Genomic DNA, 57,671 nt, shown 5'->3' on the forward strand with positions numbered 1-57,671 from the left:
AATGATGTTGCCATAATGATTAAAAATAAATAGATTTTTTTCATGATAAATAGGTTTTAAATTTCTTTTAAGTAAAGTTATTTTAAAACAATAAAATGGGGAAAAATCATATTTAATAAATCATTAAAATACCATCATGTAAGCGTAAAATAATATTAGTTTAGATCTAAGCTGTCTTAAACTTTTGTAAAAGAGTATTGTAGACAGTAAAATTTCTAATCTAAATCAAAAAACACCCTCAAATTTGAGGGTGTTTTGTATATTGTTAGATGTGTAAACAAGAGGTTATTAGAAACCAGTTGCCCAGCCGTTTGCCCAATCCGGAGCAGCTGCTCCATTTCCAGCACCAGTATTGTCACCAACGGTTATAAACCCTTGGTTTGTACCAGCATAATTGGTTTGTACAAATCCAGTTGCAGGAGTGTCAAATTGCATAGGATTGATAGAAAGAGCATTAGCTTCAATTCTAACAGCTGCTTCTGCATCCGTAGCCGATACATTTACTCCTAGGTCTACACCTTCAGTATAAAAGTTAGTGATCGTGAAGTTACCACCGCCTTCTTTAAAGAAAAGAGCACCTTCCGTAACAGGACCCACAACAGTAATGTTAGAAAGTGTTGTAGTTGTTACAGGCATAGCATCACCGTTATCTCCATTATTAGATCCTTCGATACCAGCTTTAGCTCCTTTAGAAATATACCAGCTATCACCGTTTCCTGCCCATCCATCAGCAAAATCGATAGAATCATCGCCACTACCAATAGATACTAAGAAGTTACCATCAACAGTTCCTCCAAAGAACTCAATACCATCATCTCCTCCATTAAGAGATTGTACATATTCGAAAGTCGTACCTGAACCTACACCAAAAAGGGATACACCGTTAAATTCTTTATCATTAGAGAAAGTAGCACCTGTATATTCTACTCTTAAATACGTAATAGAACCAGAATTGTCAGTTGCGTTTGTCCCTCCGTACTGTAAATCAGCAACTTCAGAAGTAACATTGTTACCTTTGTTCGTTGGAGCATCTCCGCAAATTACTAACCCACCCCAGTCACCTTGTGCAGGAGGTGTAGTACCAGAAGTCATTACAACTGGATTACTAGCAGTACCGTTTATAAAGATCTGTGCACCTCTTTCTACAGCTATAAAAGAAGCTGTACCTCCAACTGCTTTGATAGTCGTTCCGGCAGGAATAGTTAAAGAACCACCCGCTCTTACATAAAAGGCGCTAGTTAATTGATACTCAATACTCGCATTTAGAGCAACATCTCCAGTTACTTCTCCAGCTAAGTTTTCAGTTCCGGCTGGACCACTATTGTCAAGACCTGTTGTCCATCCTGCAGCCCAATCAGGAGAAGCAGCACCATTTCCAGCTCCAGTGGCAATACCTTCGCTATAGAAAGATTGGTTAGCTCCCGTATAATTTGTGATATCAAGATCTGTAGGAGCATTTGCGAATTGGATATTTGTGATTGTTAAATCTCCATTCTCAATTCGAGCCGCTGCTTCCGCATCAGTATCAGAAATATTAATACCTATATTAACGTTACTCGTATAGAAATTATCAATTGTAAAGTTACCACCACCTTCTTTAAAGAAAAGGGCACCTTCGGTAACAGGACCAACTACTGTAATATTAGTAAGTGTAGTTGTAGTTACAGGAGTAGCATTACCGTTGTCACCATTGTTAGATCCTTCGATACCCGCTTTAGCACCGCCAGATATATACCAGTCTGTTCCACTTCCAGCCCAACCATCAGCAAAGTCGATTGAGTCATCACCACTTCCTGTAGAAACTAAATTATCACCATCAACGGTTCCACCAAAAAATTCGATACCATCATCTCCACCATTAAAAGACTGAACAAACTCGAAAGTCGTTCCTGAACCAACACCAAATAAAGAAACTCCATTGAATTCTTTATCATTAGAAAATGTAGCACCGGTATATTCTACTCTTAAATAGCGAATTGATCCAGAGTTATCGCTAGCATTGTTACCACCATATTGAAGGTCAGCAACTTCAGAAGTAACATTACTTCCTTTATTTGTAGGAGCATCTCCACAGATAACTAATCCACCCCAATCTCCTTGAGCAGGATTTGCAGATGCAGATGTCATTACAACTGGATTAGCAGAGGTACCATTGATAAAAATTTGAGCTCCACGTTCTACAGCGATATAAGCGGCAGTACCACCGGTAGCTTCAATTCTTGTTCCTGCAGGAATTGTTAATGAAGATCCTGATTTAACAACATATGCTCCGGTAAGGTTATAACTAAGAGAAGCATCTAATGTAGTGTCTGTTGTTACTTCTCCATTAAGGGTAGATGAAGTACAAGGAGTACAAGATCCTCCACAATCTACGCCAGTTTCGTTTCCGTTCTGAACTCCATCTGTACAGGAAGATGTCGTACCAGAATCATCATCACTACTACAAGAAACTATAAACGCTCCGGTAGTAAGTGTTAGCATTAATGTAAAAAAGATTTTTTTCATTGTTTTGAATTTTAATAATTGTGAATAAAAATTGTTCGCTTTTAAAATGTTTTGTTTTAGTCAGTTTATTTATAGGCTATAAGTAAAAGATAGTTTGAAGTTGTATCCTTTCTTAAAGGATAACATATCAACATCTCGTTGCTGAAGGCCATCACCACTACGAATTGGGTTGATATCACCGCTACTGGTTGACGCCTCTTCTTGAAATCTTTCTATATCGGGATTAAGAAGGTTTTGGAATGAAAGTCCTAATGAGATTCTTTCTGATAACTGTGCTTTTGTAATAAAATCCAAAGTAGGTACACCTTTTTCAATAATATTACCTCTACCAAAGTTTCCTAGAGCAAAAATCCTATTCGAGAAATAATTGGCTACTAATGTTAATCTTAGATTTTTTTCTTTAGAAAACTCAGTATAATATCCAATGTCTGCATTTGCAACTAGATCTGAAGCACCGGAGATTCCTGTTTCAGAATATGTCGGATCAAAACTAAGTTCTGATTCTTCTAAAACTTTTTCACCATCTAATTTTTGACTATGATACATGTAAGCCGCATTTACTCCTATTGTAAAATTGCTTTCGAGTATATCTTCTTTAACCTCTTTTTCTTTTTTGTAGATGGTTTTTCTAAGTTCTAGTTCGGCTCCAATTACAGTAGCACTATCTCCTGTGTTAGCCCAGGTAATGTCATTAGCAGCAGACTGTATAACAATAGAATTAATTGGATTTTCAATGTATTTTCCGAACACACCTGCTGATAAAATTTCACTGGATTTGGGGAAGAATTCCCATTTAATATCTACATTATAATTAGTAGATAAATCGAGATTTGGATTACCAAAATAATCTTGATTTACTTCTTGATATAAAAATGGAGCTCTCTCTTTAAATTGGGGTAATGTGTACGTTTTACTTGCAGCGAATTTTAAATTTTGTCTCTCGTTTAATGCATATTTTATAGAAAGTGAAGGTAGTATTTCAAAAGCATCTAGCTCATTTTCTCCTTCTCCATTAATTACGGTATTCCATTCAATAGCTTGATTAATTTGTTCTCCACGTACACCTGCTAATAAAGTTAGTTTTGGAGAAAAATTATATTCAAGACTTATAAATCCGGAATTAATGTCTTGATTTCCGCCGTACGATTGTGGATTTAAAGCACCGGGCGTATCCAGAGTACCTCTAAATGTTCTGATCCTGTATAATCCAGCATTTAAGTTTTCTTGTGTAAAATATGCGTCTACATTACGTATATCTACATCTGGTTGAGGTATATTGTTGAAGATCTGAAAATTAAATTGTTCTGCTTCAAAGTCAACTTCTTTAAATTTACTGCTGTAACCTAGTGAAATTTTACCATCAAAATTCTCATCTTCATTCTTCTTAAACTTATAAGTTACAGCCAAGTTGCCAGCCAACTCTTCTTCTATTAAGTCTGCAAAAAATCTATGATTGTCCGATGCAGCAGATACTAATAAGAAAGATCGAGATCCTTCAGGTTCATTTGGAACTCTAGGTACTAATGTAACTTGTCTTCTATCTGGTTCGGTACTTTCCAAGTAACTATAAGAACCACCCCAATTAACATCCAGATGCTCTCCTATTTCGTGAGTGCCTAAAAGCTGATGAGTAATAAGTGACGTTCGCAAGAATACCTCCCTTTGTATGAATCCTCCACCATTGGGGGCATCATCTTCTACATCTATAATCCCAAAAAACTCTCTTTGTTTTTGGCTTGTATTATTTAGATATAGAACATTGTATTTAATATTGTGTTTTTTGTACTTAATACCAATATTACCCATAAGTGTAGTGTTGGTATTATATCCAAAATCAAAGTAATCAAAGTCACTTTGTGCAACAGAATTTACATTAACACTTCCTCTGGAAACTCCTTCTTGATATGTGTAATTGTTACTATATGAGCCAACACCAAATAAACTTAATTTAGTTTCTCCACCGAATAAATAAAATGAGTCTCCACCTTTTAGAGAAAAACTAGAATTAATAGGAATACTAGTTTCGGTTCTATCCCAACTAGTAGTAAAATTATAATTGTTGAGAGGAAAGGCAGGAGGATTAGTGTCATAAAAACCACTATTGTTCGGTCCCTCATTAAGATAAAATTGATCTACCGCGATGGCTTCGGTATTACCACCAGAAGAAAATCCTATACCGATAAATCCAGGGCCGTTGTAGTCTTTAGAAGCGATATCAATATTTGCACCTCCAAAATCACCGTAATTTCTTACATCATATGTTTTATCTATTCCTATAGCTTCCACAATACTGGTGTTAAAAATATCTAATTGGATATTTTTTCTAGAAGGATTATTAGAGGGTAAAGGTAGCCCGTTGAGTGTCGTTATATTATAGCGATCTCCCAAACCTCTTACAAAAATATTACCAGATCCTTCTTGTTTAGAAATACCTGTTACCTTAGCGACAGCTGAAGCGACATCGCCAACACCTTTTTTAGATAATTCTTCAGCTCCGATTGAAGTTTTTTGGGTAACAGCGGCTTTTTGTTCTAACAACAAAGCTTCTTCCCTTTCTCTACTAGTTTGCACTTTTATGACTACTTCGTCTAGTTCTGCGGTAGAAGCACCTAGTCCTGTATCAATTACAACTACTTTATCTGCAGTTACCGCCACATCTGGAATACGTAATGTTTGATACCCAGTAAAACTGAATTCTAATGTATAGTTCCCAACAGGTACGTTTGGCATTTCATACTTACCATCAAAATCTGTAGAAGTTCCAAGAGTGGTTCCTACAATAAGAATGTTTGCAAAAGGCAAGGGTTGATTGTTAGTTTCTTTATCTAACAATGTTCCGGCGATTGATCCGGTTTCTTGGGCAAAATTTAATCCAAGATAAAACAGTGCGATGACTGTGAAAAATTTTCTCATTTCGTGTCCTTAAAAATCTTTTACAAATAAATACGGTTTTCCAGTAAGGAATCTTACCCTACTATTATCCTTAGTTTAAGGGATTGTAATTTTGGAGAAAAGAGAGAGAAGTGGTGTTTTTGATAATTTTCTTAATCTATTTTAGTATTTTGTTACATTGTATAAGTTCTCGTAAACCCTTTGTTTATAGTAAGTTTTGAACTTTACTTTCTGTTTTGATAAAATAATAGTTTGTTTCGCGAAATGAACAGCTTTTGGGTTTGGTAGTTTTGTGAAATATTACATAAACATTATGACAATGTTAAACCGTTGAAAATGGATGTACCTGTCTTAACAATTGGATAAACATACAATACGAATAGCTGTAATGTTTTTGTTTTTTTTAAAGAATTATATGAGATTTTATATTGGGTAACAATCACTTTGTAGTTAATCTATTAAAAACATTCATTTTTAATATTTATAAAAAAAGAGAAGACTGAAGAGAAACATTATTGTTGTTGGATAATAATGATCTTCCAGTCTTCTACGAACACGTTTCTTTATATCTAATAGCTAACTCAAAATATTCAAGAAAGTATCACGCGTAGTATGTTGTATTTTAATTAAGTGTTCTTTGAAATTTTATTACAAATAAATAAAGTTTCACTGTTATTAGTTTTAACCCATTATTATTGTTGGATTATTAGAATGTAACTTAAGTGCTAAGAATGAAAAGAAAAGGTTAAGAGGGGTAGTGTTTTATAAAATAAAAACGAAATAAGCTGTTTGAAAAATAGTTAATCACCTTTTCAAACAGCTTAATTATTATTGGATAAATTTTTATCTCGTATTATTAGTTACGAGTCCATCCAGAATTCCATGAGTTGTAATCTGCACCAGTTCCATTGCCAATGCCAGTGATTACATCTGCTTCTCCAAAAGTAGCTCCGGTATCATTTTTAAGAGTAAGAGTGATATCATCAAAAGTGATATCTGTAACAGAAGTTTCATCACTTAATACACCGTTTCCAGTCTCGGTATCATCAAGGTCAAAACCTTCTGCAAAACCTTCTAACATCACATTGGTAAATACAGCTCTTGTTCCAGCGCGTAATCTGATAGCTTCATTCTCATTAGAAGAACCAAGTCCATTAATGGTTAGGTTTGTAACTGTAGGAGCAGACCAAAACACAGGATTAGAGTTGTTTCCGATATCTGTATTAAAACCATCACCTTCTATTCCTTTGTCATGAGATTGTCTATGCTCGATATACACATTTGTTAAGGTTCCTGTAAATCCTTCAGTCCAGTCTACAGAATCATCCTGTGCACCTACAACAGATATAAATGAAGCGTTAACCGTTCCTCCAAAAAATTCTACTCCATCATCTGCTCCTTCAAAAGCTTGTATATATTCTATTGTAGTTCCGTTTCCTACTGCGTAGAATGAAAATCCATTATTTTCTGAAGCTGCATCTGCTGCACCACCAGAATATTCAATACGAACGTATCTAAGGATCCCTGAGTTATCATCTACTATACTACCACCGTATGGTAATCCTCCAATTTCAGAAGTAGAAGTAGCATCTCCTCCAACAACAGAGTTTATTGGTGCTTTACCTAATATGATAAGACCTCCCCAGTCTCCAGGATTAGGAGTTGAGGTAGCAGAAGTAAATACAATTGGGTTAGAAGAAGTTCCTTCTGCATTAATAATTCCTCCTTGTAATACAGCGATGTATACATCAGATCCGGTTGCTGCACGTACAACTACACCAGGCTCTACAGTTAACGTGAAACCTTCAGGAACAATAAGTGCGCTATTAAGCGAGTACTCAGTATTGGACTCAAGAGTAAGGTCTTCTGTAAGAGTACCTCCTATAACTTCGCTGGTAGGATCAACAGGAGAACCATCACCGTTAATGTTAATCGTTATGTCTGATGTGTCGTCGCTTGCACATGCTGCGAAAAGCATTACAATGACAGCGGTTTTTAAAAGAAATATAGTTGCTTTCATGATTTTTTGTTTTAAATAATTTTATTCGTGTTCGTTTTAATTGGGTTAAAATGTGTATTTAAATTGTAATCCGATATTCACTCCTCTTTTATAACTAGACAGCGCAAATTCATCTATTGGATTTATTTCATTAGTTGCATTTCTACTAAATGGAATGCCTAAAGTGGTAAGTACATCTTCTGATATAGTTGCGTTTTCTCTTACTCTTTCTATGGTTGGGTTCAACAGGTTTTTAACACTAAGGTTAATTTCAAAGTTGTCACGCACTTTGTTTTTCCAGACAAAATCTAATGTAGGCACTCCTTTTTCAACAATGTTTCCTAATTGCCCTGCTCCTAATGCATCTATTCTATCAGAAAAATAGGAGAATACAAGGTTTGCTACAGGTTTATAATTTCCAAAAGTTGGAGTATAACTTACATCCGCATTGATCAAAAATGGTGATGCACCTTGTAGTTGATCAGAATCTCTATTAAAATTGGTATTGAAGGTTCCAGAAACAGTTTTTAAATCTTGTTTTGTAGCCGTATAGGTAACGTTTAGACCTGCAGAAAGAAGACTTTCTTCTTCAGTGTTTAATAACAATGCTTTACGCGCTTCTAATTCGATACCAAAAACTTCCGCTTTGTCGCCTGTTCTAAAGAAACGTTGTGTTCCTGTAGCATCATTCGCAGATACTAAGTTTACAGGATCATTAATTTGTTTTGCAAAAGCAGCAATAGAAAATATCTGACCTCTATTAAAGAACCATTCGTATTTTAAATCTAGATTGATAATAGAAGAGAATGCAGGATCATTTAATAGGTCTGGATTACCACCAATACGATCAGTTACATTTTCATATACAAATGGAGCTACCTCTTTAAATTCTGGATTAGAAACGGTTCTACTCACGGAAAAACGTAAATTTTGATCCTCGTTTAATGCATATTTTACATTTAAACTAGGTAATAAAAAGGTTTCTGTTGCCTCATTACGCCCTGGGTTGTTAAATGCAAGGTTGATTACATTGTATTGGATGCTTTGTTTGAATGATTCTACACGTAATCCAGGAACAAATGTCCATTTTTCTCCGTATTTATAGATTGCGCTAGCATATAAGGCATGTATATCGAGGTCTCCAGTATAGGTGTTTTCTGGAAGACCTGGAAGGTTTGTGTTTCCTAATCCCGCTAAAGGATCTAAAGCATTTATTACTACTGTATTATAGGTAACACCCAGATTATCAATATTAAAAATCGAATTAAAATCATTAACATCAGTAACTTCTGTTCTTGGTTCAATAATACTTAATCCAAAACGTTGATTGTCAAAATCACGTTGTTTGATACGTCCGTTATATCCAAAATTGAAAGATAGATTTTCTGATTGCTCGTACGCTACGTTTATACGACCGTTCCATTCTTGGTCTTCAATATTTTGGAAGTAACGTTGATTGTCAAAATCTACATTACGGAAAAGAACTGGGTTTGTAGTTGGGTCGTTATCTAAGGATAGATCAAACTGTTCTATAGCGATTCGTTTTCTGTCTGGTTGACGAGCAAGAACACTGTTAAAACCAATTCCGTAATCTACTTTTATTTTTTCATTAATGTTGCTAACTCCAGATAGTTGGTTCACATAAATCATGTCTTGTTCGAATTGCACGTTCTGTGTAAAAAACCCAAAATCGTCAATGTCTGCAATGGTGTTTCTGTTAAACCCATTACCGTCGATTCCAAAACGACCTACTTCATCTGTTGCATCATTAATAAATAAGGAAGTAAACTTTATTCTATGATCTGGATTAATTCGATATACAACATTTGCCATTGCAGTAGTAGTTCGGCTATATTCGAAAATTTCAGTATCTCTAAAAATTTGATTTTCTGCTGCCGTTACATTTGCTGCCTCGCCTCTTTTGTATTCATAATTACTACCAAAAGATGCAGTTCCAAAGATGCTTAATTTTGATTCTTCACCAACTTCCCAAGATTTTCCTGCAGTTATGGATCCTGAAAGTCCAACCGGTCCTTCTGATGAAATAGGGTCAATACCATGAGATAATACAACAGCAAATGGATCGTTTCTATATCTATTGTAAAATCCAAAGAATCCTGTTCCTTCGTTCTTTACGAATTTTTCTCCGATTGCAGCAGTGTTTATTGTATTACCTAGATCTACATTAATATATGCTTTTCCGACATGTTCTTTTGCTTTTATATCTACATTACCTGCTGCAAAATCACCATAAAAATTAGCAGCATAGGTTTTACTTACACCAATATTCTGAATGACATCAGAAGAGAAAAGACCAAGATCAATATTTTTTTTATCTACGTTATTAGCGGGTAGGGATAAGCCATTGAATGTGGTGTTTAGGTATCTATCTCCAAGACCTCTAACATAAACATTACCTCCACCTTCTTGTTTTGAGATTCCAGAAATTTTAGTAACAGCTCCCGCAGCGTTACTCACACCTTTGTTCGAAAGTTCCTGAGCTCCAATGCTCTGTTTCTGAACTACAGCACCTTTTTGATCTAAAAGAAGTGCTTGAACACTTTCTTTTTTAGTACTCGTAGTCTTTATAATAACTTCGTCTAATGCAGCAGCACTAGCTCCTAAAGATACATTTAGAGTAGTAGTCTGATTTGCAGTAACAACAACTTCTTTGTCTATGGTTTCATAACCAACAAAACTAAATTCGATAGTATAAGTTCCTGGATTTAAATTCTCGATAGTATATAACCCATCAAAATCAGTAGTTGTTCCTTTACTAGTTCCCTTTATCAATACATTGGCAAAGGGTAAAGGTTGATCATTTGCTTCTTTATCAAGCAAAGTACCGGCTATAGAGCCGGTTTCCTGCGCACTAACTATTCCAACAACGAATAGTGCACAGAGAATTACAATTTTTCTCATAACGTGTTCTAAATTCGGTGCAAATAACGTTAGCTATTGTTACCTGAGCGTTACTGAAAAATTAAATAAGGGTAATTATAATGTTATGTAATTGTTATCTGATTTTGGTTAAAAATGGCGTTTTGACAAAAAAATAAGCCGATCATAATTTATGAAGTTCTTTAAAATAAAGGTTTAGAATGAAATTTTTAATGATTACCTAATTGTTAAGAACCCGATTTAAGTGATAGGTGAGGTATGAAGATAGTTTTGGTCAACGACAAGATCCATAGATTCTATCAGGAAAAATATAGTTTCACGTTTTATATAATTTGAAGTTTTTTCAACAAAAAAAAGCACTCATAAATTTATGAGCGCTTTAAATAAAATATTTTAGTAAATTTAATTATTGTTGTAATTGACAACTACATCACTTTTGTTAGACCAAGTTGTTACAGAAGCAATATTATTATCACTATAATTTACTTCTGATAGTTTTTCGTTACTCCAGAAGAACCATTTTCCTGTCTTAACTCCATTAGTATACTGTCCCATAGAAATTTTCTTACCAGTTACATCGTAAGATTTCCATTCTCCGTGAAGTTTTCCTTCTTTATTATAGAATCCTTGCTGACGTACTTCACCGTTTTCGTGAAAGTAAGTACCTTTAATTGCATCACCTTGCTTTTCGAAAGTAGGTTTTGCTTCTTGTGCCATGATTACTGCGGAAAAAAGAATTGCCAGTGTTAAGAGTATATTTTTCATAATATATGTTTTATTTGGGGGTTCTTAATATTTACATTACAAATGTAACATTAATTTTACTTTTAAGCAACATTTACATAACATTAAATTAACATTGAAACTATAAATAAATGATTTTCAGAGTGTTATAATGTTATGAATGTGTGTTTTTGTTACTTATGGAACAGTAAAAGGTGAAAAAATAACTAGTAATAAAGGAATATATAAACTCAGTAAAGACAAAGTAAGAGATATAAGTACTAACAAGTAGAAGTCTATTTAATAAGTTTGTTTTACTTATAACTTTGCGCAAATACTATGATTTAGGGATTGTAAAAGGATCGTGAAAATAGGAATGTAATTTTATTGGGGCTGAGTAGTTCTAAAAGATCGTAATAAAAGTAAGCAGAAATCGCATAATGTTAATCATTAGGTAATTACAATTTTAATTATAATTTGGAGCAAAATGATTTTGGATTACTATAAAAAAGATAACATTTCAATAACATACGACTAGATTTTTAGTAACATTTTTGTGCTTTATAAGATTGTAAAAAAAATATGAACGACATTTATATTTTGATGATTATTGCTTTAGCTATTTTAGCTATAGCGGATCTAGTAGTTGGGGTTAGTAATGATGCCGTAAACTTTTTGAATTCAGCAATAGGTTCTAAAGCCATATCCTTTAGGACTATTATGATAGTTGCTAGTTTAGGGATAGCCGCAGGGGCTATTTTTTCTAGTGGATTAATGGAAGTGGCTCGTAAGGGTATTTTTGTGCCTGGTGAGTTTTATTTTGATGAGATCATGATTATTTTCATGGCAGTTATGATCACTGATATATTACTCCTTGACTTTTTTAATACGCTAGGTATGCCTACTTCGACTACAGTTTCTATTGTATTTGAATTATTAGGAGCAGCTGTTTGTGTAGCTTTGATTAAAATTGCTGCAGATTCATCACTTTCTTTTGGAGATTTAGGTAATTATATTAATACTAAAAAAGCTGGTGAAATTATTACCGGAATATTACTCTCTGTGGTCGTTGCATTTTCTATTGGAGCAATTGTCCAATATATTTCACGATTGTTGTTGTCATTTAATTTTGAAAAAAAGGCAAAATGGGTAGGAGCATTATTTGGAGGAATTGCGTTAACTGCAATACTTTACTTTATTTTTATTAAAGGTATTAAGGGTACTAATTATGCTAAATTAATTGTTGATACATTATCGAATGATACTGGGTTAAGTTTCTTAGAGTGGGCTAATATTCATTTCGAAAGTTCTTATCAAACTGTCAAAGAAATGATTGCTGATAAGAAAGATCTCTTTAAGATTGACGCAAATACAGGTACCATTGCTATTACTTTAAGAGGGTTTTTAGAGACTAATGTTTTACCTATTGTAATGGTAGGTCTTGCGTTTTGGTCTTTATTTTCCTACGCATTTATGACTATTTTTAAAACTAGTATTTATAAACTCATAATTATAGTGGGAACCTTTGCATTAGCGCTTGCATTTGCAGGGAATGATTTGGTAAATTTCATCGGAGTTCCTATAGCTGCTTGGGAAGGATACCAAATGTGGAGTGACTCTGGAGTTCCTGCAAACGAATATCTCATGACTTCGTTAAGTGGTAAGGCAGAAACACCAACATTACTTTTACTAGGCGCAGGACTAATTATGGTTTTGACCCTTTGGTTTTCTTCTAAGGCAAGAAACGTAGTTAAGACATCGATTGATTTATCACGTCAAGGAGATGGAGATGAAAAATTTCGTCCTAACTTTCTGTCTAGAGGTGTTGTAAGAGGAACCGTATTTATTTCTGAAGTTGTATCGTCTATTACACCAGCGTCATTCAAGAAATTGTCTGATAAACAGTTTGAAGAACAGGTATTACCAGTTACTGTGCGAAAGGAAGATATGCCAGCTTTTGATATGGTACGAGCAGCAGTTAATCTTATGGTAGCCGGAGTTTTGATCTCTATTGCTACTTCTATGAAGTTACCGTTATCAACAACTTATGTAACCTTCATGGTTGCAATGGGTACTTCATTAGCAGATAGAGCCTGGGGAACCGAGAGTGCCGTGTATCGAGTAGCTGGAGTTTTAAATGTAATAGGTGGATGGTTCTTTACGGCTATAAGTGCATTTTTGGCTGCAGCACTTATTGCTTTCCTAATTAATTTTAATCAACCGATAATGACAGGTGTGTTGCTACTTGTGGCAATACTCTTGTTGGCTAGGAATACGATTAAGTATCGTAATAAGACAAGAGCAAATAAAGCAGAAGATAGTCTTAAGAAGTCAGAGAGTAGTTCAATACTAGGAGTTATTGAAGAAAGTGCGGACAACATTAAATCTTTTGTAAGCAGAGGAAATAAAATTTATGGCAGTACAATAGATAGTTTGGCAAAATATGATCTAACTTCTCTTAAAAAGAGCAGAAAAGGAATTGCAAAATTAGAAACAGAAGTAGAGGAACTTAGAGATAGTATTTTTTATTTTATTAAAAACCTTGACGAATCCAGTGTCGGCGCAAGTAGTTTTTATATTTCCATTCTGGGATACCTAGAGGATATTACTCAGTCTCTTGAGTACATTTCTAAAACCAGTCATAAACATGTCAATAATAACCATAAGAAATTAAGATTTAATCAGATTAAAGACCTTAAAGAGATTGAAGATGAATTACAAGAATTCTTCATCAGTATTAAAGATATTTTTGACAGTAGAGAGTTTGGTGGTCTTAATGGTATTATAGAAGAAAAACAAAAATTATTTACCTTAGTAAATGATAAAATTAATAAGCAGGTAGAACGTACGAGAACAGAAGAAAGTAGTCCTAAAAATACGACGCTTTATTTTGGACTACTCATGGAGACGAAAGATCTCATTACGGCTACTATGAACTTGTTAACTACTTATAGAGATCATCAGGATTGATCACGAATTGAGTTTATTAAGTTAACTTAATGTTATGCTTATAAAATCTTTGTGTTAGTTTATCGTTTCCTGTATAAATGTTTATCGATACTTCATTTTAACCTAGTATATTTACGATTAGTGATGTAATTCAATAAAGAAATGAACAAAAAGGATATTACGATTTTACTAGTGGATGACGAGCCGGATATTTTAGAAATTGTAGGCTATAACCTAACTGCAGAAGGCTATAATGTCTTAACAGCAGAGAATGGTATCGAGGCTGTTAAAATCGCAAAAAAGAAAAACCCGCATTTGATTATACTTGATGTAATGATGCCTGAGATGGATGGTATCGAAGCTTGTGAACAGATTCGTAAAATACCAGATTTACAAAATACAATTATCACCTTTTTAACTGCACGTGGAGAAGATTATTCACAAGTAGCAGGTTTTGATGCTGGTGCAGATGATTATATTACAAAACCAATTCGTCCGAAAGTATTGGTAAGTAAAGTAAAAGCCTTACTCCGTAGGTTAAAAGAAGATGAGTCATCCGATAATGTAGTAAAGATAGGAAACCTTGTTATTAATAGGGATGAATATAAGATCGTTAAGGATAAAAAAGAGATTATATTACCTAGGAAAGAATTTGAATTATTATCTTTATTAGCCTCTAAACCGGGTAAAGTATTCAAACGAGAAGATATTTTAGATAAGGTTTGGGGAAATGAAGTTATCGTTGGAGGTCGTACTATTGATGTGCACATCAGAAAGTTAAGAGAAAAACTTGGCGACGATAGTTTTAAAACTATTAAAGGAGTTGGCTATAAGTTTGTTGTATAATGGCAGAAAATTTTAAGAGATCGTATAGGTTTGCTTACCTGTCGTCTTTATATATAACGTTAGTATTAACGCTCTTATTGAGCGTTTTTTTATATGTACAATCTCAATTTAATTTTTTAGTCTTAGTAGGTTTCACTATTGTATGTTATGCTGTTTGTTTTTTAATTATACAGTATCGGGTTCAGAGATTTATTTATCGCCGAGTTCGAAAAATCTATGACGATATCGAAATGCTAGATGTTGACACTATTGGTGAAAGTCCAGTAACTACAGATATGAAAACTTTGATCAAGGAAGTTGAAAAATTTGCTCAGAAACGAAAGACAGAAATAGAAACCTTAAAAGTTAGAGAAGATTATCGTAAAGAATTTATGGGAAATGTTTCTCATGAGTTAAAAACACCACTGTTTACAGTACAGGGATATATATTAACGCTTCTCGACGGAGCAATGGACGACCCTGCAATTCTTGACAAATATCTCAATCGTGCAAGTAAGGGTGTAGAGCGTCTTATTTATATAGTTAAAGATCTTGACATGATTACTAAACTGGAAGTAGGTGATCTAAATCTTAATTATACCAATTTTGATATTATAGAACTGGTGCAAAGTGTTTTTGATTTATTCGAAATGAAAGCAGCAAAAAAAAATATAGCCTTAACTTTTGACATGAATTATCAAGAACCTGTTATAGTCCACGCAGATATAGAGAGAATTCAACAAGTACTCTCTAACTTGATAGTTAATTCTATCAAGTACGGAAAAGAAGATGGTACCACAGAGGTCAGTATAGAGAATTTAATTCGAAATAAAGTTATTGTTAGAGTTACGGATAATGGAGAAGGTATTGCACAAGCGCACATACCTAGATTATTCGAACGTTTCTATAGGGTTGACAAAAGTGGATCACGTAAAGAAGGAGGTTCAGGTCTTGGATTAGCGATTGTTAAACATATTATAGAGGCCCACCACGAACGTATCTATGTAGAAAGTGATTATCGAATAGGGAGTGAATTTTCATTTACTTTGGAAAAAGTGAAAAAGTTCCCCGTAGTCGATGTCGGTACTAAAACTACTTAATCCTTTGTAAGCGTTTAGATCGTATAACTTTTTCAACGTAAATTCATTTTGTTTACAACTAGGAACAAGCCTTTTCATAGTAAGGCGTTCAGCGAGATATTCTTGTTCAAATTGTCCTGGAGTTGGTATAAAAAATGCTCTTTTCTTCAATTTAGCTAGATCCATAACCGTAGTGTATCCTGATCTAGAAATAATAATATTACTGCTATTAATAGCGTCTTGTAATGTGCTACCAGTAAGGTAGTTATGAACTGTTATATTGTTTTTTATATATGTTTTCTGTCTTTCTTCAATTATACCCCTAACGAATACTATTTTTTTGTCACTACGCTCAAATTCCTGAAATAGCTTTTGTTCTAACATGGTTCGTTGTGGTTCTGGACCGGATAACAATACCATGATATCATATTTTTTTGGTAAATTTTGATAGGTAAACCTGCTTAAAGGTCCGAGATAGGTAACAGGAATATTACTTCTTTTGGGATGGCCAAGTTCACCACTTAGACTTGGATCATCTGCCATATCCGGTACCCAGCAGACATCAAATTTTTTAATATATTTATTGTGAATTTTTGTGCTTATTGAAGTTGTTTTACCACTAAGAACGGTGAGTTGATGTGTAATAAACACAGAAGGGACACTTTTGTGTCTCACTCCCATCCTGTTATCAGAGATAATACCATAAAAATCATCAGATTCTATAATCCGCTTTGTTACTTTTTTTTCAGTAGTAATAGCGTGGGCTATTTTAGGACTATTTAAGAGCATTTTTAACTTGAAAGTGCTGGCTTTTTTGGAGTATTCTATATTATAGGAAGGAATTTCTTTTGATTTTAAATCAGGAAACTCTTTTTTTAGTAAAGCAAGTGCCGCTCCGTCTGAAGCTATAACAGGTTCTAAACCTTCATCAATTAAAGCATTTATTATTGGAATACAACGAGTCGCATGACCCAATCCCCAATTAAGTGGCGCTACAAGTACTTTTTTGCTCAAAATCAGTTGGTTTATAAGTTAGTTATTTAAAAAACACATTGTCTTATTTTTAAAATTAATAGTATTCTTCTAAGTATATATTTCCTTAATTTTACCAAAAAATTATGTTTAGGTTAGTGAAACTGTATTTTCAAAAGTGAAACGCATTGAATATAGTAGTTGAACTAATCTTGTTGTACGAAGGGATGCGCATAAATAGTTTTTCTTGGAGCTTAAGAATTGTAAACTTAGATGTAACATAAAGCGAGTTATAGAGTCAAATAGATATAGAAGTAGATAAATAGGTGGGAAGCAAGAATAAATTAAAACGTTTTAACGAAAACAAAACTTTTCAGAATGTGGTAGAACCTACACGAGAAGAAGTGTTGAATAATTCTTTGGGGTATAAAGGAAAATGGAGAGAGAAGTTTTTTAAGAATGAAAAACCAATTGTATTGGAATTAGGCTGTGGTAAAGGTGAATATACTGTAGGATTAGCAGAAAAGTATCCTGATAAGAATTTTATAGGGATAGATATAAAGGGAGCTCGTTTCTGGCGAGGTGCTAAAACTGCTATAGAGAAAGAAATGAACAATGTAGGTTTTATTCGAACTCAAATAGAATTAGTAGATCATATATTCGGTACAAACGAAATTGATGAGATATGGATAACATTTCCGGATCCTCAAATAAAATATAAGCGAACAAAGCATAGAATGACTAACCATGAGTTTTTGCAACGTTACAAGCAAGTTCTTAAGCCAGACGGGATCATGCATCTTAAAACAGATAGTGAGTTTATGCATGGGTATACATTAGGGTTGTTACACGGAGAAGGACATGAGGTATTATATGCTAACCATAATGTGTATCATCAAGAAGGTTCACCAGAGGAGGTAACAACTATCCAGACTTTTTATGAAAAACAATACTTAGAAAAAAATAAACCTATAACTTACATTCAGTTTAAAATTACCTAATTGCGTCATCGATTTGGAAACAACTAAACTCATTCTCGTCACATTTTTTGCATCCTTAGTTGGAGTAATTCCACCAGGATTGATCAATATGACTGTTGCGAAAACTTGTTTGGAAAGAGGAAAGAAAAACGGAATCCTAGTGGCAATAGGAGCTTCGGTTGTTGTTTTTATTCAAGCATTATTCGCTATTTTACTAGCAAAATATATATTTTTTAATCCTTATGTAAAAAATATACTACTCAGAACAGGAGCGGTTGTATTTTTTTTAATGGCTATATACTTTTTTGTGAAAGCAAAACAAAGAAGAACCAAGATCAAGGTATATAAACATGCAGGTTCGCGTAGCCTCTTTAAAGGGATGATGATGTCTGCAATAAATGTGCTACCCATACCTTATTTCTGTACGATTGCTGCGGCTATGAGTGTAAGTGGAAAAATGGAATATGATGCATTAAGGATTGTAGTATTTGGTATTGCTGCTGGTATCGGAACTTTTGTAACCTTGTATTTTTATGTAATTTCTTTTCTTAAAATTGAAAAGAAAACGGCATCTATAACTAAATATTCTAACTATTTTATGGGGATATTGATGTTGATTTTAGTACTATTAACTTTAGCTAGAATAATTTATACTTGGGATGAGTGATAAGAATACAAATGAAAACTTCTTTGATAAAGTGTATCAAGTAGCAAGACTAATTCCATATGGTAGAATTACTTCTTATGGAGCAATTGCTAAATACCTTGGTGCAGCAAGAAGTGCCCGAATGGTTGGTTGGGCTATGAACGCTTCCAGTAAACAAGAAGATGTACCTGCTCATAGAGTGGTCAATAGAAAAGGAATTCTAACCGGGAAGCACCATTTTGATGGAACAAATTTAATGCAGCAACTACTCGAAAATGAGGGTGTAGAAGTAATTGATAATCAAATACAAGATTTCGAAAAATTATTCTGGGATCCAATGAAGGAGTTATGATGCCCTAAATGGTTAAATAAAAATCCCAACCCCAACCGAAAATGTTGAGAAACCAATACCTCCAATTCTAAGATACTCATACCCTCCTGTTACTTTAAATCTATCTATATGATAATTTAAAGAGAAATTTAGTTTGTCTGAGGATCTCGTGTTTATTAACGTTTGATTATAGTTTAATTCTAGGCTCAAGGGTTTGGCAAAAAAGTACTCTGCTCCAATACCATAGGTAAAACCTAATTCTTCCACATCTCCTCCAATATAAGTGGCACCCATACCCCAATATGCATTAAACTTTTCTGTTCGGACTCGGTGATATTTTGCTAGAAATGTAAATGTAGCAAGAGAATTATTTCCAAAAAAGGTATTATTCTCCCATAATTGCAGATAATCGGCCTCGATACTGAGTCTCCTTAAAAACCTAAAATCTGCATTGAGATGATTGCCATATAACTCACTGTTTTCTGCAATAAATCGATTGGTTAGCGTAATTCTAGATAGGTTAGTATCTCCATCCCAATTATATGCATAATTACCTCTATTAGAACTGTGATAAGGATGTTTAGTAATAAATGCGTTGCTAGCACGATGTTCTTGTTCTGTGGGACTTTCTATTAAACCATAATAGGTTGCGTATAATCCAATTTCTATAAAAACCATAGCTAGACCTCCCCAAAGAGAATTATTGTCATAAGACGAACTAGATGATGTTCTAGAGTTAGAGGGGGATGAATAATAGTTGTTATTTTTAGATAACCCTTTTTCGGCTTTTTCCAATTTTCCTTGGCTAAAGGAAGAGGATGAAATGATAAAGAGTAGTAACGAGAAAAAAACTGTTCGTTTCATAAGTACCAATTGATTGGATATAGAAATTCTTTTTATCACAAATCATACCATTTTGCGCTTAGGTCTATTGCTGCTGCTGATATGGGCATAGCGGATTTCAATTTATAGTTTTTATAATCTTAACTTTTCAACCTATCTTTGCCTTTAGAATCATTCTAGATTGATTCATTGTTTAGAAAAAGAAATAATACTCATGAAGTTAGAAAAATCAGATATATTAAAAGCGCTAGAGACTATTACGGTTGCTGGAGAAGGGAAGAATATGGTAGAGAGCGGTGCTGTAAAAAATGTAATCACATTTGGAGATGAAGTGGTTGTTGATTTAGAGTTGTCTACACCTGCATTACACATCAAAAAGAGAGCAGAAGTTGATGTAATGAAAGCAATTCATGATAAAGTATATGAAAAGGCCAAAATAAAGGTAAATATCAAAGTAGAAGCTCCTGCAGCTAAACAACCTGAAAAAAATATAATTAAAGGGAAGCCGATTCCTGGAATTAAAAATATTATTGCTGTTGCATCGGGTAAAGGAGGAGTTGGTAAATCTACTGTTACCTCTAATCTAGCAGTTACCTTGGCCAAAATGGGCTTTAGTGTTGGGTTATTAGATGCAGATATCTATGGGCCTTCTGCACCGATTATGTTTGATGTAGAAAGAGAACGACCATTATCTGTTAAAGTAGGAGACAAATCTAAAATGAAACCCGTTGAAAATTATGGGGTCAAAATATTGTCCATCGGATTTTTCACACAACCTAACCAAGCAGTAGTATGGAGAGGACCTATGGCTGCAAAAGCATTAAATCAAATGATTTTTGATGCAGCTTGGGGAGAATTAGATTTCTTACTACTAGATTTGCCTCCAGGAACAGGTGATATCCATTTATCGATTATGCAATCTTTACCAATAACAGGAGCAGTAGTAGTAAGTACGCCGCAAAATGTAGCACTGGCAGATGCCAGAAAAGGAGTAGCGATGTTCCAACAGGATAGTATTAGCGTGCCTGTGTTAGGGATCATAGAAAATATGGCATATTTTACTCCAGAAGAGCTTCCTAACAATAAATATTATATCTTTGGTAAAGAAGGTGCTAAACATCTTGCAGAAGATATTGATGTTCCGTTTTTAGGAGAAATACCTTTAGTGCAAAGCATACGCGAAGCTGGAGATGTTGGTCGTCCTGCGGCATTACAAACGGCAACTCCTATAGAAAAAGCCTTCGAAGAATTAACAAGGAATGTTGTACAAGAGGTTGTAGCCAGAAATGAAAATCTACCACCTACTGAAGCAATTAAAATAACAACAATGGCAGGTTGTTCTGCTATAAAAAAATAAAAAATGACTTCTGAAGAATTAAGAATTAATGTAGAAAAAGCACTAGATGAAATTCGTCCTTTCTTAGAAAGTGATGGAGGGAATATTTCATTAGTGGGTATTGAGGATGATAAGAGAGTCAAAGTTCAGTTAGAAGGAGCTTGTGTTGGTTGCAGTGTAAACCAGATGACGTTAAAGTCAGGAGTAGAAATGACTATAAAAAAATATGCTCCTCAGATCGAGGAAGTGCTCAATATCGAATAAAAAATTTAGATTACTTTAGGCCTATATGCTCAAGAAGATTTTTTTTCTTGAGCATATGCTTTTTAATATCATAATATAAAAATGAAAAAATTAATTTATGTATGGATTCTTAGTTTCGTTTTTTTATTTATCGACTGTAAATCGAAAACTACAGAACGTATTGATATAACAAATACGCTTTTAGGAAATGACAAACATTTAGAAGTAGAAAAAACAAATAAAAACACCACGTATACAGGTTTTATAACAAACTCCGATTATGGAACAAGTCATAGTTATAGCTATAAACTTACAGTGAATAACGGAGATGTAAACTGGGATGGAGGTACTGCGGAACCTAAGCATCTTCTTTTTTGTAAGGACTCTATTTATATTCATTATCTCAAAGAAAAATACATTTCAGTAGAACCTAAAGATTCAGTTAAAAAAGAGGGTTATTATGCGACTCAGGATGTATATGAAGTCTATATTGATAAACGTTATTTTTTTAAATTTTTTGGAGATGATTATTGGGTGGAGGTCTCATCAGAAAAATATGATCTTCAGAAAGAATCTTGTACTGAATATAGCGTTCCAAATGACAATGAGTTATCTATATCTAATACTATTATAGATTAATAACTATTTGGTTTTTTTAGACCAAAGAAAGGATGCAATATAGGTATCTTTAAAATAATCCAATGATATATAATCCAACTCCCACCAAATGTACCAATCACCAATATTATAAATTTGGGTAGTAACCCCCAATGAAGATTCATGATGTAATATCCAATGGTTATAGTGATCGTTTGATGCAAAATATAAAATGGATAGACTGCTCTATTGCAATAGGCAAGTAGCTTACTTTTAGTATTTAGAAGTTTAGCTCCATATCCTAAAATAACCAAAATCCAAGACCATAGATTCGTAACCTTAATTAATGCTTCAGTGAAATGAATAAGAAAGCTATCTTGGTCTTGTATCCATATAGAAAGCTGAATAGAAAAGGCAATAATACCTATAATAAATGCTTTAAACTTTATAAGATCGAGACTTTTCCAGAACTTTTGACCAGCAGCAATAAGTATAAAACCAAAAAGGAAGAATGTCAAAGAATTAGTAAAATTGAACCAATCATCTATTAAAGCGTGTGTAATATCAAAGAAGGGTTCTACTAATGCTTCGATAAAATATAACGGTATAATAAATAGATATAATCCATACGATTTTTGAAGCTGTTGTTGTATCCAAATAGTAAATTTTGGAGCACTTCTTTTAATTTTTATAAATAGAGGAGAAAGAATAATAGAAAATATTAAGAGATAAGGCAAAAACCATAAGTGATGCCAGCTAATGTTTCCTTTAGGATATACTCCGATAAAGGCTTCAGTTGTGAAATACTCAATATAAGATCCTAAGAATTGATTATTAACCAACCTCTCGAAATAAATTTGAGGTGGAACAATAAACAACATACCAAATAATAAAGGAATCAATAGCCTTTTAATTCGTTCCATATTAAATTGCCAAAGATTTCTGTGTGATAAGGCGTAAAAAGTACCCATACCTGAGATAACAAACAGAATTGGTAAACGCCATTGATTTAGAAATAACATTGGCCAGCGAAACCAATCGTAAATCACGTTATTTTTAATATGCCATCCCCAGGGAACGAAAAACATTCCCACATGATAAAAAATGAGTAATCCAAATACAATAACACGTAACCAATCTAAATCGTAACGACGAATCTTTTCATCCATAATTTGTAAAAAATTTATTTCCTCAAAAGTGAAATATTTCTCTTCTAATTGGATAGGAAATGAAGTGAATTATGTATAGAATTATAATTTTGGACGCCTTCTAATATTTATTGCTTAGTTTTTTGAAGTATAACAAATGCTTTGGGAGATATTGTTACATGTTTTTTGAAAGCATTGTAAAATGCTGATTTAGATTTAAATCCTACAGAGTTTCCAATAGCTTCGATAGTAAGGTGACTATATTCTGAATCAGTTAAACGTTTCTTAGACGCCTCAATTCTATATTGATTGATGAAATCATTAAAATTAAGATCAGTGTATGTATTAATTACTTGAGATATGTAATTGGGGCTTGAGTTTAACTCTTCGGCCAAACTTTTTAAGGAAGCAGAACTCAGTAAGTAAAACTTGTTTTTCTCCACAAATTGCTTGATATCATCAATGGAAATTTCCTGACTCTTAAATCTTGAAGTTTCATACTTATCAGCAATCCAAGAGTTTTCGAAAAAACGAGATTCTGACAATAATATGACGCTGGTAACACTAACTATGATTGTATTAAAAATAAATATAAAATGATCTCCGCCATCATCTTCAAAATTTATATACACAATAAATATGAGCAAGAAAAAAGCTAGAAGTCCAATAGAGGTGTTTTTAGAAAAATCGAATTTATTGATACTTGTATTTTCAGCGCTTAAGATCTTCTTTTTAGTTCTGTTTATTAGAATAAGACGCATTGATAAAACGATGTAAAAAATGAAACTCGCTAAAATCAACCATCTAAACTCATCTTTAATCCATAAGTAAGTATAATCCATGTTTTTAGGGATTCTTACTTTTTCTATGTTATTATAATAAGCTCCTAAGTAAGCATTAATCTTAACAGATATTGGTTGTAGATAATATTGTATTTGCGATAAGAAGTATAAAACAGATGGTAATAAATGAATCCAATGTTTTCGGAAAGTGATTGATGTTCGGGTAAGCAGCGTATATACAAAAAGGTATATTGATGGAGCTAGAAGTAGTACTAATGGTTCTGTACTGTCATTAAAGTGAGGTACATATTTTATTAGACCAGTATAGCATAAGAAAACATCTGTAGCAATAATGGATTGTAAGAACAATGACCAACCGTAGATTCTGAAGGCATTGTTTTTATTAGAAGTACGAAGTAAGAGAACAAAGCTTATTAACAATCCAATGAAAATACCAAGGCTAATAAAATAGGAGACAAAATCGTGTCGTATCGGAATTTGTTCTAGTACTTGATTAATATTTTCCATATGAATACAATATTAATCAGTAATAAAATCGGTCAATTGTTGGGGTCCTTCTAGAGGGACTCTAATAATTTTGAGAGTTCCATCTTCTGTAGTAGCAATTTGCCATTTGATTAAAGTAATACTTCCATTTTCAATTTCAATTCCGGTAATTGATCTTGGATGAACACAGCTTCCATCGTTAAACAGCGCTAATTCGCCAGCTTCGGGAAAACGGGGACGATGGGTGTGACCAATAATAGTAAGCTGGTTATTGTGGTTGGCAATCCACTTTTTCATTCGTCGCTCTACTTTAATCATTTCGGTATAATTCTTAGCAGGACTAGTAGGGTCTGATATACCAATAACTTGTAGAGGTCTCCATAAAAAACGTACCAGAAATCGGTTAAATCGCCATCCTACATAATTCATGAAATCTACTTGATGTCCGTGCAATAAAAAAATTTCTTGTTTGGTGTTTTTATGTTTCAGAATAATTGCTTCATGATATGTAATCCCAGGAAAGAGAGGCACGTCTTCTCCCAATTTAGGATCAAAGTAAGAGGCTAGGTGTTTTTCTACATAATTTTTATCGCGATATACCATGTCATGGTTACCCCATATCATTGCAAGTCTATTTTCGAAAAAGAATTTTTGAAGTAATTCGAATACATTTTTATGTGCTCCAAGAATAGTATCAAAATGTAGATTCTCCCATAACTCATCTCCATCTCCTAATTCGCAATAGGTAAAACCTTCATTATAATAGTGTTTCAACGCGTGGAAGTAAATATTTCTATTATTCGCAAAATCATCCGCAAAACTATTATCACCTCTATGGCAATCACTAAACAAGATAAACTTAGAGCTGTCATCAAAAGAAATGACTTTTGCATTCTTATGAGCGCGATCCAGACGGGATTGGGATGACATATAAAGTATTTTTTGTTTAAATATACAATACTATATGTTTTTGGTAGAATACTATTTGATAAATATTAAGGATATCGAAAAGCTTGGTTTTTTTAGAATTTGTATTCCATTTTTAAAAGAACAAACCTAGGCAATAATCTGTATTCAACAGTTGATGTCCCAATATCACTAATTGAAAAATTACTAAACTTTTCTGTATTTAGAAGATTTTTCCCTGTCATCCCTATGCTTAATTTCTTATTCGGGAATTTATACCTTATATCAAAATCTATAAAGTAATATGTGTTGTCTGTTTCAAGGTTTCCGAAAAAATATCGCTCAGATTGCAACTGAAAATCAAATTTGTCATTAAAGATAAATGATAGATCTAAAAAACTTAGGTTGTCTGTATAAGAATTGTCAATGGTTGTCTCAATATTGTTTGTTGTCCATTTAGCACCTAAATGGTAATTAAAAAAACCTTTGAAACCGGAACGAAATTCTAATCCGTAATAATAATTGTTTGATGTTATCTCACGTAGATTCGAGTTGTTTACAATATTCTTAAATTCTATTTTAGAATACCCTATATCTAATTTTAAGTTAGATGAAATAAATTTAAAGTAATAATCGAGGTTAGAGTTTACATTTAAAAATTCTCTGTCTTTTATTAAGATTTTTTCGGATTGTGTGAAATCTTGGGTAATGAGCGCATTAGTAGAAAAGAAGTTATGATTTTTTCTATATGATATAAAAGTATTTGCAAAAAAACGATCACTCCAATTTCCAAGTCGATAATTGAAAGTTACACTAGTTGCATTTAATTGATTAAAGCTACCTGTCCCTTTTGAAAAAGAACGAAATCCGGTGAGTATATAGTTATTAAAAACATCCAAGCTTTTTGCGTTAGTAGTATTATATGAGTAGGAAGAAGTAATCTTGTTTTTATCATTTATTTTCCATTTTAAGGCAATACTGGGATTTATAAAAAAAGGATTTTCATTTTTGGATGAGGTACTGTTTTTTAATTGACTAAAGAGTTGATGAAAGTGTAATTTCCCAGTTAGTGCAAAATCATTTAAATTATATCTATATTTACTTTTAAGGTATAAGTCATTAACTCCATATGTGATGTCATTCTGATACTCATTTGGCATATTTAAAATCGTTTCGTTTTCTAGTAGAGAAAATTTAGACGTTAATCGATCTTCTCTATATTCATTTCCCAGCTGTAATTCGAGCAAGTGGTCGTTTGATTTTCTGTCTAATAAATGTGCATTAAATCCTGCAAATTGCATTTGATTAGTACTCTTTTGGGTAATATTGTTAGTAGTACTAAAAGAAGGAAACAAATCTTGATAAAAAAACTGATTAAAAGAATAGTTTTGGGGAGATTTTTCATGAATAAATCGCCCAGTAAGTAATAGTACTTTTTTGTTTTTGAATTTATTGGTGAAGCCTACCTTTTGATCAAAAAGAGTATTACTATGCTTTAAATTTTCAATAGTTGAATTGCCATTAAAAATTAAATTAGAACTATCATCAAAATCTCCATTGTTATATTTCGTTGTAGCCGTTAGCATTTTTGTTTTTGAAATGTTATATATGATATCTAGTTTGCCAAAAGCTATTTTGTTTTTATTAAGTAATTTATATTCTTCAGAATTTATAAAACTGGCATCGGTTACATTAACTCTATCTGTGCTATTTCTAAAAAAGTCTGTTTCATCCCAATTAAAAAAACCTAATGTTTTAATTTTCAGCCTTTCAGTAGGATTAAAAATAGCATTAAGTGAAAGGAGTTCCGCATTATTAAAATTGGTTCTACTTTCTTTAAATTTTTGATTGACAATCGATAGGTTAAGCAAATTATTTACATGTTGATTATCTCCTACGTTAGAAGGTCTATCAGATCTGGGAGGCCTTATTAGGTGATTTATATCGCCAATAGGATCAAAACCAACATTATTAAAGTTAGTAAAAGCGAAGTATTTATTTTTCTTACCAAAATTCATTATGTTGCTTCTTAAATGGTATCTGTTTTCAGAAATCATACCATAGGAACCATCAATGCTTCCAAACCATACTCGTTTAGCATCTTCTTTAAGGGTTAAATTCAAAGCTATTTTATCGCTTATTTCTACATCTTTTAATAAGTGATTATTAGAATAATTTTTTAAAACTTCCACTTTTTTTATCGGATGAGCAGGCATGTTTTTGGATAATAATTTATATCCTTTTTCAAAGAAATCATCTCCTTCAACCATTAGTTTTTCGATCTCTGTATTGCCAACTCGTATCGTTCCGTTATTATCAACTGTCAATCCCGGAATTTTTTTTAATAAATCTTCTATTACAATTTCATTACCACTAGCAAACTTGTCGACATTAAAAGTGATGGTATCTTTTTTCACTCTAATAGGGACATCGGTTGTAATGATGACTTCATCTAGAGTAACACTTTTATCTTGTAATACGACATCTATATTTGCGCTAGTTTTCAGATCCTTTAACTTTATTTTTTTTGCCTTAAAGCCTAAGCTAGTGTATACTAAAAAGAGGTTTTGATTTTCAAGAATATCTACATCTAATGAATAAAAACCATTTTCATCAGAGTAGGTATAGGCAATGATGCTCAGTGAATCCTTCTTTACCAATATATTAGCATAAGGTATAGGCTTAGCATACGAGTCATTAATCTTGCCGGAAAGGGTTGTCTGACCGAAACAAAATAATGGCGCAATTAAAAGAAAAGAAATGATAACAACCTTAATCATACACTTCTAGTTCTTTGCCGCAATCACTACAAGCATTATCAATTTTAAATGGTTTTACTCCTTTTGGTAATTTGCTATTTATTTTTGCGATAAATATGTCTTGTAACTCTTGCTTTTCTTTTAGAAAGTCACTTACCGTAATTGCCTTATTGGTTTTTACCTGAGGCATACTATTTTCTGTTTTTGATGTAGTTTTAATTGTGATTTTTTTTGCTTTAATACTTATAAAGCCAGCTTGATCAGAAGCTTCTAATATCAATCCACTTAGACCATAAAGTTTCCAAGGACCAAAGGGAGTCGGTATTTTGTTAGTAAACCAAACGATATAATTTCTTCCTCTAAAGTTTGCAGTAGCTTTTTGACATTGATAACCACTTATTTCTTTGGTTTCACTTAAGATTTGCCAATTAAGTTGAATATCGTCTTTAACAAATAAATGTTTGTTGTAGTAGATTTCACTAAAGTAAAACCCATCATTTAAGTTGTTGTAATAAAATTGAGGGTTTTTATTGTCTCTTGTTTTTAAGGTTATCGTTCCATCCGATTCTTTTACTTGTTCTTTCTTTAGTTCATTATCAACTTGTTCTTCGTAATAAGAAACTCCTCGGTTAAAGAAAAGTGTATACTCTTTATCTTTTTTTTGATCTTGATTTGTTATGGTTTGTTGATAGGAAACAGTTCCATTTATGCTAGTTTGCGAGTAGACTTGTGTTATAGCAATAAATAATAAAAATTTAATAAGATTTTTCATATGTAGTTTTTTAAAGCCACGCCTATAAAAATAGACGTGGCTTATTTTTAAAATTACTCTTGAGACATACCTTCTATTTCTAGTTCAGTATCGCAAGGTACTTCTTGCCAATCAGTGCATCTTCTAGAAGTCTCAGACTCATTCCAACAAACACGAACGTGACAAGTTGTTATTCCTTCTGCATTTACTTCTGTGATGTACTCATAAGTAACATCTTCAATTGTTTCATTTGAGTTCGATGCAGAAACAGTAATTGTACCTACAAACATGAATGCTAAAGCAAAAAATAAATTTTTCATAAATTAATGATTTGTATTGCTCCATTAAGGTCTTGAGCGGTTAGTTTTCGACCTGTTATTGAGTCGCAAATATTCACTTCTATATAAAGTTGATTTGCTACGTATGTGACTCTGTTCCTTAAGTAGGATGGACATTAAATCACTCTATAATCGTGTGCAAGATGCTCTCCAATATTCCAATCTTAGGCTCTTAAAATTGGATTTGTAATATGAACAGTACTGTTAAAAGAAAGTTTTACATTTTTCAAAATCAATGATTTAAGAATAACTTTCATTTTTTTGATCAGACCAAATATATAAGCAACATGTAGTGAGATACAAGTAGAGTATGTCCGTATTCTGGAATTTGGACTTTGAATTCTGGAATTTGGAACAATAAAATGATTTAAGAGTTTTTCGTGTGAATTCTCTACATTTGTTATGTTAACACCGTCTTAAATGCTGCTTCATGTTATTAAGGTTTAAAGATTATCTGGGTATATTAGTTGTAAACACTTTTGTTTTTATAACGGTACATTCATTTGGTCAGCAGCAGAACTTCGTAATTCCAGATTCATTAGTTAATTACGATTATGATCAGTTGGATGAAAAATTTAATTATTCTTTTACATCAGATCCCAAAATAGCACCACTGTACGCAAATACATATCTTCAAAAGGGAATCAATGAAAATGATAACATTCAGCGTGCCTGGGGGAATTATATGTTAGCACATTTACACCAAAATGTTGATGAAAAAGCATTATTATATTTGGATAAAGCTATTAGCATTAGTAGAAATGAAGATGACTTTTATTTACCGGCAATTTTATATATCAATAAAGGTGCTCTATATAGCGCTAAGGGAGATTTAAAACAAGCTTTAGATAATTATATTATAGCAAATACGTATGCTGAAAAGTCTAAAAATTATTATCACGTTAATATCCTAAAACATAATATTTCTTTAATAAAAAGGAAATTAGGAAAATATGAAGAAGCGATATCATTGCTTAAGGAATGTTTGAAATTCGAAGAACTTAAAAAAGACAAAAGCAAAAGAGATTCCTTGTCATATCTTTTAACTCTTTCGGAGTTAGTAACAACATATCGTTATAATAATCAACATGATGCTGCTTCCGTTCTAAATAAAAAAGCAATGGATTTTGGTGATTACCGTGAAATGGATTTTGTGTTTCAGGTAAATGAAGGGATATTTGAGTATCAAAAAAGTAATTACGATGGAGCTTTAACCTTATTAGAGAAATCATTACCATATTTTTATATCCCAGAAAACGAGTATTTTTTTGAAAGTTATAATTTAGTAGATACTTATCTTTACCTAAGTAAGACATATAGAGCTATGTCTAATGCTAAATTAGCTAATGTTTTTTATAAAAAAACAGATTCAATCTTACAGCTTTCCAGTTATAAAATTCCAGAAAATGTAGAAGTATATTCTGATATTGTAGGATATTATAAATCAATTGATGATACCGAAAATCAATTATTTTATATTAATCGATTATTGTCTTTTGACAGTATATTAGATAAAGATTTTCAAATTATTAATAAAAAAATCACAAATGATTATGATACACCAAAACTAATTGCAGAAAAAGAAGAATTAATAAAATCAATAAATGCAAAAAACGATAGCTATCAGGGTTTAATATTAATTTTAGTTAGGACATTAGGGGTAGTACTAATAATCTCGATAGGTTTATTTATTTACTATTATAAGAAGCGGAAGAAGGATAAGCAAAAATTTGATTTGTTTATGAAAATATCCGAAAATGAACTTAAAGAATCAGTCATAAAACCGTTATTAAAGAATAATGGGCCAACATCTTTAGCTGAGACTGGGCTATCAGAAAATATTTTGTCCAGAATATCAAAAAAGTTAGAAGTTTTTGAAAAGAACAGTGGGTTTGCTGAGTTAAATATTACTACCAATACAATGGCTAAGAGTTTTGAAACAAATACTAAGTATTTGTCAAAATCTATTCAACATATAAAAGGAAAGAGTTTTATTCAATATATTAATGATCTCAGAATAAATCATGCTATTCAAAGAATTAAGACAGAAAAAAAGTTTCGTAATTATACTATAAAATCAATGGCTAATGAATCAGGCTTTAGTAGTTCACAATCTTTTTCTACTCATTTTCGAAAAAAAACAGGAGTGTATCCCTCTTTTTTTATTAAGCAAATCATGAATGTAAAAAATTGATTTTTAGCTTTATCTATGTTTTTTTTGGTCTAAATTCCGGAATTTAGAGAACTGTTATTGGTGATATCTATCAATTTCGGCTAGTTTTACACAAAGCTAATTTCTTAAAACTAAAAAACAATGGAGTCTAAGTCAAAATTGATTTTAAAAAAGAGCAAAATTTCGAAATTAAACCATCATACTATGTTTTCTATAAAAGGAGGAACTGGAGTTATTGTGGCGAGCGGTGATAACAATGATGACGATGATGGAGATAAAAGTAGATTAGGAGATCCCTTTTGTCCTCCTAAGACCGATACAAAGCCGCCAACTCAACAAGATAATGTTATGGGGTAATAGTATGAGATACAATTCAATTATTATTTTGGTATTTTTAATGCTATCGATCTATTCTTGTAAGCCAAAATTCGATGCTCCTTTGATCGAAGCTAAAGAGGCTGTTGATGAATATCACGGACAAAAAATCATAGATCCTTACAGAAATTTAGAAAATTTAAAAGACACGACTGTAATTTCTTGGTTACAAGCGCAAGATAACTATGCTTCAGACATACTTAAGAATATTCCAGGAAGGAAAGAATTAATTGAAAAACAAATAGCATTAGATAAAAGAAAAGAATTTAATATTAAGCATTTTTCAATTTCTTATGATAGTAAATATTTTTATGTAAAAACATTTACAGATACTCCTGAAGAAAAACTTTTTATGAGAACAAGCTTACGTGACAAAGAGCAGTTACTTTTCTCATCATTAGATTTTCAGTCAGACTCAGAGGAATCTTATGTTATCAGTTATATGCAACCCGATTGGAAAGGGGAAAAAATTGCATTTGGCCTTGCCCAAAAAGGAGAAGAACTGTCCAAAATTATTATACTTGATGTCGCAACCAAACAGATTCTTCCGTATGTAATTGAAAATAGTCAGTTATCCATAGGTGGTATACGATGGTTACCGGATAATTCTGGTTTTACTTATCTACACTATACGAATACAGAGCCTCAGCATCCCGATTACAGTTTAAACTCTAAATGTGTTTTGTATAAATTAGGTAGCGACCCAAAGAAATTAAAAGAGGTATTCTCTATCACAAATAATCCAGAAGTATCCCTTGGTCCAGAAGATTTTCCAAAAGTCTATATTTATCAAGACTATGATGATTATGTGTTTGCTAAAGTCAGTGGATCGTCTAAATATAAGGATGTTTATTATGTCTCATTGAATGAATTTATAAATAATCCCAACTTCACATGGAAACCTTTGTATAAAAAATCTGATAAGATTAATCAAATAATTGTTGCCGGGAAAGAGATTATTTTTACCTCAGAAAAAAAAGCTTCACTTACAGGGATTTATAAAACTTCTTTGGAGAATCCAAACTTTAAAAATCCAATCACTTTAGTAAAACCGGATAATAAAAGTCTAATCACTGATATAGCATTGAATAATGAAGGTTTATTTTTTGTGAGATTTAAAAACGGTGTGGAATCAAAATTATACGTCCTTGAGGAAAATGTAGAAAAGGAAATACAGCTAGATAATAACTATGGATCAATTTTTATAGATTCTAAAGGATATAACTACAATTCTTTATTAGTTTCTGTTGGTGGATGGACTAGCGATTATAAACTTTTTCATTATGATTATGAAAAAAAAACTTCTGAAGATATTGATATTTATCCTTCTATATCTGATGAAGTTTATGAAAATTTAGAAGTAAAAGAGGTTGAGGTTATATCTCATGACGGTGTTAAAGTACCATTGTCTTTAATTTACAAAAAAGGGCTCCAAAACAACGGAAATAACCATACACTCTTTTATGGATACGGAGCTTATGGTGGTGCAGGTACCCCATTTTTTTCATCAGGGCTACTAAATTGGGTATTAGAAGGTGGGATATTAGCAGTAGCTCATGTTAGAGGAGGAGGAGAAAAAGGTGATGTGTGGCACAAAGGAGGCTATAAAATGACAAAACCAAATACCTGGAAAGATATGATAGCCTGCACTAAATATATGATAGAAGAAAAATATACTACTCCTTCAAAATCTGTTATATGGGGCTCTAGCGCAGGTGGAATTATGGCCGGTAGAGCGATGACTGAAAGACCAGATTTATATAAAGCAGTTATTCTTACTTCTCCTGCATTAAATATGTTAAGATGTGAGATACAGCCTAATGGATTGAATAGTATTAAAGAATTTGGTACTGTTAAGAAAAAAGATGAATTCGAAGCATTATTGGAAATGGATTCATATCATCATATTAAAGACCAGGAGAAGTACCCTGCGACTATTGTAATGGGAGGCATGAAAGATGGTAGGGTGGTTATATGGGATCCTGCAAAGTTTATAGCACGTTTGCAAGCAAGCAATTCAGGCGATACTCCAATTTTATTCACAGTGGATTTCGAATCAGGTCACGGAGTGGCTAATGAAAGTAATAATAAAATTTATGAGTTTTATGCGAATGCTTATGCATTTGCTCTTTGGCAAATAGGACACCCAGATTATCAGCCTTAATTGGGTCTAATTATTATAGGGACACATTTTCCAAATTGTGAATGAATATTCCAATTAATGGCACTATTGTTAAGTTTCCACACTTTACTTGTAAAACGTTGACAAAATTGATATTACGTTCAATATTATTAAGTAAAAAAGAAGTGTCATAATTTCATGAAATATATTCTTTTACACTCTAAACTTCACGTGAGATACTGATAGTTTTGGTGGTGTTGGATTGTACTATCATCCTGAGTTTGACATAAGATTAACCGCCCTTTTTTGGTTAAGTATCTATTTATTAAATTTTTATAATTTTCCTTTCTCTTGAGTAAGGGATTTATTTAGATTAAAACCTCTTTTCATTGGTAAAAAAGATGGAATTTATCTTTTATTATTTTATCCTTTTTTTCTTCTACATATTTTAGAAAAGCTTCTGCAACAGGAGAAAACTTTTTATTTTTTAACCAGATGAGGTTCCATATGGATTTAATAGGAAAACCCTGTACAGGAATAATTTGTAGGCGTCCAGCCTCTAAATCATTTCGGATTCCAATGAGTGGCATAATAGAATATCCCAGTCCTGCAATAACAGCTTGTTTTACTGCTTCATTAGAGGTGAGTTCCATTTTTTTTCTGACAGGTAAATCGTTTTTTTCAATATATTTCTCCATTGTATGCCTTGTTCCTGATCCGGGCTCTCTATAAATTAATGGAAGCTCGGAAAAAATGGACTTGTTATACTTTTTCTTCGTAAACTTTTCAGAAGTATTACCAACTAAATACAATTGGTTCTCCATGAGCTTTGTTTTCTCAATTTGCATATTTTTTGGTAATACAGAAACTAACGAAAAATCAACTCTATTTTCTTCAAGACTATTTACAACTTGCTGTTTGTTTGTAACATCAAGAACCAAGTTCACTCCTTCGTGCTCTTTCATAAAATCAGACAAGAAATAGGGAATTATATATTTTCCTGTAGAAACAACAGAAATTTTTAAAACACCCGACAATTGCCCCTGATACGCCTTGGTCTTATAACTAATTTGATTTACTTCATCTATAATTTTCTGAGCAGCAAGAGCGATTTCTTTTCCAAAATCAGTGACGTATAATTTTCTACCGATAACTTCTGTAAGAGGGATAGGAAATTGATCCTGAAAGTTTTTGAGCTGTATGGATACCGCAGGTTGCGTTAAGTGTAGCTCTTCGGAAGCTTTGGTAATACTTTCTTTTTCTACTATTTTAAGAAAGATTTGTAGTTGATGCAAGGTGTAATTCATAAATAGTTTTAATGGTAATGATTACAAATATAAATAAAAATATATGAAAAATAATATATAATTTTATAGTGTTGTCAGTAAAAAGCAAGTAGTGAAACGACTCCAAAACAGAAGCTGTTGTTGATTTTAATGGCTACTTGATTTAAGAATAGCAACGAACTAAAATCTAATGTTTCACTAAAATTGATTCTTATGGAGTTATTAAAAAAAGCGAGAGAATTTCACCAAAGAAGTATGAGTAATATGAGTACAAGTGATCGAGTTTCTGCATCTAGAGAAGCAAAATCATTGGTGTTAAGTATTAATGAAATATATAAGAGAAGTAAAGATCCTGATCTCATGAGTCTCATGAAAATGATTACTGAGAAAAAACGTAAAATAGATAAAAGATTGCGTGGACGTTTAGTTATTTAATGAAATATCCAAAACGTTAAAAGTGAATAGGAATTAACCCTTAAGCCAAAGAAGTATGAAAACAGTTTTCGAATATAAAAGCATCGAAGCAAGCAAATTTTCAAATACTTTTACAGCAAAAAAACTACTAAAACTTTCAAAAAGATACGGGTTTGTTATTAGAGCTGACATCTTTTTTAATAAAGAAAACAATGATTTCAAAAAGGGCAATATTTGTAGAATAAGACTCAGTCTTCCAGGACCTGAGATTTACGCATCTTCTAGCGGAAACAGTTTTGAAAATTCAATAAATTAAGAAAAAAAGCCTCTCATTTTTGAGAAGGTTTTTGCCGCCTTTACTGAGTTTCCTAAAGTGTTTAGAAGTAGAATTCGAATTTACCTGATAGCAAGTTAAACGAACTCTTAAAATTTAGTGGAAATAGATTCAAAATCTGTTTTTTTTTTGGATTTATATCACGTTTAATGATATTTTCCCTTTTCTCAATAAGTATAACATTAAAATTAATAGTACTGATCCACAAATGTCGGGAATGTTATAGTTAATGCTTTTTTCCCTAGTAAGGTGTCGGAAATTTCCACGGATTTGACGGACTTGTTCTATAAATAAAGTAGTATCCCAAAGTACCTTTGATACAACAAAATTAATAAACCTATAGCGTATTATGGTTGATGTTGTATTAAGTGTTTTGAAAGATAAACTCAATGAATATTTTAAGAATGTAGTAGGTACTACAGAGTCTGATATTATAGAATTTATTAGTACTACTAGTAATGATCCGGTTTCTTTTACCAATGATAAAATCACCCCATTTTTAATTAATATTTCAGAAGATCGGAAATTTAGAAATCCAGATCAATATTCGGGTATTGTAAGAAACGGAATACGTACACAAACAAATCCAGAAATTAGAATTGAGTTGTTGATTCTTTTTGTGTCTAAGTTCAGTAAATATGATCAGGCGCTTAAATTCCTATCTCACGTCATTAAGTTTTTTCAGGTGAACAGGATTTTTAATCCATTAAATTCTCCTCAATTATCTGATGAAAATATAGAGAAATTGGTTGTAGAATTAATTTCAATCCCCTTAGAAGAACAAAATCAGGTATGGCATTCTTTAAATACCTCCTATTTGCCCTCAGTGTTGTATAGAGTTCGCTTACTATCATTCATAGATGAACAAAGTATAGAGTTTGTGGGTGCTCCAACACAAGATGTTAATCTGAAGATTGGAGATAAATACCCTATCCCCGAAACCAAAGAAGTTGAGGGAATAGAGCAAGAAAATAGCACAAATAACTAAGTATAAAAAATAGCTGATAAAGCTGAGATAAAAATAAAATTATGAAGTATCAAGAATTTTTTTCTATCACTATAGCCCACAACTATTTTTCGGGGATACCCGAAGATCTGGTACTTGTTGCAGAAAATGAAACGAAAACACGTCTAAATAATCTGGGTTATATTTTAAAAAAAACGACTAGTGGTATAAAGATTTTGACTCTTGTAGCTCAAGATAGCGATACCTTTATAAGCCTAGGTGAAGATGATATATTTACGTTTTACGTATACCCTACATCAGTGCGTATTCAGGAAGTTACTGATTTGTCTGAAATAGAAAACGGAAACATGCTTTCTTTTTCAAATCAGGAAGGACAGATAGGAAGTACTGAAATGATTTCTACCCAAGTAGAACAAAATGGTGTGTTATGTGGTTTTCCTGCTTTAGCAAGTATCGTAATTGCTGGAAATAAAATTAATACAAATAGTAGCGCACCGTCTACTAACTATGAAATACTATTTAAGGCAAAATCAGTACAATGGAAGTACTATTTTGTTTCTAATACTGATGATTCAACCATAACACTAGAATCTAGAGACGAGCAAATTAGTTTTAATGAAATGGTTGTGGATCAAAATGTCTCAGATCAGATCATCACGTCCTTGCAATTAAATTTTCCTAATACCCGGATAAGAGCTTTTGAGTCTAGAGATTCGGTTCCCTACAGCAATCAACCTATAAAAAATATCAAATTGATCAAAAATGGTGATGTGCTTATGAGTCATTTACCAAATCCTAAAATACAACAACAAGGTATTCAAATCATCAAAATTAAGTAAGAAAAAGGCAGCTCGAGGGACTCATATAAGGTTTTAGAAATGCCAAGTATAAACATTTAAAATTTTTAAAATATGTCTAGATTTTTAACACCAGATGTGTATACAGAGGAAGTACCTCTTTTACCACAATCTGTAGCAGAAGTTTCCACAGCAGTACCTGCGTTTATTGGATATACTGAGAAAACCAAAAAAAACGAGGAAAGTATTAAAAACAAAGCTTACAGAATATCCACACTGTTGGAGTTCAAAGAGCTTTTTGGAGGTGCTCAATCGGCATCCTTTAATGTTACCGTAAATGAAGGAGTAATAAGCGGCGTAGCCGTTACTCCTCCGAAACATACCTTATATCATGCCATAGAGTTATATTTTAAAAATGGCGGAGGAGATTGTTATATTGTGTCAGTAGGTAGTTATGAAGATACGTATAACGCAGCTTCTTTTATGGCAGGTTTAGAAGCAGTAAGCAAAGAAGATGAACCTACCTTACTCATGTTAGGAGAAGCCACTAAATTAGATGCTGTCGATTATCACGACCTGTGTGTAGCAGCACTAGCACAATGCCAGGAATTAAAAGACAGATTTTGCATTTTTGATGTAAAAAAAGATGATGAAGATGCATCTTCTTTTAGAACCGCTATTGGCACCAACAATCTAAAATATGGAGCGGCGTATACGCCTTATCTACAGACTTCACTTACATACAAGTATCAAGAAGATAGTGTTATCATTTCCGGTTCTTCAGCGCAAGAAACCATTCAGTTAGAAGTAAATGATGCTATTAGAATTATTTATCAGGGATCTGCACAGGATGAACCAAAAACAACGATTAATAAAGGATCGGCTGGTACGCTGTCTTTCAGTATTAGCGGAACCACGTTAACCATTACTAATGTTGGAGAAGGTGTATCGGCCAACGAAGTGGTAGATGCTTGGAATGCATTTTCAGGTAAAGGTGATTTTGATATTATTGTAATAGATGGCACAGCTACTGTAGAGTCCTTTACAGGAAATCGTAGTCTGACAACAACTGGAGGTGATGGAGCATCTACTAGTTTATCAACAATCAAAGAAACACAATCCGAATTATACAATAGAGTAATTAGTGAGGTGTCTAAACAACGCATCATTTTACCACCGAGTGCAGCAGTAGCGGGAGCCTATGCCACTACCGATCGTGAAAGAGGCGTATGGAAAGCGCCAGCGAATGTAAGTTTAAACGGGATAATAGCACCTGTAAAGAAAATAACGTCCAAAGACCAAGAGGATCTTAACGTAGATTCCAAAAATGGTAAATCTATCAATGCTATACGCAGTTTTGTAGGTAAAGGAACCTTGGTATGGGGTGCTCGTACGCTGGACGGCAATGATAACGAATGGCGATACGTATCCGTAAGAAGATTATTCAATATGATAGAAGAATCTACTAAAAAAGCATCTCAGTTTGCTGTTTTCGAATCCAATGATGCAGTTACGTGGCTTAAGGTCAAGGCAATGATCGAGAGTTTTCTTTACGGAATCTGGCAACAAGGTGGTTTAGCAGGAGCTACAGAAGAACAAGCCTATTTTGTAAATATAGGATTAGGAAAAACCATGACACAACAAGATGTCCTTGAAGGTCGTATGATTGCAGAAATAGGACTCGCTGCAGTACGTCCTGCAGAGTTTATTATTCTAAAATTCTCTCATAAACTGCAAGAGGCATAGCCTATTCATAAGATTTAATAACACTATAAAAAGTAAAAATAATGGCTTTAACTAAAGAACAAATAAAAGCAGATTACCCTTTGGTAACCTATAACTACAGGGTAGACATTAATGGAGAGTCTATTAGTTTCTCCGAGGTCTCAGGCTTAGAATTATCTTTTGAAACTCACACGTATAAAGAAAGTTTTGCTGCAGGAGGTAAAGTAGGACCTAATATTATGTATATGCCGGGACAAATCCAGCCAGTAAATATCTCTATGAAAAAAGGATTGGTAAAGGGCAAAAGTATACCGATTTTTTACGATTGGATCAATAGCACACAACTCAATCAGATTGATAAAAGAGATATTGTAGTACATCTGTTAGATGAGACAGGTAGTACTATGGTAAGTTGGAAAGTGATTGACGCCTTCCCAACCAAGCTCACAGCACCTTCTTTTGACGCGAGTTCTAATGATGTTGCTATAGAATCAATGGATTTGATGGCGTTCCGTGTAACCATGGAAGAAGCGTAATCATTAATTCATTGGGGAATGTAGTGTCTGGTCGGGAATAGCATGAAGATGAGTTTATACTTTTTTCGAACAGACACTACACACACCAAACACGCAGCAGTTGTATTATCATCGGAATCGGCTTACTAAAGTCAGTTCGTGAATAGCTAAAAAAAGGAATTATGGCAATTACCAAACAAAAAATTAGTGAAACCTATCCTTTACCGGTATACAATTATCAGGTAACGATCAATGGGGTTGAAATTATGTCTTTTTCAGAGATTTCAGGTTTAGAAATTGATCATGATCATGTGTTGTACAGACACGGCTTTAGCTTTGCGGTAGGGGATCATTTGATTAGAGGCCAGCGAAAACCGATTAATATCACCCTAAAACGAGGTATCGTCAAGAGGCGTAGCGATCTCTACGATTGGGTCAAATCTGGCGAAAAAAAAGATATTAGAATAGAACTATGTGATGAAGCTGGGATGGGTATCGTGGTTTGGGAGGTCTCCCGAGCGTTGCCCTTTAAGTTAGATGCACCATCATTTAGCGCCAGTACTAGCGATATTGCGTTAGAAAGTCTAAATCTAATTGCTCATGATTTACGAATAAAACACAATTAAAGAAAACGATATGTTAGATGTTTTAAAAGCAATCAATTTTGCCGATAGAGAACCCACATTATCACACCGATTTGGGGTGTTCTTTCTGATTGGAGGTGCAAGGCCTAACCCGATTGATTTAAGGTTTCAGAAAGTGAGTGGTATCAGTACTGAAGTACAATTGGAAACCATCAATGAAGGTGGAGAAAATTTACATGCCCATCGCATACCAAAGAAAATGAATTATAACAATTTGGTGTTAGAAAGAGGATATATAGCAAGTCCGATACCTTCTCTTTTGAATTTAGAATTTAATGCAACATTTTCAACGTTCAAATTTAACCCTTCTGATGTATTGGTTACTATGTTTAATGAAGAAGGGATTCCCATTGGAGGATGGCTATTTGTAAAGGCCTATCCTGTAAAATGGTCCGTATCAGATCTGGATGCACAATCTAATTCGGTAGCAATTGACACCCTGGAATTGGCATATACACGATTTCAAATTTTAAGAATATAAAAATGGCAGTAGAAATCAAAGAGATTGTCATCAGGGCAATTGTATCCGATACAGTGGAATCAGAAGGATCGAATCCACCAATGGATACTAGAAATGAACAACAAATGATGATGCAGGAATGCGTACAACAGGTATTAAAAATATTGAAAAAGAAAAACCTTAGATAGCTATGTCAGTATTGGATATATTACGACCCTTTAAACTCCAAAAACTTAAAATTACCTCTTCTGATAATCAAGAAAGAAGAACGAACAGACTTGATTTTGAGGTGATGTATAACCCAGAATCGGTGCAGCAAAATTTTACTAATAAGTTTGCTAGAAACCCTAACAATCCTCTGAATAAGGAAGATGCTGAGTTTACCTACAGTGCATTATCTACCGTAAGAATGAAGTTGATTTTTGATGGAACTAATGTACATCAATATGGAGCGGAAACCATAGCGAAACTTGCATTAGGAATCCAAAAAAGTGTAAAAGATCAAATAGATTATTTTTTGACAAATATTGTAAAAGTCAAAGGCAAACTTCATGAACCACCTTTTTTGGTATTAAGTTGGGGGAAAACAATAAACTTTAATTGTAGACTGGCTAGCTTAGATATTAATTATACCCTGTTTGATAGGAGCGGAGATCCGTTACGTGCAGAGCTCAATATTTCTTTTGTAGAAGATGATGCAATTGATGAACAAAAGAAAAAATTAGGATTAGAATCTCCTGATTTAACACATTATCGAATGGTAAAAGCAGGTGATCAGTTACCCTTAATGTGTCAGGATATATATGGTTCACCTATGTATTATCCGCTAGTGGCACGTGTTAATAAACTTAAGAGTTTTAGAAACCTTACACCAGGACAAGAAATTTATTTTCCACCCCTTGAAAAATAACATATGGCATCAACAGTAGTAACAAATACCATCAAAAGCAACGGCAGGGTTATTCCTTTGGGGACGTATCAACTGATGTCTTTGGATACCAGTAAAGAGTTTAATAAAATACCCATGGCAGAACTGAAGTTACATGATGGTTGTGTAGCGAAACAAAAGTTCGAAACACTGGATGGAGAAGCTTTTGTACCAGGGTCGCTGATTGAAATTTTTATGCGCTACGAAGGTAAGAATACTGAGGAGCAAAAGATTTTTGAAGGGATTGTGATCAATCAGGAAATAGAAAGATCTGAATACCAATCAGAGTTAACCATAGCACTTTGTGATCCTTGTGTTAAAATGACCAGTTTACGAAAAAATGGGGTCTATAAAGATCTTACAGACACTAAAATTATAAAAGATCTGATTAGCAAATACCAAGATCTAAAAGTAAAAGAAATTGAGAATACATCGTATAAACATCCGCAAATGGTACAATACTATGTGTCGGATTGGGACTTTATGATATCAAGAGCAGAAGCTAATGGGCAGCTAGTGGCAGTTGATAATGGGGAACTATCGGTGAAAACACCGAACATCAATAATCCTGATCTTACCTTAACCTTTGGTATTGATTTGGCACATTTTGATTTAAAATTGAGTAGTCGGGGCCAATATGAGAAGATTCATACTTTTGGTTTAGATACTAAGAAAGAAGAATTAGCATTAAGCTTTCCTAAAAAAGCCAAAGAACAAACACAAACATTAGGGAGTATAGGGTATGACATACCATTGCTATCGAATATAGTAGGAGCTACAGAAGCTCAATTAATTCATGCGGTACCCACAGATCCCTTGGAACTTCAGTCCTGGTCGGATGCACAGTGTATAAAATCCCGACTTTCTGCAGTACAGGGCACCATTAGAATTGATGGAAATGGGAAGCTTAAGGTGGGACAGACAATAAAAATTGAAAATGTAAGTCGATTTAACGGAAATCACATCATCACAGGTGTTCGTAATACATTTGTTATGGGGTTAGGATGGTACACCTATCTACAAATCGGTATGAGTGCAAACTGGTTTAGCGCGCAATCGGATATTGTCGAAACACAAGCAGCGGGATTGCTTCCGGGTGTAAATGGTCTTCAGGTCGGTACTGTTTTAGGTCATATCGAAGATGCGGATCACGGCTTTAGGATTCAGGTACATATACCAGCATTTCATCAAGAAGGTAAACCGACAGAAGTACTAGCGATGTTTACTTCGTTGGATGCAGGAGCAGATCATGGAATCTTCTTTCCTCCAGAAAAAGGAGATCGCGTGGTGATAGGGTTCTTAAATGATGATCCTAGACAAGCCATTGTATTGGGTGCAATGCATAGTAATAAAATACCAAATACAGTAAAAAAGAAAAATACCTATAAAGGGATTTTTACCAAGTCGAATTACCAATTGCTGTTTGATGAGGAAAAAGAGACTGTAAGCTTATCTACAGCAGATACAGATCATACAAATGAACAAGCGATTTGTATCAATCAAAAAGAAAAGAAGATTACTATAGAAGATGCTCACGGAAATATAATAGAGTTAGGCAAGGATGGTATTAAGATGATGAGTGCTAAAGATTTTATGATAGATGCTAAGGGAGATCTTAGTATTAATGCTAAAGGAAAAATTAAAGTCAAAGGGAAAAAGGTGGATTTAATATAAACAGCACAGTATGGATACGAATACAATACAACTCGAATTAACAATCACGGAAGCTAATGTGATACTTGCCGGACTTGGACAACAGCCCTATATCAAGGTAGCGGATTTAATTCAGAAAATACAACAACAAGGAGCTTCGCAATTAAAATCACACCAAGGGAATGGTCTGATAACAAATAATGAAACCTCTAAAATAGCAATAGCAGATGGACAATAAATTTTTAGGAAACGGTTGGGGATTCCCGCCAACTTTTACAGCAGGAGGCGCCGAGGTAGGATTGGTGGCAGGAGAAGAAGATATCAAACAAAGTCTTCAGATTTTATTATCTACTTCGCTGAATGAGCGGATGATGCATCCTGATTTTGGGTGTGATCTTACTCAGTTTTTGTTTGAGGAACTGGATCAGCGATTTGCTACCGAATTGAGCAATATGGTATCTCGAGCACTATTATTACATGAACCAAGAATTCAGGTAAATGCAGTAGACGTCGCAGACATAGATCCAGAAAAAGGCATGGTGCAGATCGCTGTGGATTATATAGTTAGAACAACTAACAATCGATTTAATCTGGTCTATCCATTTTATATCAATGAAGCTTCTGGAGTAGCATTTGGTCTGTAAGCTTAATTATGCAGTAGATTTTCGGTTTAATAACAAATAAAAATAAATAAGGCAATGGATATGATAATTATGGATGGCGATACAGTTGAGTTTTCTGCAATGGCACCAACTACCTTAATACCACCTATTCTCAAAACAGTGATAAAAGCCTCTGGTAAGACCACCATCAATGGCAAAAAAGTTTGTGTAGAAGGGGATGAAAAGAAAGTGGAAATAAGTTGCCCGTACGTAATGTCTCCTTTTATGGGTGGAGTTGGAACCGTAACGATCAAGCAATTAGGATCTGATCAATTAACAAAAAAAACTAAAAGTGGTAACAAAAGAGTCATTCTAAAGGGAAGCATCCTCCAAGCAGAGCTCACAGTAGATGTAAAGGGTAAAGACACTAATGGCCTAGAAGATCCAATAGCTACCTATCAGGTACAAGGAAAATTGATACCCGCAAATACAAAAATAAAGGCAGATTAAACTCAATAAAGTAGTAGAAACAATGACTCATATTCAAAATTCAGATAATATACTCCTTAGAGACGGAACCAGTCAGCAAGATCGCAATACAGATGCGATTCGTCCGGATTATGTAGCGATAGAAGACCGTAGTATCGAAGAACTAATTACCGAAGCCCAACGTATAGCAAAAGAGCTTCAGTTTTTTGACGAGCAAAACCGACCTACTACTACTTGGGAGTCTTTTTTAATTGACGATCCGCAACTATTTAATCAAAATTCTCCAGAAGGAAGAAGGATTCAACAAAAACGGTGGGCTGATCTACTAGCTGCATATGTAGAAAATCCAGAACGTTTTTATAATGATCCAGAAAAGAAAGCGAAACTATCCAAACCTCACGTCGCATTATTTATAACCTTCTTAACCTTATTAAATCATGTAAAATCCAAAATGAATGGACTTACGGCAAGGCATCTTGATTTTTATTTTAGGGAACGCCTCGGATTGACTACAAAAGAAGCCGTGCCGGATGTGGTCAATGTAGTATTAGCGTTAGAAGAGAATACGGAATACCTAGAAGTACATAAGGGAACTGTATTAGAGGCCGGAGAAGACGCTGCAGGCAATCAATTGCAGTACATCACCAATGAAGATACAGTAATTAGTAAGGCGCAAATCACACAACTGAAAAATGTTTTTGTAGAGAAAGAGTTTCTAACGATTCAAAATACGCATCAAGAACGCGGTAAAACGAAGGATGCAGCCTTTATCGACATGATAGAAATGGCATTGGGACATCCGAATCCTGGAGATGCACTTCCGGATTTCCCAGGAGATCAGATTACAGATGTTTTTGAGCTGAATGCAGCAGTAAAAAAAGGAAATGCAGCTGCGATTTCTTATGTAACCCAAGAGCTGTTTTTAGAAAAAGAGCGTTTTGATCTTATTTTTCTAAAACATCAAGAAGAAAAAGAAGGCATACTTACAGATTGGGAACCTGTATATGAGCACTTAGAACAGGCGTATAAGAAGAAAATCATACATCAAAGACAACAAAACCTTAAAGAACTACAGGATGTTGAAGGATTCGATGTAATGATGAGAAAAGTATATGGAAATCCAAATCCCGGAGATGCATTGCCCTTATATAATGGAGAAAAAGCCTTGTTAAATCAGGTATTCGAAGATATACAGACTGCAGATGAAACAGCAGAAAAAGCATTAGAATATGTAACAGGAGAACTGCAATTAGAGAAGCCTGATTTTATACATATCATGCAAACCCAGACAGACCCTGAGGCTCCTGAAGAAGACAAAGAGAAGGTATATCGCATTTTAGAATTTTCAGAACGTCAGATACGATCAGTGACCATACCCTCGCCTGGGATAGAGAAATTATCAGATATCTACGCCACTGCAGATGCCAAAGAATTTGTTTTTAGTCAATATGATGAAGAAGAAGAAAGTAAGCGATTTAAAACTTTTGGTAATAGACAATCTGGTATATCAGATCATTCCCTAAAACCATCTGAGATTGGTTTTGCTATCAGTTCTCCTACCTTATTGCTCCAAGAAGGTAAACGTACTATTGAAATACTATTGGATTTGGGACAAGATGACCGTACGATAGAAAGCTTACAGTCGATTTTTGATAAAAATGATCCTTTTCAGACGTATCTTAGTAGTAATGAGCAGTGGTTTACACCCGATAAAGTAAGCTATTCTTTAGGCGATTATGTAGGGGCAACTGCAGAAACTGCTTTAGCTATTATAGTAAATGGCACTACGATTACTAGTATCGATAATCAAAGCTTTGATATCACAGATGTAGGTAAATTTATCGTAGATACTAGCCAAAAAATATATAAAATCATAGGAATTAAAGATACTACGATACTAGAGGTTGAGGAAGTAGGATCGATTGATAAGAACCTCGATAAAGCACAAAAATATGCGTCAGATCAGGTATATCTAAATACCTTAAAAATAGAAATACAGCTTCAGGATAATGATCCGCAAGTTACCCCATTTGGATCAGAATCTTCTTCTTTTGTAGCATCAGAGTATCCAACCCTGGTATGTACACTGCATCATTTTTTAGAAGAAGGCAGAGAAGGAGAACGCTACCGAAGTAATTATGAACATGTAATAAACCTTGGATTAGAAAAAGCACATATTCGCGTAGATGTGCAGGGAATGCAACAAAGTATCTTACAGAACGATCAAAATACTATTGATACCAAAAAACCTTTTGAACCCTTTGGATTCGATCCAGAAATAGGAAGTAGTTTCTATATCGCGAATGAAGAAATAGCTCAGAAAAGAATAAAAGACTTACAGCTGGAGATGGAATGGATGCAACAGCCTAAGTCCTTCGCAGAATATTATAAGAATTACTGGTTAATACAGGCCAACCATACAGAAGAAGAGCTTGCACAACTTAGTGAAGAAGAGCTTTCTGAACTCATAGAACAACGATTGGCAATACATGCGGCAATTATTGAGGACGATAGTGATTTTAAAGCGGATATATTTTTTCATGATCGCAATGCAGAAGTGTTGCTATCCAATAGGATAGAAAATACTGAAGGTGATAAAATATCAGAAGGGTTCTCATTGTTTACAAAAGAAAGTGTTATTCCGATTACGGATATCCCTTCTAGAATGCAAGAAACAAGTCCAGATTATCAATACCAAGATCGTTTTGGTATTGATATGGATGAAGACGAGGTCGTATCCTGGGAGCGCTATTTTAGAGTAGAATTAACACCCGTAAATTTTCAGCATACCACATATAATACCTTGTTTACAAAGCAAGCATTATCCAAAAAAGAAGAAATAAAAAATCTACAAGTTAATTTGCCGTATCAGCCTAAGTTAAAAAAACTAGGGGTTTCATACACTGCTTGTGTGAATATAACGGCAAACACTCAGTCCGCAAAAAGTACGAATAGTATATTTCATATACATCCATTCGGGTATAATCTTTTGGCGCCAGGAAATGAGGCAAATCTAATACCCGTTTACACAGATGAAGGTTCGTTGTATCTGGGAGTCGATCAATTAAAAACCCCACAGATACTATCTATTTTGTTTCAGATGGCAGAAGGGAGTGCGGATCCAGATATTCAAAAACCTGAATTGCAGTGGAGTTATCTGCGAAATAATGAATGGGTGGAGATCACACCTTCAGGGATTTTAGAAGATACAACCAATGGATTGGTCAATACAGGAATTGTAAAAATAAAAATACCTGCAGATGCCACTACGGGTGGTACCTTAATGCCAAATGATTTACATTGGATTAAAATATGTGCTTTTAAAGATATCAATGGTATATCGGATACTATTGATATTAGAAGTCAGGTACTCAGTGCTACACTTTCTGGAGTAGGAGTAGATCCCACACATTTCGAAAATCCCTTACCTATTGATACCATTACAGAGGCGCTTAATCCGATTCCTGAGGTCGCTAAGATTACACAACCCTTTACCTCTAGCAAAGGAAAATCCGCCGAAAAAGGAAATGCGCTATACAAACGTGTTAGTGAACGGTTACGACATAAAAACAGAGCGCTTACCATGTGGGATTATGAACATTTAATATTGAATGAGTTTCCGCAGGTATACAAGACCAAGTGTCTTCCGGCAAACGATAGAACAGGAGGAGTAGATGTGATTGTAGTGCCCGATATCAAAGGAAAGTTACCTTTTGATCCCTTTGCACCAAAGGTAGCAGCCGATACGCTGTTTCAGATAGAAAAATACACGCAAATGCACGCACCTACCTATGCAGATATAGCAGTAACCAATCCTTTGTACCTGCAAGTATCTACAGAGTGTATCGTAAAATTTTATGAAGGATATGATGAAGGTTTTTATAAAAATAAATTGATAGAAGAGATCAAGAGATTTATGTCACCCTGGGCGTATGGTGAAGATAGAGATATACAGATCGGAGGATCGCTTCATGCCAGTGTGATCATCAATTTTATTGCAGAAAGACCCTATATCGATTATGTAGCCAATCTGAAATTATTTCAGAGTGAAGATGGCAAGACGTTTACTGATGTGCGGAGTCTACATAACGGACAATCCATAGTGATCCCCTCACAACCAGATATGATTATGGTCGCTGCCCAAATACACGAGATATATGTAGTTAATGAGGGTGTATTTGAAGAAGACAGTTTTGAAGGAATTAATTATATGGAAATCAATAAAGATTTTATCGTTCAATAAAAATTTGAAGATCAACAATACGTAATGATCAACATGATATTTTTTGTATCTGTCCCCTGAGCGGAGTCGAAGGGGAGATTATGTAAAAAACAAGGAATTACAAGTAGGAAAATAAAAGAAACAAAAATATAACACAATGGAAATCAATAAGAAAAACAGAACGGAGCTCAAAGAGTATTTTAAGATCAATGACAAACCTACACAAGAAGAGTTTGCTGATTTTATAGAAGCAGGATTAAATCAAGCAGAAGATGGCATCGCCAAAGTACAGGGCAATCCACTCTCGGTACAGTCAGAGGGAGAAACTGCAGGGACCCAGGAGGTACTGGATGTATATGAAAGCCTAACCGATGATAATCCGCAATGGTCTATCAATTTGAATCCTAGAGTAAATCCGGCAGAACCAACCAGCAATCAACCCGGATTTAACATCAAAGATGCTACCGGGCAAAGCCGCTTGTTTATCAAATCCAATGGAGGTAATGTAGGTGTAGGAACCTTAGAACCTGCATCTAAACTTACGGTAGAAAGTAAAAATACACCCTCGTTACTATCAGTCATTGATACGTCTAACGAACGTACTACCATTTTTGAAGTGTCCAAACAAGAAGATGCGAGTTTTTTTCAAACCAAACTAGGTATCGGTACCAATACGCCAGAAGCTCCATTATCCATAACAGGAACAGGAAAAGAAGCAAATCCTGATGAGGCAATGCATATTACCAATAGAAGTATTTTGTTTGGAGGGCCTAATGCTGGTAGATTTAGTAATTCTGCTAAAATTATTGCACATGATACTAATGTATTACGAATTTTAGGAATGACTTCGGATCAGGAAACATCATCAAGAAAAGTAGAGATTTTTGCAGAAGGTGGGATGAATATAAAAGGTCATGTCCATATCCCAGAACAATTCGTAGTGGCTTTTTCAGTTTCGCTACACGTCGATATGACAGGGGCTAAAAACCCGCTTGAATTTAGACAGACGAATTATAATATAGGAAACCATTTTAAAAGTAATGACCATTTAATAGCCCCAGTAAAAGGAATCTATCAATTCACCATGTGTATGCGGAATAATACAAGTGATGATGTAGGCTGGGTGTTACGATTAAATGATACTGGTTTTGTAAATGGAGGAGGATCTACCACAGACGAACCTCACGAACGTTCTATGTTGGTTGCCAATACGAAACTTCATATGAATTCCAGAACGGTAACTACTTTACTGCAAGCGGGAGATAAAGTGCACGTACAGCAACGTGGATCTGGCGGGAATGATAACTTTTCCTCGGGTTTTGAAGGCATCTTACTGCAAGCCCTAATGTAAAAAAGATTACAAAAATATATACTATATGACACCATCTATAACAATACCGAGAGAAGTTCCAAAAGATTCCGCATTGAGCTATGAATTTCTGCGTGCCGAGGGGATGCAACTGATACAACAAATGGCAGGAGATACCTGGACCGATCATAATATCCACGATCCCGGGATTACCATCCTGGAGCAAGTATGTTATGCCATTACGGATTTAGCCTATCGGATGGACTATGATATCCAGGATATTATAGGCAGCGATACCGCTAGTACCTATAAAAATCTCTACAGTCCTGCTACCATTTTAACCACAAATCCAGTAACGGTATTGGATATTCGCAAAGTAGCGATTGATGTAGAGGGCGTTAAAAATGTGTGGATAGAAAAAGTAACGCAAAAAGGATCTGTTGCGATTTCAGTAACCGATGGAGCAACTACTCCCAAAGGATTGTATCAGGTCTTTATAGAAAAGGATGGTTTATCCGACCTACAAGGGAGTAAAATTGTTGCAGCGGTACGAGAAAGATTGTATGCACACCGAACTATTTGTGAAGATTTTGCAGAAATAAAACTGTTAGATACACAAGGAATCCGTGTGCACGGGCTAATAGAAATCGCAGATACGGTAGATGATGTCAATGAAATGGTAGCAGGGATATTACATCGTATAAGCACTCATTTTTCGCCTCGTATTCCCTTCTATACCTTACAACAACAATTAGAAAAAGGAAAAAGAACCGATGAAATTTTTGAAGGCCCTCGATTGGATCATGGGTTTATAGAAGATCAGGACTTGATACACAATTACCGTAAAACAGAGCTACAAACTTCGGACGTGATCAAAGAAATTATGGATCAACCAGGCGTATTGGCTATTGATACCATCGCCCTGGCGACGGGAACGAATACGGTAAAAAATTGGATATTACCGCTAGACCCTTCTAAAACTCCTATTTTGGATATTGACGGCACCTTGGCGCAAGTATCCTTTACCTCCAAAGGACTTACCGTGGGGATAGATCCCGAAAGAATCAAAACGCTATACAATCAAAAAAGAGTAGAAAGTATTGCTATAGCTGTATCAAGCAAAGAGCTGGATATGATCCTGCCAGAAACTCAGGTACAGCAATTGGAAAAATATGATCCGATACAAAATCAATTTCCGGATAATTATGGTATTGGCGAAATCGGATTGCCAGATTCGGCTTCTCCCTTAAGAAAGGCGCAAGCAAAGCAATTGAGTGGGTATTTGCTCTTTTTTGAACAGACGTTGGCTAATTATTTTTCGCAATTAGCGCACTTTAAAAAACTAATGAGTTTTGATGGAGAAGATACCAAAACCTATTGGAACCAATCTTTGTTAGACTGTGTTCCCGGAATGTCTGAAGTGATCGGTAATACAGAAAGTTATGAAGCTTATCTAAGCGAAATGACGGCGGATGCTACTGCCGGGTTATTGCGAAAAAATAAATTTCAAAATCATTTGCTTGCCCGATTTGCAGAAAAATTCACAGGCTATGGTATGGTTTTAAAAGACCTGAACAACGATACTGTTGCGATGGATAAAAAATTGATCAGGGATAAAGCCCGATTTCTAAAAGAATATCCCGTGGTGAGTGCCTGTAAAGCTAAAGCCTTTGATACTACAAAAGAGGTGTGGGATACTCAGAATATTTCGGGATTAGAGAGACGCATTGCACTAAAAATAGGAATAGAAGACTATAGCCGAAGAAACCTAGGAGACGGCACTGCGGCAGGGATACACATGGTAGAACATATTTTGCTAAGACACAGAAAATCGTATCCGTATCCCTTTACTACAGCGTATACACCATTTACAATTGAGCGATTCGAAGTAGCGATTACCGAGGAATTTACGCGTTGTATTATTGGAGAACACAAACTATTAGCAGGAGAAGAAATAGAAATTACCGGAAATGATACCTATAATGGAACCTATACTGTCTTAGCGGTAGGAGATGATTTTTTTGAAATCAAGGCTCCTTTCCAGGAATCCGAATCAGGAGGAACCTGGGAGCGTACTCCCGATATTCGGTATTATCTGCAATCCGCTCCAATCGCTACTTTTGAAGTATCAGGAACCGAATCAAATCGTACATTTTGTAAGATAGGAAAGCATAGCCTACAACCTGGAGATCAGGTGGAGATTAGCCGAACCGTTAATTATAATGGAGTACATACCATCGTTTCGGTATCCGAAGAAGGGTTTGACATCGCAGTACCATTTGCAGAAGAAGACGAAGGGCGATGGATGTCAACAGAGGCTCCAAACGATCCTTATTCCCTTCAAGTAAGCTTTGCACTACCCGGATGGATAGAACGATATCAGGATGCCGATTTCAAAAAATTTATTGCGCTAACTATACGCGAAGAAACCCCTGCACATATTAAAACGAATATCCAATGGTTGGATCAAGAAGAAATGCAGCGATTCGATCACGCATACCGTCGTTTTCTCGAAGCTATTAAGATAGGGTAATTAAAAGTTAGTATGACACCACAAAAACATATCATCAATAGACAAATCTTGGAAATTCATTTGCCCACCTCTGCAGATACGTTTGCGATGCAGCAGGAGTTGAGTGCGCTATGTCGACAGCAATTGACCAAAGTGATGGATCGTGTGTTTAGTAATCATACGAGCGTTTTAGGAGATATACCTGTACAGATTGATCGTCTTACTTTGGATTTAGGGGAACTGACACTAGACAATTTTGAAACCGTTTTTGAAGAAAAATTACAAGAAGAGCTCACGGTATATCAGGAATCTGCAGCGGTAGCAAAACAAAGAGCATCGGGTAAAGAGGAAAAAACGCCACTTAGAGCCGTAGCGTATTATCTTAAAAATGGAATACTACCCTGGTGGGCAAAAGAAACTACCAAAACCTATGTACAGCAGCAATTGGAGCAATTGCTAGAAAAGCCAACGAACACTTTTATCACTTTACTGCAACAATTACGATGGAATACGCAGCACCTTAATCGATTGGTACATATCAGTACCGAGGCACAACTGCTTCAATCTCTTCAGTTGATTTCGTCTATTGCTATTAAAGAAATAACAACTACGCTCCAAAAATTTCAGCAGGGAGTTCAGGTAAAACATGGTTTCACAAAGCAGAAGATACAAGCTGCCTTTTGGAAAACGGCTTTTCAGAAAGTCACTACCACCAAAGTATATTCGTCTTTTGAACAAGAATGCCTACAGGAGACTATGGTAGCATTAGGAATCGCTGATAAAGGAGGTGATACAACCTCTCAAATGCGTTATGCTTATGAAATCAGAAGTATAGTAGCGGATTATAAAATGTGGCATACTACGAATACGGTGTGGCAAGAATTTTTTAGACAACTATCCACTATAGTAGACAATCCTTTTTTAGATCAGTTGCCTGCGCAGACCTTACAGGAATGTATACAATTGCTAAGAGATGTAGGGAAGACACAGGGCCAAGCGATAGATGCCAATCATGTATTAACACCCTTGGCAACCTATATCAACGGAGTACAAAAACAAGTACAGCAGATTGCATCAAAGCCGAAGTCGATCGTAGATCAGTTGCCAGCTACCTTTGAAGACACCGATTTTATATCCATACAAAACGCCGGATTGGTACTTTTCTGGCCATTTTTAGTACGCTTTTTTGAAAATTTGGGGCTGATCACCGATAAAACCTTTACTAATGCAACCGCTCGGCATACTGCTATTTGTGCATTGCAGTATCTGTGTGAAGGAGAGGATCAGGAACTGTTTGAAGGTGCACTACCCTTAAACAAATTGTTATGCGGTGTGGCTATAGAAGAGGTAATATCCCCAATTACACTATCAGAAGAGGAAAAGGAAATGGCAGAAGGATTGTTAAGCGCGGTGATAGGACAGGGCCCACATTGGAAGAACCTATCCATAGATGGATTTAGAACTTCCTATCTATGTCGCCCCGGATCTTTACGTACCAGAGATGGTCATTGGTTGTTACAGGTGCAACGAGAAACTCATGATATTACCTTAGAAAAATTGCCTTGGGGTTTTCATACCGTAAAGCTCCCCTGGATGACAGAAGTGTTGGTGGTAGAGTGGTTGTGAGGGGTTAGATGTTAGTATTGAGTATTGAGTATTGAGTATTGAGTATTGAGTATTGAGATGTGCGCGAGTTTTTGAGTGGGTGAGTTTTAGAAATATGGATTGCGAGGGCTGAGGTTCTCGAAGCCCGATTTAGCAAGAGTATTAAGATGTGTATGATGAGGTTTCAGGGATGAGGTATTAGGTTTTAGAGCCTGTACTAAACTTGATTCAGTAATGGGATTAGCAAATAACTATTGCCATCCCCACCCCTTCCCCGAGGGAAGGGAGTAATAAAACGGGAGTGTGTCGTTCATACTTAAAAACTGATTAAATGAAGCAATAAAATAAAGTAAACAACACTATGGAAAAACAATTATATATCATTGAAAACGAACCTATGAGGAACTCTATAGATAAAAACAGCAATGTTACTAACGCTGCCGTACTAACTGCAGAACTTTCCTGGCTAAGTCTCGTGTTGCAAACCCGTTTAGAACTTCATTTTAAGCAAGAAACACCATATACATCCATTGAGGAATTAGTGCCACCAAATATAGTAGATAAGGAAGGCTCTTATGCCCGTTTTATCCAACAATACAAACTCAACTTTGCAGAACGACTGCTATTGATTCTGGCATTGGTTCCTCATATAAAACCAGAAGTTCTAGACATATTATTGACCAAAAACAAGGACTATGATCGCCGATATAGTGAATTTGGTGGACTATTGCTAGAAGGGCATCTGGGCTTGATCCCAACGGCAGAAACAGCTATGTTCTTGCTAGCAGGAGATGACCTTAACAAACGTTTACAATACCATCCATTGATCACGCAGGATTTTGTACCCATACGACAAGGGATGATCAATGTATCCCGAACCAAAGGGAATAGTCCATTACTAAGTAGTATCTGGATGATCGCGAATGAATATGTAGCCAATGTATTAACGGGTACACCCTATCAAGCAAGATATAGCCCTGATTTTCCTGCACAACAGTTGCATACTAAGTTATCGTGGCAAGATCTTATCGTCTCTAGATCCACGGCCCGTAGCTTGCAGGAAATCAGGGATTGGGTGACGCATGGACAAACCGTATTAGAAGCGTTAGCATTGGGCAAGCGACTAAAACCGGGCTATAAAAGCTTGTTCTTTGGTCCTCCCGGAACTGGTAAAAGTATGGCTGCTGCCTTACTAGGCAAAAGCACCGGCAAGCAAGTATATAAAATTGATCTGAGTATGACCGTCTCTAAATACATAGGCGAAACCGAAAAAAACCTGGCGAAGGTTTTTGATCAAGCCCAGCAACACGATTGGATTTTATTTTTTGATGAGGCAGACTCCCTATTTGGGCAGCGTACCCAAGTGAGTAGTGCCAATGATCGCTATGGAAATCAGGAGATTGGGTATTTATTGCAGCGAATCGAAGATTTCCCAGGAGTTGTGATTTTGGCATCCAATCTTAAGGATAATATAGACGATGCCTTTACCCGAAGATTTCAATCCATGATCGAGTTTACGATGCCAGGAGCCGATGAACGATATCAATTATGGAAACAATCTTTTGCTGAGAAATTACCACTGGATACAGCAGCAGATCTATGGCATATAGCCGAGAATTATAGCATCTCTGGCGGATTAATGATGAATGTAGTGCGTAAATGCACACTGCAAGCAGTAACTGGTAAGGAAAAAATCATCACCCAGCAAAGTCTGGAAACCGCCATACGACAGGAGTTACAAAAAGAAGGGGTGATTTTGAGTTAAAAAAACTCCGTCTGGTCGAGGTTGGCTTGCCGTCAATGAACGTCTGGTCGAGTGGTTTTTCGAAATGATAATGGAGAAAAATTGTATCGAGACCCAATAGAAGTAGCTGCTATAAATGCATCTCGATACACCACTCCTATCGTCGTGGCACTCGATGAGACGTATCGTATAAATAGATCACGCTCGTCTGGTCGAGTGATTTATGGAATGATAATGTAATAAAATCGTATCGAGACCTAATTATAGTAATAGGTTTTTATAAAACAAGATATGAAGATTAGTATTAGGTTATAAAACAAAAAACTATGAAAGCACAAACAGATAAAACACAAGAATTGCAGAACTCGATTACCCCGAGAGTTGCTAGTGAAGCTAGTAACGGAGGTACGGCTCAATTAAAAGATAACCGTACCTCTTCTATGGATCAACGTATGCTAAAGGATAGCATGAATTCAACATCTAATAGTAATTATAATCCCATCCAACGAAAAATTTATCCTGAGCGTAGTCGAAGGAACAATACAGGCCTACCCGATACCCTAAAATCCGGTATCGAAAATCTATCCGGGTATAGTATGGATGATGTAAACGTACATTATAATTCTAGCAAACCAGCACAACTACAAGCCCATGCCTATGCACAAGGAACCGATATTCATCTGGCACCAGGACAAGAAAAACACTTACCTCACGAAGCTTGGCATGTCGTACAACAAAAACAGGATAGGGTAAAACCAACTAGGCAGTTAAAAAGTAACCCTTCGGCTTCGCTCAGGACAGGCGTGAATATTAATGATGATGTCGGTTTGGAAAAAGAGGCGGATGTAATGGGGGCGAAAGCTTTGCAAATGAAAAGATCACCGAAAGAAAAAAGAAGTGGTAAGATAGTAGGTAAGGTAGTTCAGCGCAAGGAAAGTAGAGCTTATCAAACGGTGAAACCTATGATTAATTTTGTTAAGAATATCTTTTATAACCTAACAAGTAACCCTAGTTTGGCTAGTATATTATATCATAAAGCAAGGAGTCTGAATATAGGTTTACGGGAGTTAGAAGTTAGACTAAATCATCCAGGTACTACTTTGGGAAGTAAAGTGCCAGATGCACCAAATCTATCAGGAAGGAATTTTTATGATGGTCTAATAGGAGATGGAGAGGAAAAACTTAGAGGGTCTTGTGGACAAACATCAAATCTCATAAAAGACTTAACATTTAAAGGAAATGATATCGAAGAATTTGATGGAGCAGAAAATGTTTGTAGGGCAATACTTGAGGCAAGTGATAATACTTTCATTCGTGTCCAAATAGGATGCCATAGTTTTATCGTAGAGAAACGAAAAAATAAATGCAGAGTTTATCAGAGCTATATGGGATTTGATGCTTTAGCTGATACTATTCCTTTAGATAAAGCAATTTCAACCCGAGAGTTTGTAAATAGATTATGGAATATAATTAATAATCCAGAAAGTGAATTAACTGAACAAATGTTTCATGGTGAGGTTGATCCTACAAGAGGTAATGTTAAGTGTGAAGTTCCTCAGGAAAGAAACAATAAACAAGAAATAAGTGATCTTTTAGATAATACATTGTCAGAATATGAGGAAGATTGGGATTTTATAAAAGATAGTGATTTAGCTATTAAGGATATTTATTTCGATATGGAAAATATACCTGCGGATGATAGATGGTAAGTTTAATAATTATTTTAAAAGTAGTATAAACCCGATAGCGCCCTCGCTCCCCCGCTCCCGCTAGTTTGTAACTA

General features: G+C 34.5%; 48 protein-coding genes (1 of these 48 cut by a window edge). 33 read left to right on the plus strand and 15 right to left on the minus strand.

The features are described from left to right. The 6 genes from Q0921_RS19205 to Q0921_RS19230 form a co-directional block, all read right to left on the minus strand. A protein-coding gene (locus Q0921_RS19205) for a T9SS type A sorting domain-containing protein (protein ID WP_299259752.1) crosses the window boundary here: on the minus strand, positions 1–44 show its 5' end (the start). The gene continues 1,585 nt to the left of window position 1, outside the view; only the first 44 of its 1,629 coding nucleotides appear in the window; it begins with the start codon at positions 42–44; its stop codon lies beyond the left edge, outside the window. Positions 45–288: 244 nt separating this feature from the next. Continuing rightward, positions 289–2,505, minus strand: coding sequence for a hypothetical protein (locus Q0921_RS19210; RefSeq protein ID WP_299259754.1), 2,217 nt, complete (start codon positions 2,503–2,505; stop codon positions 289–291). A gap of 69 nt (positions 2,506–2,574) precedes the next feature. Then, complete coding sequence (locus Q0921_RS19215; protein ID WP_299259756.1) at positions 2,575–5,418, minus strand: TonB-dependent receptor; 2,844 nt, start codon at positions 5,416–5,418, stop codon at positions 2,575–2,577. An 835-nt stretch (positions 5,419–6,253) separates the two neighbouring features. After that, positions 6,254–7,417: a multidrug transporter gene (locus Q0921_RS19220; RefSeq protein WP_299259758.1), complete on the minus strand. Its 1,164-nt coding sequence runs from the start codon at positions 7,415–7,417 to the stop codon at positions 6,254–6,256. Positions 7,418–7,462: 45 nt separating this feature from the next. After that, a complete protein-coding gene (locus tag Q0921_RS19225) occupies positions 7,463–10,318 on the minus strand; it encodes a TonB-dependent receptor (RefSeq protein WP_299259760.1) in 2,856 nt (951 codons plus the stop codon). Between the two features lie 381 nt (positions 10,319–10,699). After that, entirely contained in the window at positions 10,700–11,062 is a 363-nt protein-coding gene (locus tag Q0921_RS19230; protein ID WP_299259762.1) for a nicotinic acid mononucleotide adenyltransferase, read from the minus strand. 540 nt (positions 11,063–11,602) lie between these two features. On the opposite strand from Q0921_RS19230, the gene Q0921_RS19235 reads away from it, so the two are divergent. From Q0921_RS19235 to Q0921_RS19245, 3 genes are all read left to right on the plus strand, one after another. Continuing rightward, on the plus strand, positions 11,603–13,990 hold the full coding sequence (locus tag Q0921_RS19235; RefSeq protein ID WP_299259764.1) for an inorganic phosphate transporter: 2,388 nt from the start codon (positions 11,603–11,605) through the stop codon (positions 13,988–13,990). Positions 13,991–14,131: 141 nt separating this feature from the next. Next, positions 14,132–14,815 (plus strand): response regulator transcription factor, encoded by a 684-nt coding sequence (locus tag Q0921_RS19240; RefSeq protein WP_299259766.1) that lies wholly within the window; start codon positions 14,132–14,134, stop codon positions 14,813–14,815. Beyond that, entirely contained in the window at positions 14,815–15,894 is a 1,080-nt protein-coding gene (locus Q0921_RS19245) for an ATP-binding protein (protein ID WP_299259768.1), read from the plus strand. The genes Q0921_RS19240 and Q0921_RS19245 overlap by 1 nt, the downstream gene beginning before the upstream one ends. Here Q0921_RS19245 and Q0921_RS19250 read toward each other — a convergent pair. Continuing rightward, positions 15,832–16,887 (minus strand): glycosyltransferase, encoded by a 1,056-nt coding sequence (locus Q0921_RS19250; protein WP_367183351.1) that lies wholly within the window; start codon positions 16,885–16,887, stop codon positions 15,832–15,834. The genes Q0921_RS19245 and Q0921_RS19250 overlap by 63 nt on opposite strands. A 284-nt stretch (positions 16,888–17,171) precedes the next feature. Between Q0921_RS19250 and trmB the strand changes: the two genes are divergently transcribed. From trmB to Q0921_RS19265, 3 genes are read left to right on the plus strand one after another with little or no spacing between them, the layout of a single operon-like run. Next, entirely contained in the window at positions 17,172–17,846 is a 675-nt protein-coding gene (gene trmB, locus Q0921_RS19255) for a tRNA (guanosine(46)-N7)-methyltransferase TrmB (RefSeq protein ID WP_299259770.1), read from the plus strand. A 13-nt stretch (positions 17,847–17,859) separates the two neighbouring features. Beyond that, entirely contained in the window at positions 17,860–18,492 is a 633-nt protein-coding gene (locus Q0921_RS19260) for a LysE family transporter (RefSeq protein WP_299259772.1), read from the plus strand. Beyond that, positions 18,485–18,823, plus strand: a complete 339-nt coding sequence (locus Q0921_RS19265) for an MGMT family protein (RefSeq protein WP_299259774.1) — start codon at positions 18,485–18,487, stop codon at positions 18,821–18,823. Before Q0921_RS19260 ends, Q0921_RS19265 begins: the two co-directional genes overlap by 8 nt. 12 nt (positions 18,824–18,835) lie before the next feature. On the opposite strand, the gene Q0921_RS19270 is transcribed toward Q0921_RS19265, so the two are convergent. After that, complete coding sequence (locus tag Q0921_RS19270) at positions 18,836–19,666, minus strand: outer membrane beta-barrel protein (RefSeq protein WP_299259776.1); 831 nt, start codon at positions 19,664–19,666, stop codon at positions 18,836–18,838. Between the two features lie 193 nt (positions 19,667–19,859). Between Q0921_RS19270 and Q0921_RS19275 the strand changes: the two genes are divergently transcribed. The 3 genes from Q0921_RS19275 to Q0921_RS19285 all read left to right on the plus strand — a co-directional run bounded on the left by Q0921_RS19275 (position 19,860) and on the right by Q0921_RS19285 (position 21,863). Continuing rightward, the gene (locus tag Q0921_RS19275) at positions 19,860–21,002 is read left to right on the plus strand and encodes an Mrp/NBP35 family ATP-binding protein (RefSeq protein WP_299259778.1); all 1,143 of its coding nucleotides are present in this window, start codon (positions 19,860–19,862) and stop codon (positions 21,000–21,002) included. Between the two features lie 3 nt (positions 21,003–21,005). Continuing rightward, positions 21,006–21,245, plus strand: coding sequence for a NifU family protein (locus tag Q0921_RS19280; protein WP_299218812.1), 240 nt, complete (start codon positions 21,006–21,008; stop codon positions 21,243–21,245). Positions 21,246–21,326: 81 nt separating this feature from the next. After that, positions 21,327–21,863 (plus strand): hypothetical protein, encoded by a 537-nt coding sequence (locus tag Q0921_RS19285; protein WP_299259780.1) that lies wholly within the window; start codon positions 21,327–21,329, stop codon positions 21,861–21,863. Here Q0921_RS19285 and Q0921_RS19290 read toward each other — a convergent pair. The 6 genes from Q0921_RS19290 to Q0921_RS19315 all read right to left on the minus strand — a co-directional run bounded on the left by Q0921_RS19290 (position 21,860) and on the right by Q0921_RS19315 (position 28,994). Further along, positions 21,860–22,990 (minus strand): acyltransferase family protein, encoded by a 1,131-nt coding sequence (locus Q0921_RS19290; protein ID WP_299259784.1) that lies wholly within the window; start codon positions 22,988–22,990, stop codon positions 21,860–21,862. The genes Q0921_RS19285 and Q0921_RS19290 overlap by 4 nt on opposite strands. A 107-nt stretch (positions 22,991–23,097) precedes the next feature. After that, positions 23,098–24,279: an AraC family transcriptional regulator gene (locus Q0921_RS19295; RefSeq protein ID WP_299259786.1), complete on the minus strand. Its 1,182-nt coding sequence runs from the start codon at positions 24,277–24,279 to the stop codon at positions 23,098–23,100. A gap of 12 nt (positions 24,280–24,291) precedes the next feature. Further along, positions 24,292–25,188 carry a metallophosphoesterase family protein gene (locus tag Q0921_RS19300; protein ID WP_299259788.1) on the minus strand — a complete coding sequence of 299 codons (897 nt, stop codon included), beginning with the start codon at positions 25,186–25,188 and terminating at the stop codon, positions 24,292–24,294. A 92-nt stretch (positions 25,189–25,280) separates the two neighbouring features. Next, a complete protein-coding gene (locus tag Q0921_RS19305) occupies positions 25,281–27,944 on the minus strand; it encodes a TonB-dependent receptor (protein ID WP_299259790.1) in 2,664 nt (887 codons plus the stop codon). Then, complete coding sequence (locus Q0921_RS19310; protein ID WP_299259792.1) at positions 27,937–28,695, minus strand: GLPGLI family protein; 759 nt, start codon at positions 28,693–28,695, stop codon at positions 27,937–27,939. The genes Q0921_RS19305 and Q0921_RS19310 overlap by 8 nt, the downstream gene beginning before the upstream one ends. Positions 28,696–28,748: 53 nt before the next feature. Further along, positions 28,749–28,994 (minus strand): hypothetical protein, encoded by a 246-nt coding sequence (locus Q0921_RS19315; RefSeq protein WP_299259794.1) that lies wholly within the window; start codon positions 28,992–28,994, stop codon positions 28,749–28,751. A gap of 448 nt (positions 28,995–29,442) precedes the next feature. Here Q0921_RS19315 and Q0921_RS19320 point away from each other — a divergent pair, with 448 nt between their 5' ends. The 3 genes from Q0921_RS19320 (at position 29,443) to Q0921_RS19330 (ending at position 33,724) form a co-directional block, all read left to right on the plus strand. Further along, positions 29,443–31,206, plus strand: a complete 1,764-nt coding sequence (locus Q0921_RS19320) for an AraC family transcriptional regulator (RefSeq protein WP_299259796.1) — start codon at positions 29,443–29,445, stop codon at positions 31,204–31,206. A 183-nt stretch (positions 31,207–31,389) separates the two neighbouring features. Continuing rightward, the gene (locus tag Q0921_RS19325) at positions 31,390–31,542 is read left to right on the plus strand and encodes a hypothetical protein (protein ID WP_299259798.1); all 153 of its coding nucleotides are present in this window, start codon (positions 31,390–31,392) and stop codon (positions 31,540–31,542) included. A gap of 4 nt (positions 31,543–31,546) precedes the next feature. Beyond that, a complete protein-coding gene (locus Q0921_RS19330; RefSeq protein ID WP_299259800.1) occupies positions 31,547–33,724 on the plus strand; it encodes a prolyl oligopeptidase family serine peptidase in 2,178 nt (725 codons plus the stop codon). A 344-nt stretch (positions 33,725–34,068) separates the two neighbouring features. On the opposite strand, the gene Q0921_RS19335 is transcribed toward Q0921_RS19330, so the two are convergent. After that, positions 34,069–34,989: a LysR family transcriptional regulator gene (locus Q0921_RS19335; RefSeq protein ID WP_299259802.1), complete on the minus strand. Its 921-nt coding sequence runs from the start codon at positions 34,987–34,989 to the stop codon at positions 34,069–34,071. Between the two features lie 192 nt (positions 34,990–35,181). Here Q0921_RS19335 and Q0921_RS19340 point away from each other — a divergent pair, with 192 nt between their 5' ends. From Q0921_RS19340 to Q0921_RS19440, 21 genes are all read left to right on the plus strand, one after another. Continuing rightward, positions 35,182–35,403, plus strand: a complete 222-nt coding sequence (locus tag Q0921_RS19340) for a hypothetical protein (protein ID WP_118460072.1) — start codon at positions 35,182–35,184, stop codon at positions 35,401–35,403. A gap of 55 nt (positions 35,404–35,458) precedes the next feature. After that, positions 35,459–35,698 carry an HPF/RaiA family ribosome-associated protein gene (locus Q0921_RS19345; RefSeq protein WP_299259804.1) on the plus strand — a complete coding sequence of 80 codons (240 nt, stop codon included), beginning with the start codon at positions 35,459–35,461 and terminating at the stop codon, positions 35,696–35,698. A gap of 367 nt (positions 35,699–36,065) precedes the next feature. Further along, entirely contained in the window at positions 36,066–36,704 is a 639-nt protein-coding gene (locus Q0921_RS19350) for a DUF4255 domain-containing protein (RefSeq protein WP_299259806.1), read from the plus strand. A gap of 41 nt (positions 36,705–36,745) precedes the next feature. After that, the gene (locus Q0921_RS19355) at positions 36,746–37,522 is read left to right on the plus strand and encodes a hypothetical protein (protein ID WP_299259808.1); all 777 of its coding nucleotides are present in this window, start codon (positions 36,746–36,748) and stop codon (positions 37,520–37,522) included. Positions 37,523–37,594: 72 nt separating this feature from the next. Beyond that, the gene (locus tag Q0921_RS19360; RefSeq protein WP_299259810.1) at positions 37,595–39,226 is read left to right on the plus strand and encodes a phage tail sheath C-terminal domain-containing protein; all 1,632 of its coding nucleotides are present in this window, start codon (positions 37,595–37,597) and stop codon (positions 39,224–39,226) included. A 41-nt stretch (positions 39,227–39,267) separates the two neighbouring features. Beyond that, on the plus strand, positions 39,268–39,741 hold the full coding sequence (locus Q0921_RS19365) for a phage tail protein (protein WP_118460077.1): 474 nt from the start codon (positions 39,268–39,270) through the stop codon (positions 39,739–39,741). Positions 39,742–39,902: 161 nt separating this feature from the next. Beyond that, positions 39,903–40,346: a phage tail protein gene (locus tag Q0921_RS19370; protein ID WP_118460078.1), complete on the plus strand. Its 444-nt coding sequence runs from the start codon at positions 39,903–39,905 to the stop codon at positions 40,344–40,346. Positions 40,347–40,356: 10 nt separating this feature from the next. Beyond that, the gene (locus Q0921_RS19375; RefSeq protein ID WP_299259813.1) at positions 40,357–40,845 is read left to right on the plus strand and encodes a phage tail protein; all 489 of its coding nucleotides are present in this window, start codon (positions 40,357–40,359) and stop codon (positions 40,843–40,845) included. A gap of 2 nt (positions 40,846–40,847) precedes the next feature. After that, complete coding sequence (locus tag Q0921_RS19380; protein ID WP_299259815.1) at positions 40,848–41,012, plus strand: DUF5908 family protein; 165 nt, start codon at positions 40,848–40,850, stop codon at positions 41,010–41,012. A 2-nt stretch (positions 41,013–41,014) separates the two neighbouring features. Further along, positions 41,015–41,734, plus strand: coding sequence for a hypothetical protein (locus Q0921_RS19385; RefSeq protein ID WP_299259817.1), 720 nt, complete (start codon positions 41,015–41,017; stop codon positions 41,732–41,734). Between the two features lie 3 nt (positions 41,735–41,737). Next, positions 41,738–43,426: a phage baseplate assembly protein V gene (locus Q0921_RS19390; protein WP_299259819.1), complete on the plus strand. Its 1,689-nt coding sequence runs from the start codon at positions 41,738–41,740 to the stop codon at positions 43,424–43,426. Positions 43,427–43,436: 10 nt separating this feature from the next. Continuing rightward, positions 43,437–43,643, plus strand: coding sequence for a hypothetical protein (locus tag Q0921_RS19395; protein WP_299259821.1), 207 nt, complete (start codon positions 43,437–43,439; stop codon positions 43,641–43,643). Beyond that, on the plus strand, positions 43,633–44,049 hold the full coding sequence (locus Q0921_RS19400) for a GPW/gp25 family protein (protein WP_299259823.1): 417 nt from the start codon (positions 43,633–43,635) through the stop codon (positions 44,047–44,049). Before Q0921_RS19395 ends, Q0921_RS19400 begins: the two co-directional genes overlap by 11 nt. A gap of 54 nt (positions 44,050–44,103) precedes the next feature. Beyond that, entirely contained in the window at positions 44,104–44,517 is a 414-nt protein-coding gene (locus Q0921_RS19405; RefSeq protein WP_299259825.1) for a hypothetical protein, read from the plus strand. A 22-nt stretch (positions 44,518–44,539) separates the two neighbouring features. Continuing rightward, positions 44,540–48,739, plus strand: a complete 4,200-nt coding sequence (locus tag Q0921_RS19410; RefSeq protein WP_299259827.1) for a baseplate J/gp47 family protein — start codon at positions 44,540–44,542, stop codon at positions 48,737–48,739. A 136-nt stretch (positions 48,740–48,875) separates the two neighbouring features. After that, positions 48,876–50,069, plus strand: coding sequence for a hypothetical protein (locus Q0921_RS19415; RefSeq protein ID WP_299259829.1), 1,194 nt, complete (start codon positions 48,876–48,878; stop codon positions 50,067–50,069). A 25-nt stretch (positions 50,070–50,094) separates the two neighbouring features. Further along, positions 50,095–52,560 carry a hypothetical protein gene (locus Q0921_RS19420; protein WP_299259831.1) on the plus strand — a complete coding sequence of 822 codons (2,466 nt, stop codon included), beginning with the start codon at positions 50,095–50,097 and terminating at the stop codon, positions 52,558–52,560. A gap of 12 nt (positions 52,561–52,572) precedes the next feature. Next, a complete protein-coding gene (locus Q0921_RS19425; protein ID WP_299259833.1) occupies positions 52,573–54,165 on the plus strand; it encodes a contractile injection system tape measure protein in 1,593 nt (530 codons plus the stop codon). 340 nt (positions 54,166–54,505) lie between these two features. Then, positions 54,506–55,909, plus strand: coding sequence for an ATP-binding protein (locus Q0921_RS19430; protein ID WP_299259835.1), 1,404 nt, complete (start codon positions 54,506–54,508; stop codon positions 55,907–55,909). Between the two features lie 51 nt (positions 55,910–55,960). Next, entirely contained in the window at positions 55,961–56,128 is a 168-nt protein-coding gene (locus Q0921_RS19435) for a hypothetical protein (protein ID WP_299259837.1), read from the plus strand. An 86-nt stretch (positions 56,129–56,214) separates the two neighbouring features. Further along, positions 56,215–57,597, plus strand: a complete 1,383-nt coding sequence (locus tag Q0921_RS19440) for a DUF4157 domain-containing protein (protein ID WP_299259839.1) — start codon at positions 56,215–56,217, stop codon at positions 57,595–57,597. The last annotated feature ends 74 nt before the right edge of the window (positions 57,598–57,671 follow it).

Source organism: uncultured Aquimarina sp. (assembly GCF_947496855.1).
GTDB lineage: Bacteria > Bacteroidota > Bacteroidia > Flavobacteriales > Flavobacteriaceae > Aquimarina.

Coding starts and splice junctions, on each gene's coding strand:
- Q0921_RS19410 (WP_299259827.1), top strand. CDS start 44,540: ATGACTCATATTCAAAATTCAGATAATATACTCCTTAGAGACGGAACC.
- Q0921_RS19345 (WP_299259804.1), top strand. CDS start 35,459: ATGAAAACAGTTTTCGAATATAAAAGCATCGAAGCAAGCAAATTTTCA.
- Q0921_RS19225 (WP_299259760.1), bottom strand. CDS start 10,318: ATGAGAAAAATTGTAATTCTCTGTGCACTATTCGTTGTTGGAATAGTT.
- Q0921_RS19230 (WP_299259762.1), bottom strand. CDS start 11,062: ATGAAAAATATACTCTTAACACTGGCAATTCTTTTTTCCGCAGTAATC.
- Q0921_RS19320 (WP_299259796.1), top strand. CDS start 29,443: ATGTTATTAAGGTTTAAAGATTATCTGGGTATATTAGTTGTAAACACT.
- Q0921_RS19370 (WP_118460078.1), top strand. CDS start 39,903: ATGGCAATTACCAAACAAAAAATTAGTGAAACCTATCCTTTACCGGTA.
- Q0921_RS19270 (WP_299259776.1), bottom strand. CDS start 19,666: ATGAAACGAACAGTTTTTTTCTCGTTACTACTCTTTATCATTTCATCC.
- Q0921_RS19425 (WP_299259833.1), top strand. CDS start 52,573: ATGACACCACAAAAACATATCATCAATAGACAAATCTTGGAAATTCAT.
- Q0921_RS19210 (WP_299259754.1), bottom strand. CDS start 2,505: ATGAAAAAAATCTTTTTTACATTAATGCTAACACTTACTACCGGAGCG.
- Q0921_RS19310 (WP_299259792.1), bottom strand. CDS start 28,695: ATGAAAAATCTTATTAAATTTTTATTATTTATTGCTATAACACAAGTC.
- Q0921_RS19285 (WP_299259780.1), top strand. CDS start 21,327: ATGAAAAAATTAATTTATGTATGGATTCTTAGTTTCGTTTTTTTATTT.
- Q0921_RS19295 (WP_299259786.1), bottom strand. CDS start 24,279: ATGGAAAATATTAATCAAGTACTAGAACAAATTCCGATACGACACGAT.
- Q0921_RS19215 (WP_299259756.1), bottom strand. CDS start 5,418: ATGAGAAAATTTTTCACAGTCATCGCACTGTTTTATCTTGGATTAAAT.
- Q0921_RS19325 (WP_299259798.1), top strand. CDS start 31,390: ATGTTTTCTATAAAAGGAGGAACTGGAGTTATTGTGGCGAGCGGTGAT.
- Q0921_RS19235 (WP_299259764.1), top strand. CDS start 11,603: ATGAACGACATTTATATTTTGATGATTATTGCTTTAGCTATTTTAGCT.
- Q0921_RS19265 (WP_299259774.1), top strand. CDS start 18,485: ATGAGTGATAAGAATACAAATGAAAACTTCTTTGATAAAGTGTATCAA.
- Q0921_RS19390 (WP_299259819.1), top strand. CDS start 41,738: ATGGCATCAACAGTAGTAACAAATACCATCAAAAGCAACGGCAGGGTT.
- Q0921_RS19440 (WP_299259839.1), top strand. CDS start 56,215: ATGAAAGCACAAACAGATAAAACACAAGAATTGCAGAACTCGATTACC.
- Q0921_RS19360 (WP_299259810.1), top strand. CDS start 37,595: ATGTCTAGATTTTTAACACCAGATGTGTATACAGAGGAAGTACCTCTT.
- Q0921_RS19375 (WP_299259813.1), top strand. CDS start 40,357: ATGTTAGATGTTTTAAAAGCAATCAATTTTGCCGATAGAGAACCCACA.
- Q0921_RS19385 (WP_299259817.1), top strand. CDS start 41,015: ATGTCAGTATTGGATATATTACGACCCTTTAAACTCCAAAAACTTAAA.
- Q0921_RS19335 (WP_299259802.1), bottom strand. CDS start 34,989: ATGAATTACACCTTGCATCAACTACAAATCTTTCTTAAAATAGTAGAA.
- Q0921_RS19420 (WP_299259831.1), top strand. CDS start 50,095: ATGACACCATCTATAACAATACCGAGAGAAGTTCCAAAAGATTCCGCA.
- Q0921_RS19415 (WP_299259829.1), top strand. CDS start 48,876: ATGGAAATCAATAAGAAAAACAGAACGGAGCTCAAAGAGTATTTTAAG.
- Q0921_RS19315 (WP_299259794.1), bottom strand. CDS start 28,994: ATGAAAAATTTATTTTTTGCTTTAGCATTCATGTTTGTAGGTACAATT.
- Q0921_RS19275 (WP_299259778.1), top strand. CDS start 19,860: ATGAAGTTAGAAAAATCAGATATATTAAAAGCGCTAGAGACTATTACG.
- Q0921_RS19305 (WP_299259790.1), bottom strand. CDS start 27,944: ATGATTAAGGTTGTTATCATTTCTTTTCTTTTAATTGCGCCATTATTT.
- Q0921_RS19220 (WP_299259758.1), bottom strand. CDS start 7,417: ATGAAAGCAACTATATTTCTTTTAAAAACCGCTGTCATTGTAATGCTT.
- Q0921_RS19365 (WP_118460077.1), top strand. CDS start 39,268: ATGGCTTTAACTAAAGAACAAATAAAAGCAGATTACCCTTTGGTAACC.
- Q0921_RS19280 (WP_299218812.1), top strand. CDS start 21,006: ATGACTTCTGAAGAATTAAGAATTAATGTAGAAAAAGCACTAGATGAA.
- Q0921_RS19430 (WP_299259835.1), top strand. CDS start 54,506: ATGGAAAAACAATTATATATCATTGAAAACGAACCTATGAGGAACTCT.
- Q0921_RS19405 (WP_299259825.1), top strand. CDS start 44,104: ATGGATATGATAATTATGGATGGCGATACAGTTGAGTTTTCTGCAATG.
- Q0921_RS19395 (WP_299259821.1), top strand. CDS start 43,437: ATGGATACGAATACAATACAACTCGAATTAACAATCACGGAAGCTAAT.
- Q0921_RS19380 (WP_299259815.1), top strand. CDS start 40,848: ATGGCAGTAGAAATCAAAGAGATTGTCATCAGGGCAATTGTATCCGAT.
- Q0921_RS19350 (WP_299259806.1), top strand. CDS start 36,066: ATGGTTGATGTTGTATTAAGTGTTTTGAAAGATAAACTCAATGAATAT.
- Q0921_RS19330 (WP_299259800.1), top strand. CDS start 31,547: ATGAGATACAATTCAATTATTATTTTGGTATTTTTAATGCTATCGATC.
- Q0921_RS19340 (WP_118460072.1), top strand. CDS start 35,182: ATGGAGTTATTAAAAAAAGCGAGAGAATTTCACCAAAGAAGTATGAGT.
- Q0921_RS19240 (WP_299259766.1), top strand. CDS start 14,132: ATGAACAAAAAGGATATTACGATTTTACTAGTGGATGACGAGCCGGAT.
- Q0921_RS19245 (WP_299259768.1), top strand. CDS start 14,815: ATGGCAGAAAATTTTAAGAGATCGTATAGGTTTGCTTACCTGTCGTCT.
- Q0921_RS19300 (WP_299259788.1), bottom strand. CDS start 25,188: ATGTCATCCCAATCCCGTCTGGATCGCGCTCATAAGAATGCAAAAGTC.
- Q0921_RS19355 (WP_299259808.1), top strand. CDS start 36,746: ATGAAGTATCAAGAATTTTTTTCTATCACTATAGCCCACAACTATTTT.
- Q0921_RS19400 (WP_299259823.1), top strand. CDS start 43,633: ATGGACAATAAATTTTTAGGAAACGGTTGGGGATTCCCGCCAACTTTT.
- Q0921_RS19290 (WP_299259784.1), bottom strand. CDS start 22,990: ATGGATGAAAAGATTCGTCGTTACGATTTAGATTGGTTACGTGTTATT.